Origin of the sequence: Kitasatospora sp. NPDC051164 (assembly GCF_044455625.1) — a bacterium.
Taxonomy (GTDB): Bacteria; Actinomycetota; Actinomycetes; order Streptomycetales; family Streptomycetaceae; genus Kitasatospora.
In genome coordinates this window covers 167,062-223,885 of the sequence record NZ_JBITFB010000009.1, presented here as the reverse complement: position 1 = coordinate 223,885, position 56,824 = coordinate 167,062, and the positions used below count along the sequence as shown (strand labels likewise).

At 72.9% G+C, this 56,824-nt stretch carries 48 protein-coding genes and 2 tRNA genes (1 of these 50 cut by a window edge); 25 read left to right on the top strand and 25 right to left on the bottom strand.

The genetic code is table 11. The features are described 5' to 3' along the window. Positions 1-71 precede the first annotated feature (71 nt). Complete coding sequence (locus tag ACIBEC_RS16120) at positions 72-1,862, top strand: dolichyl-phosphate-mannose--protein mannosyltransferase (protein WP_396287949.1); 1,791 nt, start codon at positions 72-74, stop codon at positions 1,860-1,862. A gap of 242 nt (positions 1,863-2,104) precedes the next feature. Beyond that, the gene (locus ACIBEC_RS16115; protein WP_360494275.1) at positions 2,105-3,868 is read left to right on the top strand and encodes a penicillin-binding transpeptidase domain-containing protein; all 1,764 of its coding nucleotides are present in this window, start codon (positions 2,105-2,107) and stop codon (positions 3,866-3,868) included. 32 nt (positions 3,869-3,900) lie between these two features. Here the strand turns inward: ACIBEC_RS16115 and ACIBEC_RS16110 are convergent, their stop codons facing one another. The 4 genes from ACIBEC_RS16110 to ACIBEC_RS16095 all read right to left on the bottom strand — a co-directional run bounded on the left by ACIBEC_RS16110 (position 3,901) and on the right by ACIBEC_RS16095 (position 10,088). After that, positions 3,901-5,115, bottom strand: a complete 1,215-nt coding sequence (locus tag ACIBEC_RS16110; RefSeq protein WP_360494278.1) for a glycosyltransferase 87 family protein — start codon at positions 5,113-5,115, stop codon at positions 3,901-3,903. A gap of 338 nt (positions 5,116-5,453) precedes the next feature. Beyond that, positions 5,454-7,013 (bottom strand): amino acid permease, encoded by a 1,560-nt coding sequence (locus tag ACIBEC_RS16105; RefSeq protein ID WP_396287948.1) that lies wholly within the window; start codon positions 7,011-7,013, stop codon positions 5,454-5,456. 178 nt (positions 7,014-7,191) lie between these two features. Next, positions 7,192-8,700: a penicillin-binding transpeptidase domain-containing protein gene (locus tag ACIBEC_RS16100; RefSeq protein ID WP_360494284.1), complete on the bottom strand. Its 1,509-nt coding sequence runs from the start codon at positions 8,698-8,700 to the stop codon at positions 7,192-7,194. Next, on the bottom strand, positions 8,700-10,088 hold the full coding sequence (locus ACIBEC_RS16095; protein ID WP_360494287.1) for an FtsW/RodA/SpoVE family cell cycle protein: 1,389 nt from the start codon (positions 10,086-10,088) through the stop codon (positions 8,700-8,702). Before ACIBEC_RS16095 ends, ACIBEC_RS16100 begins: the two co-directional genes overlap by 1 nt. Positions 10,089-10,466: 378 nt before the next feature. Between ACIBEC_RS16095 and ACIBEC_RS16090 the strand changes: the two genes are divergently transcribed. After that, complete coding sequence (locus ACIBEC_RS16090) at positions 10,467-11,798, top strand: VWA domain-containing protein (protein ID WP_396287947.1); 1,332 nt, start codon at positions 10,467-10,469, stop codon at positions 11,796-11,798. 2 nt (positions 11,799-11,800) lie between these two features. Further along, positions 11,801-12,664, top strand: coding sequence for a peptidase (locus ACIBEC_RS16085; RefSeq protein ID WP_360494293.1), 864 nt, complete (start codon positions 11,801-11,803; stop codon positions 12,662-12,664). A gap of 96 nt (positions 12,665-12,760) precedes the next feature. Here ACIBEC_RS16085 and ACIBEC_RS16080 read toward each other — a convergent pair whose 3' ends face one another. From ACIBEC_RS16080 to ACIBEC_RS16035, 10 genes are all read right to left on the bottom strand, one after another. Continuing rightward, positions 12,761-14,380 carry a DUF2079 domain-containing protein gene (locus ACIBEC_RS16080; RefSeq protein ID WP_360494295.1) on the bottom strand — a complete coding sequence of 540 codons (1,620 nt, stop codon included), beginning with the start codon at positions 14,378-14,380 and terminating at the stop codon, positions 12,761-12,763. A 57-nt stretch (positions 14,381-14,437) separates the two neighbouring features. Then, complete coding sequence (locus ACIBEC_RS16075; RefSeq protein WP_360494298.1) at positions 14,438-15,640, bottom strand: glycosyltransferase 87 family protein; 1,203 nt, start codon at positions 15,638-15,640, stop codon at positions 14,438-14,440. Positions 15,641-15,992: 352 nt separating this feature from the next. Then, positions 15,993-16,066, bottom strand: a tRNA-Ala gene (locus ACIBEC_RS16070). 79 nt (positions 16,067-16,145) lie between these two features. Beyond that, positions 16,146-17,150, bottom strand: a complete 1,005-nt coding sequence (locus ACIBEC_RS16065; protein WP_360494301.1) for a hypothetical protein — start codon at positions 17,148-17,150, stop codon at positions 16,146-16,148. Positions 17,151-17,300: 150 nt separating this feature from the next. Further along, positions 17,301-17,927, bottom strand: a complete 627-nt coding sequence (locus ACIBEC_RS16060; RefSeq protein ID WP_360494809.1) for a GNAT family protein — start codon at positions 17,925-17,927, stop codon at positions 17,301-17,303. Then, the gene (locus ACIBEC_RS16055; protein WP_360494304.1) at positions 17,924-18,457 is read right to left on the bottom strand and encodes a MogA/MoaB family molybdenum cofactor biosynthesis protein; all 534 of its coding nucleotides are present in this window, start codon (positions 18,455-18,457) and stop codon (positions 17,924-17,926) included. The genes ACIBEC_RS16060 and ACIBEC_RS16055 overlap by 4 nt, the downstream gene beginning before the upstream one ends. After that, positions 18,454-18,894 (bottom strand): cyclic pyranopterin monophosphate synthase MoaC, encoded by a 441-nt coding sequence (gene moaC / locus ACIBEC_RS16050; protein WP_360494812.1) that lies wholly within the window; start codon positions 18,892-18,894, stop codon positions 18,454-18,456. The genes ACIBEC_RS16055 and moaC overlap by 4 nt, the downstream gene beginning before the upstream one ends. Before the next feature lie 127 nt (positions 18,895-19,021). After that, a complete protein-coding gene (gene glp, locus ACIBEC_RS16045) occupies positions 19,022-20,359 on the bottom strand; it encodes a gephyrin-like molybdotransferase Glp (protein WP_360494307.1) in 1,338 nt (445 codons plus the stop codon). A gap of 22 nt (positions 20,360-20,381) precedes the next feature. Beyond that, positions 20,382-21,302 carry a UTP--glucose-1-phosphate uridylyltransferase GalU gene (galU, locus tag ACIBEC_RS16040; RefSeq protein WP_360494310.1) on the bottom strand — a complete coding sequence of 307 codons (921 nt, stop codon included), beginning with the start codon at positions 21,300-21,302 and terminating at the stop codon, positions 20,382-20,384. A 51-nt stretch (positions 21,303-21,353) separates the two neighbouring features. Then, positions 21,354-22,265 (bottom strand): GGDEF domain-containing protein, encoded by a 912-nt coding sequence (locus ACIBEC_RS16035; protein WP_360494313.1) that lies wholly within the window; start codon positions 22,263-22,265, stop codon positions 21,354-21,356. A gap of 61 nt (positions 22,266-22,326) precedes the next feature. Between ACIBEC_RS16035 and ACIBEC_RS16030 the strand changes: the two genes are divergently transcribed. Beyond that, positions 22,327-22,902, top strand: a complete 576-nt coding sequence (locus ACIBEC_RS16030; RefSeq protein ID WP_360494316.1) for a 5-formyltetrahydrofolate cyclo-ligase — start codon at positions 22,327-22,329, stop codon at positions 22,900-22,902. Between the two features lie 71 nt (positions 22,903-22,973). Here the strand turns inward: ACIBEC_RS16030 and ACIBEC_RS16025 are convergent, their stop codons facing one another. Beyond that, the gene (locus ACIBEC_RS16025) at positions 22,974-25,691 is read right to left on the bottom strand and encodes a penicillin acylase family protein (protein ID WP_360494319.1); all 2,718 of its coding nucleotides are present in this window, start codon (positions 25,689-25,691) and stop codon (positions 22,974-22,976) included. Between the two features lie 242 nt (positions 25,692-25,933). Here ACIBEC_RS16025 and ACIBEC_RS16020 point away from each other — a divergent pair, with 242 nt between their 5' ends. From ACIBEC_RS16020 to mscL, 5 genes are all read left to right on the top strand, one after another. After that, positions 25,934-27,418 (top strand): potassium/proton antiporter, encoded by a 1,485-nt coding sequence (locus ACIBEC_RS16020; protein WP_360494322.1) that lies wholly within the window; start codon positions 25,934-25,936, stop codon positions 27,416-27,418. Between the two features lie 354 nt (positions 27,419-27,772). Then, positions 27,773-29,161, top strand: coding sequence for an MFS transporter (locus ACIBEC_RS16015; protein ID WP_396287946.1), 1,389 nt, complete (start codon positions 27,773-27,775; stop codon positions 29,159-29,161). Positions 29,162-29,288: 127 nt separating this feature from the next. After that, positions 29,289-29,585, top strand: a complete 297-nt coding sequence (locus tag ACIBEC_RS16010; protein ID WP_360494325.1) for an FmdB family zinc ribbon protein — start codon at positions 29,289-29,291, stop codon at positions 29,583-29,585. Between the two features lie 304 nt (positions 29,586-29,889). Continuing rightward, positions 29,890-30,162, top strand: a complete 273-nt coding sequence (locus tag ACIBEC_RS16005; RefSeq protein WP_360494328.1) for a hypothetical protein — start codon at positions 29,890-29,892, stop codon at positions 30,160-30,162. Positions 30,163-30,192: 30 nt separating this feature from the next. Further along, on the top strand, positions 30,193-30,612 hold the full coding sequence (gene mscL, locus ACIBEC_RS16000) for a large conductance mechanosensitive channel protein MscL (protein WP_360494331.1): 420 nt from the start codon (positions 30,193-30,195) through the stop codon (positions 30,610-30,612). A 16-nt stretch (positions 30,613-30,628) separates the two neighbouring features. On the opposite strand, the gene ACIBEC_RS15995 is transcribed toward mscL, so the two are convergent. Together ACIBEC_RS15995 and ACIBEC_RS15990 are read right to left on the bottom strand one after the other, a co-directional pair. After that, positions 30,629-30,928, bottom strand: coding sequence for a hypothetical protein (locus tag ACIBEC_RS15995; protein ID WP_360494334.1), 300 nt, complete (start codon positions 30,926-30,928; stop codon positions 30,629-30,631). Between the two features lie 123 nt (positions 30,929-31,051). Continuing rightward, positions 31,052-32,023 (bottom strand): sigma-70 family RNA polymerase sigma factor, encoded by a 972-nt coding sequence (locus tag ACIBEC_RS15990; RefSeq protein ID WP_360494337.1) that lies wholly within the window; start codon positions 32,021-32,023, stop codon positions 31,052-31,054. 424 nt (positions 32,024-32,447) lie between these two features. Between ACIBEC_RS15990 and ACIBEC_RS15985 the strand changes: the two genes are divergently transcribed. Together ACIBEC_RS15985 and ACIBEC_RS15980 are read left to right on the top strand one after the other, a co-directional pair. After that, positions 32,448-33,383: a phosphatase PAP2 family protein gene (locus ACIBEC_RS15985; RefSeq protein WP_360494340.1), complete on the top strand. Its 936-nt coding sequence runs from the start codon at positions 32,448-32,450 to the stop codon at positions 33,381-33,383. A 42-nt stretch (positions 33,384-33,425) separates the two neighbouring features. Beyond that, on the top strand, positions 33,426-34,307 hold the full coding sequence (locus ACIBEC_RS15980; RefSeq protein WP_360494342.1) for a carbon-nitrogen hydrolase family protein: 882 nt from the start codon (positions 33,426-33,428) through the stop codon (positions 34,305-34,307). A 128-nt stretch (positions 34,308-34,435) separates the two neighbouring features. Here ACIBEC_RS15980 and ACIBEC_RS15975 read toward each other — a convergent pair. Then, a tRNA-Arg gene (locus ACIBEC_RS15975) sits at positions 34,436-34,508 on the bottom strand. Between the two features lie 177 nt (positions 34,509-34,685). Here ACIBEC_RS15975 and ACIBEC_RS15970 point away from each other — a divergent pair. Beyond that, positions 34,686-36,221 carry a glycosyltransferase family 39 protein gene (locus ACIBEC_RS15970; RefSeq protein ID WP_360494345.1) on the top strand — a complete coding sequence of 512 codons (1,536 nt, stop codon included), beginning with the start codon at positions 34,686-34,688 and terminating at the stop codon, positions 36,219-36,221. 141 nt (positions 36,222-36,362) lie between these two features. On the opposite strand, the gene ACIBEC_RS15965 is transcribed toward ACIBEC_RS15970, so the two are convergent. After that, positions 36,363-38,801 (bottom strand): hypothetical protein, encoded by a 2,439-nt coding sequence (locus tag ACIBEC_RS15965; RefSeq protein WP_360494347.1) that lies wholly within the window; start codon positions 38,799-38,801, stop codon positions 36,363-36,365. A 298-nt stretch (positions 38,802-39,099) separates the two neighbouring features. Here ACIBEC_RS15965 and ACIBEC_RS15960 point away from each other — a divergent pair, with 298 nt between their 5' ends. From ACIBEC_RS15960 to ACIBEC_RS15950, 3 genes are all read left to right on the top strand, one after another. Continuing rightward, a complete protein-coding gene (locus ACIBEC_RS15960; RefSeq protein ID WP_360494350.1) occupies positions 39,100-39,864 on the top strand; it encodes a GPP34 family phosphoprotein in 765 nt (254 codons plus the stop codon). Positions 39,865-40,509: 645 nt separating this feature from the next. Next, a complete protein-coding gene (locus ACIBEC_RS15955) occupies positions 40,510-41,373 on the top strand; it encodes a helix-turn-helix transcriptional regulator (RefSeq protein WP_360494353.1) in 864 nt (287 codons plus the stop codon). Next, positions 41,370-41,585, top strand: a complete 216-nt coding sequence (locus tag ACIBEC_RS15950) for a DUF397 domain-containing protein (RefSeq protein WP_360494356.1) — start codon at positions 41,370-41,372, stop codon at positions 41,583-41,585. The genes ACIBEC_RS15955 and ACIBEC_RS15950 overlap by 4 nt, the downstream gene beginning before the upstream one ends. A gap of 121 nt (positions 41,586-41,706) precedes the next feature. Here the strand turns inward: ACIBEC_RS15950 and ACIBEC_RS15945 are convergent, their stop codons facing one another. Beyond that, entirely contained in the window at positions 41,707-42,822 is a 1,116-nt protein-coding gene (locus ACIBEC_RS15945) for an ADP-ribosylglycohydrolase family protein (RefSeq protein WP_360494359.1), read from the bottom strand. A gap of 139 nt (positions 42,823-42,961) precedes the next feature. Beyond that, complete coding sequence (locus tag ACIBEC_RS15940) at positions 42,962-45,568, bottom strand: bifunctional FO biosynthesis protein CofGH (protein ID WP_360494362.1); 2,607 nt, start codon at positions 45,566-45,568, stop codon at positions 42,962-42,964. A gap of 181 nt (positions 45,569-45,749) precedes the next feature. Between ACIBEC_RS15940 and ACIBEC_RS15935 the strand changes: the two genes are divergently transcribed. Genes ACIBEC_RS15935 through ACIBEC_RS15925 form a run of 3 tightly spaced genes read left to right on the top strand, consistent with a single transcriptional unit; the run spans position 45,750 to position 48,972 of the window. Then, on the top strand, positions 45,750-47,003 hold the full coding sequence (locus ACIBEC_RS15935) for a DUF2092 domain-containing protein (RefSeq protein ID WP_360494365.1): 1,254 nt from the start codon (positions 45,750-45,752) through the stop codon (positions 47,001-47,003). 3 nt (positions 47,004-47,006) lie between these two features. Continuing rightward, on the top strand, positions 47,007-48,077 hold the full coding sequence (locus ACIBEC_RS15930) for an ABC transporter ATP-binding protein (protein WP_360494368.1): 1,071 nt from the start codon (positions 47,007-47,009) through the stop codon (positions 48,075-48,077). After that, a complete protein-coding gene (locus ACIBEC_RS15925) occupies positions 48,064-48,972 on the top strand; it encodes an ABC transporter permease (protein WP_360494371.1) in 909 nt (302 codons plus the stop codon). The genes ACIBEC_RS15930 and ACIBEC_RS15925 overlap by 14 nt, the downstream gene beginning before the upstream one ends. A gap of 54 nt (positions 48,973-49,026) precedes the next feature. Here ACIBEC_RS15925 and rarD read toward each other — a convergent pair whose 3' ends face one another. Then, on the bottom strand, positions 49,027-50,004 hold the full coding sequence (gene rarD, locus ACIBEC_RS15920) for an EamA family transporter RarD (RefSeq protein ID WP_360494374.1): 978 nt from the start codon (positions 50,002-50,004) through the stop codon (positions 49,027-49,029). A gap of 138 nt (positions 50,005-50,142) precedes the next feature. Continuing rightward, positions 50,143-50,997 (bottom strand): SDR family oxidoreductase, encoded by an 855-nt coding sequence (locus ACIBEC_RS15915; RefSeq protein ID WP_360494377.1) that lies wholly within the window; start codon positions 50,995-50,997, stop codon positions 50,143-50,145. Between the two features lie 101 nt (positions 50,998-51,098). Between ACIBEC_RS15915 and ACIBEC_RS15910 the strand changes: the two genes are divergently transcribed. Further along, positions 51,099-51,494, top strand: coding sequence for a helix-turn-helix domain-containing protein (locus tag ACIBEC_RS15910; protein ID WP_360494379.1), 396 nt, complete (start codon positions 51,099-51,101; stop codon positions 51,492-51,494). A gap of 43 nt (positions 51,495-51,537) precedes the next feature. On the opposite strand, the gene ACIBEC_RS15905 is transcribed toward ACIBEC_RS15910, so the two are convergent. Then, positions 51,538-52,305 (bottom strand): TetR/AcrR family transcriptional regulator, encoded by a 768-nt coding sequence (locus ACIBEC_RS15905; RefSeq protein WP_360494382.1) that lies wholly within the window; start codon positions 52,303-52,305, stop codon positions 51,538-51,540. A gap of 158 nt (positions 52,306-52,463) precedes the next feature. Between ACIBEC_RS15905 and ACIBEC_RS15900 the strand changes: the two genes are divergently transcribed. Further along, positions 52,464-52,658 carry a DUF6011 domain-containing protein gene (locus ACIBEC_RS15900; protein WP_360494385.1) on the top strand — a complete coding sequence of 65 codons (195 nt, stop codon included), beginning with the start codon at positions 52,464-52,466 and terminating at the stop codon, positions 52,656-52,658. On the opposite strand, the gene ACIBEC_RS15895 is transcribed toward ACIBEC_RS15900, so the two are convergent. Next, a complete protein-coding gene (locus tag ACIBEC_RS15895; protein ID WP_360494388.1) occupies positions 52,655-54,625 on the bottom strand; it encodes a hypothetical protein in 1,971 nt (656 codons plus the stop codon). The two genes, ACIBEC_RS15900 and ACIBEC_RS15895, sit on opposite strands and share 4 nt — an antisense overlap. Here ACIBEC_RS15895 and ACIBEC_RS15890 point away from each other — a divergent pair. The 4 genes from ACIBEC_RS15890 to ACIBEC_RS15875 all read left to right on the top strand — a co-directional run. Next, positions 54,614-54,766: a hypothetical protein gene (locus ACIBEC_RS15890; RefSeq protein WP_360494391.1), complete on the top strand. Its 153-nt coding sequence runs from the start codon at positions 54,614-54,616 to the stop codon at positions 54,764-54,766. The two genes, ACIBEC_RS15895 and ACIBEC_RS15890, sit on opposite strands and share 12 nt — an antisense overlap. Before the next feature lie 116 nt (positions 54,767-54,882). Next, complete coding sequence (locus tag ACIBEC_RS15885) at positions 54,883-55,395, top strand: hypothetical protein (RefSeq protein ID WP_360494394.1); 513 nt, start codon at positions 54,883-54,885, stop codon at positions 55,393-55,395. Between the two features lie 187 nt (positions 55,396-55,582). After that, complete coding sequence (locus tag ACIBEC_RS15880; RefSeq protein WP_360494397.1) at positions 55,583-56,254, top strand: DUF6215 domain-containing protein; 672 nt, start codon at positions 55,583-55,585, stop codon at positions 56,252-56,254. Between the two features lie 125 nt (positions 56,255-56,379). Continuing rightward, on the top strand, positions 56,380-56,824 hold the 5' portion of the coding sequence (locus ACIBEC_RS15875; protein ID WP_360494400.1) for a DsbA family oxidoreductase. It continues 227 nt past the right edge of the window; 445 of the gene's 672 nt are visible here — the first part of the coding sequence; its start codon is at positions 56,380-56,382; its stop codon lies beyond the right edge, outside the window.

Here is a 56,824-nt window from a genome sequence, read left to right as displayed (position 1 = left end):
GCCGGGGGCTTTTGGTGACGATTCGGGCAGCTTCCGAGGGAGCGGACACGCGTACGAAGGGCGCCCCTACGATGTGGCGGATGAACGGCGACACGGCGGCGCAGACGCCCACTGGTACGGACCACTCCGCGCGGGGCGGCGTCGTTCTGCCGTCTCCCCGCTCACCCCGGCCCGCACCCCCGGCCTGGCGCGAGCGCCTGGCCGCGCACGGCTACCGCGCCCGCCCGACCGCGCCGCTGGCCGAGCGCCTGGTGCCGCCGATGCCGGACGGCCCCCGGGTGACCCCGCGCGACGTGCCGCAGTCGCCGCTGCTGCTGCGCCTGGGCGTCTCGCTGCCGCAGGGCCTGTGGTACTTCCTGTGCCGCTGGTCCGGCTGGCTGGGACCGGTCGCGGTCGCGGTGTTCGCCGGGATCCTGCGGTTCACCAACCTCGGCCAGCCGCACGCGATCATCTTCGACGAGACGTACTACGCCAAGGACGCCTACGCGCTCTGGCACGGCGGCTACGAGATCAGCTGGCCGGAGGAGGCCAACGCGACGATCATGACGCCCGGCGCGGCCGTCCCGTACCGGTCGGCCGCCTCGTACGTGGTCCATCCGCCGGTGGGCAAGTGGATCATCGGTGCGGGCGAGCAGCTGTTCGGCATGAACCCCTTCGGCTGGCGCTTCGCGGTGGCCCTGCTCGGCACGCTGTCGGTGCTGATGCTGGCCCGGATCGCCCGCCGGATGTTCCGCTCGACCCTGCTGGGCTGCGTGGCCGGCCTGCTGCTCTCGGTGGACGGCCTGCACCTGGTCCTCAGTCGGGCCGCCCTGCTCGACCTGGTGGTGATGTTCTGGATCGTCGCCGCCTTCGGCTTCCTGTTGCTGGACCGCGACCGCACCCGGGCGCTGCTGGCCGAGAAGCTGGGCGGGGTCGAGAACCCGGAGCTCGCCCAGCGGCTGGGCCTGGGCTGGCGCCCGTACCGGATCGCGGCCGGCGTCTGCATCGGCCTGACCTGCGCCACCAAGTGGAGCGGCCTGTACGTGATGGCGGCGTTCGGCCTGATGACCGCGCTCTGGGACGTCGGCGCCCGCCGCCTGGCCGGCGCCCCGCGCCCGTACCGCGCGGTGCTGGCCCGGGACGTGGCGCCGGCCTTCGTGTCGGTCGTCGTGGTCCCCCTGGCGGTCTACGTCGCGTCCTGGTGGGGCTGGTTCGCCAGCAGCAACGCCCCGGGGAAGGGCGGCTGGGGCCGGGACTGGGCGGTCGGCCGTTCCACCGACTACCCGTGGATACCCGAGGGCCTGCGCGCCCTGTGGCACTACCACTCGACGGTCTACGAGTTCCACACCCACCTGAGCGACCCGCACACCTACCAGTCGAACCCGTGGTCCTGGCTGGTGCTGGGCCGACCGGTCTCCTTCTACTACGAATCCCCCAAGTTCGGACAGGCCGGCTGCACCGCCGCCGACTGCGCCCGCGAGGTGCTGGGCATCGGCACCCCGCTGCTGTGGTGGACGGCCGTGGTGGCCCTGGTCTACTGCCTGTGGCGCTGGGCGTTCCGGCGGGACTGGCGGGCCGGCGCGCTGCTGTGCGGCCTGGCCGCGGGCTACCTGCCGTGGTTCGCCTACCAGCAGCGGACGATCTTCCTCTTCTACGCGGTGGTCTTCGTCCCGTTCCTGGTGCTCGCGGTGACGATGCTGGTCGGCGCCCTGATCGGCCCGCCCGGCGCCTCCCGGGACCGCCGGATCATCGGCTCCGCGGCGGCCGGCCTGCTGGTGCTGCTGATCGTCTGGAACTTCCTGTTCTTCTTCCCGCTCTTCACCGGCCAGACCATCCCGCTGGAGGACTGGCGCCGCCGGATGTGGTTCAACAGCTGGATCTGACGGCGGGGGCCGACAGCGGGGTCCGACAGCCAGGCCCGACGGCCGGTCCACCCGGCCCGCGGTCCGGCACACACCGTGTCCCCCCGAATCATCCGTATGCGGTGCACGACACGTACCAGATCCGTCACAAGTCCCGGGCGTTTCGTCGGCGCACCGATTCCGCCTGCCTAGGGTGGGGGCGTACCGCGTTTCCGGCCCCGGCCGGTTGCGCCCGGCCGCGAGACCCCTGGGGGACCTGCACCATGCGCAGTGGCGCGAAGATCGGCATCATCACCGGCGTGTCCATCGCCGTCCTCGCGGGCGGCGGCTACGGCGCGTACAGCCTGATGGGCTCGGACTCCGACTCCGGGGGCAAGAAGGCCCGTACGGTGGTCGCCGAACCGCCGTCGGCCGACCAGGCGGCGTCGGGCGCGAAGGACTTCCTGGCGGCCTGGGCGGCCGGCGACATCGCCAAGGCGGCCTCGCTGACCGACGACCCGGCCGCGGCCACCACCGCGCTGACCGCCTTCCGGGACCAGGTGAAGCCGAGCGCGCTGACGCTCGCCCCGACCGGTCCGACCACCCAGCAGGTCTTCGCCGCCGCCACCGGCACCCCCGCTCCGGCCAAGCCTTCCGCCGGGGCCTCCGCGACGCCGTCCGCGGCCGGCACCCCGGGCGCCGGCGACTCGCCGTCCGCCTCGGCCACGCCCGGGCCCACCGGCACGCTGATGAGCTTCAAGGCCCGTGCCGAGTTCGAGGGCACCAACCGGGCCTGGGACTACCAGGGCTTCCTGGGCGTCGTGAAGATGAGCGACAACACCCCGGCCGTGCACTGGGCGCCGTCGGTGATCCACCCCCACCTGTCCGGCAACGAGACCATCGCCGTCCAGCAGGTCTTCGCCCCGCCGTCCACCGTGGTGGACCGCAACGGCAAGCCGCTGCAGGGCGCCTCGCTCACCCCGGCGCTGATGAACAGCATCCAGGAGAACGCCCAGAAGCTGCTCCCGCCGGACCCGGCCAAGGACCAGGACTCGGGCAAGGCCGTGGTGATCAGCGACCCGGCCGGCAAGGGCGCCACCGACAAGCTGTTCACCATCGTCGAGCCGAAGCCCGGCAAGCCGTTCAAGGTGACCCTCGACAACACCGTCCAGGCCGCCGCCGAGAAGGCGATGACCGACCTGGGCGGCAAGCCCGGCTCCATCGTGGCGATCGAGCCGAGCACCGGTCAGGTACTGGCCTTCGCCAACTCGCCCGCCAACGGCCAGAACCGGGCCTTCGCCGGGCTGCTCGCGCCGGGCTCGACGATGAAGATCGTCACCTCGGCGGCGTTGCTGGAGGCCGGGGTCAACCCGGACACCGTGGTGCCCTGCCCGGAGAAGAGCAGCAACTCGGTGGCGATCCCGAACGACTTCCCCGGCGCCTTCCCGAACAACACGCTCCAGCAGGACTTCATGGTGTCCTGCAACACGGCCTTCATCAACCAGGGCCTGACCAGCCTCAAGCCGGAGACGCTGTCCTCCACCGCCAAGGACGTGTTCGGCATCGGCCTGGAGTGGAAGACCGGCCTGCCGAACACCGACGGCAAGGTGCCGGCGACGCCGGGCAGCAAGGACGAGCAGGCCATGAACTACATCGGCCAGGGCAAGGTCCAGATGAACCCGCTGGCGATCGCCTCGATCACCGCGACCGTCCAGAGCGGGGCGTTCAAGCAGCCCATCCTGGTCGCCGGCCTGCCGCAGCAGGCGGCGGCCCGCCAGATCTCGCCGGACGTCGCCGCCAAGCTGCGCGCGATGATGAACGCCACCGCCCTCGGCGGCACGGCCAAGGACGTGATGGCCGGGATCACCGACAACGCGGGCGCCAAGACCGGCTCCGCCGAGGTCCAGGGCGCGTCCACCACCAACAGCTGGTTCACCGCCTTCCGCGGCAACATCGCGGTGGCCGCCGAGGTCCAGGGCGGCGGCCACGGCGTCGACGCGGCGGGCCCGGCGGTGGCCTCCCTCCTGAAGGCCGCCGCCGGCCACTGACCCACGGCTGGTCCCCCGTACGGAGCCCGCTCTCAGCCTCGCGGCAGGGCGGGCTCCGGCACGTCCGCCACCCGGCCGGGCGGCGCCGGGCGCCGGCTGCTCCAGCGCCGGGCCGCCAGCCGGGGCCAGATCACCAGCACCACCGGCAGCGCCAGGTACCCGAACCGCCCGGCCGGGGCGAGCATGAAGGCGATCGCGAGCCCGGCGGCCAGCAGGTCGGCGGCGGCGATCGCGGAGACCGGCGGCCGGGCCAGCAGCCAGATCGCCACCGCGATCAGGGCCACGGTCATCAGGGCCAGCGAGATGGCGTGCCCGGTCGGCCCGAAGCCGGCCAGCACCTTGCCGGGCAGCGGGCTGCCCGCCGGGGTGCGGATCGCGGTCATCCCGAGCGGGAAGCGCACCACCTGCTCGCGCAGCGCGTCCGACTGGGTCAGGACGGACGGCAGGATCACGGCCACGCTCACCCCGACCCCGATCAGCGCGGTCCGGGCGGCGGGTCGGCGCCCGTACAGCCGCCAGAGCAGCAGGACGGCGACCGGCAGGGCGGGCCAGGCCGTCCACTTCAGGGTGCAGGCGAGGGCGAGCACCAGTCCGGCGCCGACGGTGCGGTCCCGCTCGGCGAGCGCCATGGCCAGGCAGCAGACGCCGATCAGCGGCAGGTCCACCCCGCCGACCGCCAGGGCGAGCGCTATCAGCGGCGAGGCGGTGAGGACGGCCAGCGGCAGCAGGGGCGCGCGCGGGGCGCCGCCGACGGGGCGGGCGGGCCGCAGCAGCCGCCAGGCGGCCAGCAGGCAGACGAAGAAGGTCAGCGCGAACCAGATCCGGGCGTCCCCGGCGACCTTGGCGAAGGCGGTGGAGTCGCCGAGCAGCTGGCGCGGAAGCCCGAACAGGGCCATCGCCGGCAGGTACGGGTTGTAGTCGGTGACCACCACCGGGTGGGGCAGGTAGGCGTCGCCGGTGGTGAGCAGCAGGTGGGCCGAGCGTTCGACCACCATGACCTCGGACTGGTGGCGGCCGTGCAGGGCGAGCAGTCCGAGCGGCACGACGACGGCGCCGACGAGGGCGACGGCAGCGCCGGCGTGGGCCGCGAAGCGGCGCGGCAGGGTCAGGCAGAGCAGACCGGCCAGGAGGTAGGCGGGGGCCGCGATCAGGCCCCACAGCCGCTGGTTGGCCAGGTCGGAGACGAGCGGGAAGGCTCCGGCCCAGCCGGCCGCGATGAGGCAGCCGAGCAGTTGGACGGTCCGCATCGAGGCGAGCTTGGCGGGATTCAGTCGATCGGGCGTGGGCGGAAAGGTGCTCTCGCCACGCTGTCGGGGGAACGGCCGGACGGAGAAGCCTCTCGGTGGTCGTCCGGGTCTGGACGACGTCTCGGTCGCGATGGACTGGGCCGGCGTTCTGCGGCGGCCGGTGAAGCGGCCGCGCGGGCGGGAGAAGCCGGGCGTGCGGGTGCTCACCATGGTGGAAGGTTATGGGTGCGGGCCCGGCCCTGTCGCCATGGCGTCGGGCACTGGGCGGGTGATGGCACGAAAAGGGCCGCCGGATGTCGTACCGGTCGGCGGCCCTTCACGTCTGGTTGGTCTGCCGGTCAGCCGGCGGTGCGGTCCGCCGGGACGGCCTCCCGCTCGGGCTGCTCCAGCCTCGAGTGCTTGATGCTGTAGCCGAAGTAGACGACCACGGCGACGGCGAGGGCGATCCCCCCGGCCCGGAAGGTGTCGGCGTGCAGGCCGGTGATCAGGTAGACGCAGAAGCCGACGCTGACCAGCGGGACGACCGGGTAGCCGGGCACCTTGAAGCCGCGCGGCAGGTCGGGCTGGGTGCGACGCAGCACGATCACGCCGATCGAGACCACCGAGAAGGCGATGAGCGTCCCGAGGCTGGTGATGTCGGCGAGGACGTTCAGCGGGACGAAGGCGGCCAGCGCGCCCACGCCGAGGCCCACCACGAGGGTGTTCCAGACCGGGGTTCCGGTGCGCGGGGAGAGCTCGGCGAAGCGCTTGGGCAGCATGCCGTCGCGGCCCATCGAGTACAGGATGCGGGTCTGGCCGTAGATCACCACGAGGGTGATGCTGAAGATCGAGAGGATCGCACCGACCGCGAAGACCATCGCGGGCCAGCTCTGGCCGGTGATGTCCTGGAGGATCTGGGCGAGGCCGGCCTCCTGGCCGTCGAACTTCTGCCAGGGCTGGGCGCCGATGCCGGCCAGGGCGACCAGGATGTAGAGCAGGGTCACCACCACCAGCGAGATGATGATCGCCATCGGCAGGGTGCGGCGCGGGTTCTTGACCTCCTCGCCGGCGGTGGACACGGCGTCCAGGCCGATGAAGGAGAAGAAGATGCTGGACGCGGCGACCTGCACGCCGCCGATGCCGAGCGGCATGAACGGGCTCAGGTTGCCGGAGTGGAAGCCGGTGAGCGCGATGCCGATGAACAGCAGCAGGATGAGGATCTTGATCCCGACCATGGCCGCATTGACCTTCACCGACTCGCTGACGCCGCGGATCAGCAGGACGCAGACCATCGCGACCAGCAGCAGCGCGGGCAGGTTGAACCAGTGGGTGCCGTCCGGCGCACCGGACAGCTGCTCCGGGATCTTGAACCCGAAGGCCAGGTCGAGGAACTTGTTCAGGTACTCGGCCCAGCTGACCGCGATCGCGGAGGCCGAGACGCCGTACTCCATCAGCAGGCAGATGCCGACGCCGAAGGCCACGCCCTCGCCGAGGGTGGCGTAGGCGTAGGAGTACGAGGAGCCGGAGACCGGGATCGCGGAGGCCATCTCGGCGTAGCAGAGCGCGGTGAGTCCGGCGGTGACCGCGGCGATCACGAAGGACAGGATGACGGCCGGGCCGGCCGAGGGCACCGCGGTGTTCAGCACGAAGAAGATGCCGGTGCCGATGGTGGCGCCGATGCCGATCGCGGACAGCTGCCAGAGGCCGATCGAGCGGCGCAGGTGGATTCCGGAGCGTCCACCCTCCTCGGGCGCGCCGGCCGGAAGGGCGTCGCGCCCTTCGCTCTCCGCGATCAGTGACGAGACGGGCTTGCGTCGCAGCAGACGCGCACCAATGGTGTTGCTGGCCAAAACCGCGGTCCTTCTGGGCAGGGGAGGGTGTCCTGGCGGCCGGCCATCCGGGACACCCGGGGGTGTCATCAGGGACCAACCGAACAAAGATGGGACAGTACCCGGCGAAAGCACCAGTGTCGCAAACGAACAGTCCGGATCAGCGCATTGTACGAAACGGAGCATATCGCTGTACAAACCGGACACTTCGCAAACGGCGCATCTGCCATCGGGCCGCTAAAGCAGCAGCTCAGCGGCACCGAGGGGGTCAGCCGCCGAGCACCGCCCGCATCACCGAGCGGGCGATCGGGGCGGCCAGGGCGCCACCCGTGACATCCGTGGCGTCACTGTCCGCGACCACCACGGCCACCGCCACCGGCGGCACCGCGTCCGAGCCGGCCGGCTCGGCCCAGGAGATGAACCAGGCGTACGGCGTCTCGCTGTTGTCCACCCCGTGCTGGGCCGTCCCGGTCTTGCCGCCGACCACCGCCCCGCCGATCCGGGCGTTGCCCCCGGTCCCGTTCTCCACCACGTCGGTCATCAGCCTGCGCACCTGCGCGGCCACCGCCGGCGTCATCGCCTGCCGGTACGTCGCGGGCTTCATCAGCTGCACCGCGGTGCCGTCGCTCTTCGTCAGCTTGTCCACAAGCTGTGGACACATGACCGTCCCGTCGTTGGCGGCGGCGGCCGCGACCATCGCCATCACCAGCGGGGTGGCCGCCGTGTCGAACTGGCCGATCGACGAGAGCGCCAGCTGCGACTCGTCCATCCCGGTGTCGACGTTCGACCGGGCCGCGCGCACCGGGATGTCCAGCTTCGCGTCGTTGAAGCCGAAGTTCCCGGCCATCGCCACCATCCGGTCCAGGCCGGTGCGCACCCCGAGGTAGCCGAGCACGCTGTTGCAGCTGGCGGTCATCGCGGCGTCCAGCGACAGTCCGGGCCGGTCGCAGGCCGGGGTGTCGTTGACCAGCGGCGTGGTCGTCCCGGGCAGCACGTACGGGAAGGGCGCCCCGGTCGGCGCGTCGATGTCGGTGACCACGCCGTTCGCGAGCGCGGCCGCGGCGGTGACCACCTTGAAGGTCGAGCCCGGTGGGTAGGTCTGGCGCAGCGCCCGGTTGAGCATCGGCTGGTCGGTGTCGGCCTGCAGCCGGTTCCAGGCCTCCTGGTCGGCGGCGGCGGAGCCGGCGAAGGCGCCGGGGTCGTAGGAGGGCGTGCTGGCGAGCGCCAGGATCCGCCCGGTGGCGGGCTCGATCGCGGCGACCGCGCCCTTCTGCGCGCCGAGCCCGCGCACCGCAGCCTCCTGGGCCGCCCGGTTCAGCGTGGTGTACACGTCCCCGCCGGGGTTCTGCTTGCGGGCGACGGCGTCCCAGATCGCCCAGCCGGCCAGCCGGCCGTCGGTGCCGGTCAGCAGGTCGTCCTCGGTCCCCTCCAGCTGGGTGTTGCCGTACGCCTGCGAGGCGAAGCCGGTGACGGCCGCGTAGGTCGGGCCGTCGGTGTAGCTGCGCTTGTACGCGTACCGGCCGCCGGTGGGCTCGGAGCCGGTCACCCGCTCCGAGCCGACGAGGATGTCGCCGCGCGGCTGGGCGTACCGCTCGACGGTGAGCCGCTGGTTGGCGCTGTTGTGGTCGAGGTCGTCGGCCTGGAACACCTGCACCCGGGTGGCCTGGACGCACAGCGCCGCGGCCAGCAGCAGGCAGAAGGTGCCCGCGCGGCGCCCGGTGACCGAGATGCCGGGCAGTCCCTGCGGTCCGTTGCCCCTCGGCCGTCGGCGCGCCATCAGACCTCCTCATGGGGCGCGGGGCCCTGAGTGGTGTCACTCATGAGGGACCGATGAGCGACATCGCTCATGCGGGACCGCCGAGCGGTGTCACTCATGCGCACCAGCAGCGCGACGATGATCCAGTTGGTGACCACCGAGGAGCCGCCCTGGGCGATGAACGGCATGGTCATCCCGGTCAGCGGGATCAGCGCCAGCACCCCGCCCGCGACCACGAACACCTGCAGCCCGACGATCGAGGCCAGGCCGATCGCCAGCAGCCGCCCGAACGGGTCGCGCAGCGCGATGCCGGTCCGGAAGCCCCGGGAGATCAGCACCGCGTACAGCAGGAACACCGCGATCAACCCGGTCAGGCCGAGTTCCTCGCCGATGGTGGCGAGGATGAAGTCCGACTTGGCGGCGAAGCCGATCAGCACCGAGTGCCCGTTGCCCAGCCCGGTGCCGAGCTCGCCGCCCCAGGCGAAGGCGAACAGCGACTGGGCGATCTGGTTGGCGCCCCGGCCCGCCGCGATCGAGCCCAGGGGGTCCAGCCAGTCCGCGACCCGGCTGTGCACGTGCGGCGAGAGCCGGCCCACCGTCACCGCCCCGACCACGGCCAGGCCGAGCCCGATCGCGATCCAGCCGGTGCGCGCGGTGGCCACGTAGAGCATCACCACGAACAGGCCGAAGAACAGCAGTGAGGTCCCGAGGTCGGTCTCCAGCACCAGCACGCCGACGAAGGCCGCCCAGATCAGCAGGACCGGCCCGATCACCCGCCCGCGCGGCAGCTGTCGGCGCCAGACCCGGCGGCCGGTCAGCGCCAGCGCGTCCCGGTGCACGGCCAGGTAGGCGGCGAAGAAGACCGCCAGCAGGATCTTGGCGAACTCCCCCGGCTGGAAGGAGAGCGGCCCGATCACGATCCAGATCCGGGAGCCGTACACCGGCGGGAAGAAGATCGGCAGCACCAGCAGGACCAGCGCCCCCAGCGCCCCGATGTACGCGTAGCGCTGCAGCCGCCGGTGGTCGCGCACCAGCAGCGCCACCGCGATGAACAGCGCCACCCCCAGGGCGGACCAGAGCAGCTGGGTGGAGGCGGCGGCGCGGCCCGGGGCGGCCCGGTCGAGCCGGTAGATCACCACCAGGCCGATCCCGTTCAGCAGCACCGCGATCGGCAGCAGCAGCAGGTCCGCGTACCGGGCCCGCCACCGGACGACGGCGTGCGCCGCGAGCGCGAGCACGCCGAGCGCGGCGCCGTACTCGGCCACGTCGGCCGGCGCCGTGCCGTCCAGGTTGACGCCGACCTCGACGTAGCCGAACACGGCGGTCAGGACGGCGGCGAGCACCAGGACGAGCTCGGTGGTGCGCCTGGTCGGCACCGGCCGGCTCGGCCGGGCGGCGGATCTCGTCACGGCGGAGGGTGTCGCCACGGACCGTCCTGGGGGTCGCGGGGTGCCCGGTGCCGCCGTCCGGGGGATGCCGATCGGGGCGGCTGTCAGGCGGGGAGGGTCAGCCGGCGGCGGCGTTGCGAGGCGACGGCGCCGGCACCCTGGTCCGTCACCCTAACGAGCACTATCCATGTGGATGGACTGTTAGCTGCGGTGTGTCCGCATTTGCCGGACCCGCCGGGGGGCCCACCCCAGCCGCCGCCCGGCCGCCGCCCGGCCGGTTCCGGGCCGCGTCGGCGTGCGGACTCCTCGTCCGCGCGCCGGAGTTCAGGCCGGATCGGACCGACGTACGGTCCGGACTCGTTTCGCCATGGCGAACTGATGATCCCTAGGATCGGCCGGGTGACTACCGGACGACGACCACAGACCAGGCTCGGCAGCCTGCTGGCCGCCCTGGCGATAACGGGCGCCTCGCTGCTCCTCGGCCTGCCCGCCCACGCCGACGAACCATCAGCCGGCGCCGCTCCCGCACCGAAGGAGGCCCCCCGGGTCGACCTCGTCCTGGACGTCAGCGGCTCCATGACCGCCACCGACATCCAGGGCAAGAGCCGCATCTCGGTGGCCCAGCAGTCGCTGAACGAGGTGATCGACGCGCTGCCCGCGGAGACCGAGTTCGGCATCCGCACGCTGGGCGCCAACTACCCCGGCAACGACAAGAACCTCGGCTGCCAGGACACCAAGCAGCTGTTCCCGGTCGGCAAGACCGACAAGGTCGAGGCCAAGACCGCGGTCGCCACCCTGCGGCCCACCGGTTTCACCCCGATCGGGCTGGCCCTGCGCGGCGCCGCCCAGGACCTCGGCAAGGGCGAGACCACCCGCCGCGTGGTGCTGATCACCGACGGCGAGGACACCTGCACCCCGCCCGACCCCTGCGACGTCGCCCGTGAACTCGCCTCCCAGGGCATCCACCTGGTGGTCGACACCCTCGGCCTGGCCCACGACGACAAGACCCGCCAGCAGCTGCTCTGCATCGCCAACGCGACCGGCGGCTCCTACACCGACGTCCGCACCCCGCAGCAGCTCACCGACAAGGTGAAGCAGCTGGTCGACCGCTCCAACGACACCTACACGGTGGCCCCGGTCAAGACCTCCGGCACCGACAAGTGCGAGAGCGCCCCGGTGCTCGCCCCGGGTGTCTACACCGACCGCGAGAAGTTCTCCGAGCACCGCGTCTACAAGGTCCCGGTCAAGGCCGGCCAGGAGCTGCGCGCCTCGGTCAGCGTCGCACTGGACCGCCCGGTGGCCCGGGACTACGGCGTCCTGCTGCAGGCCACCAGCGCGACCGGCCAGGAACTGGTCCGCGGCACCGACGCCGGCAGCAGCCGCACCGACGTGATCTCCACCGGCCTGCGCTGGTCCACCGACGACTCCAAGGGCTACGTCACCGCGAGCCCGACCTCCTCGTCGAAGGAGTCGAAGGAGAAGCCGGCGACCAGCGTCTGCCTGGTCGTCAGCAACTCGCTGGCCCCGCAGGCCGGCGTGCAGGCCGACCCCGGCCTGCCGCTGGAGCTGACCGTCGACCTGGCCTCCTCCTCGCCCGCCCCCGAGGGCGCCGCGATGGGCCTCGGCCGCGGCTGGATCCTGCTGCTCACCCTCACCCTGGCGGGCCTGGTCTTCGGTCTGCTGTTCGGCTGGATCGCACGGTGGCGGATCGCCGTCTGGCGGGAGAACTGACCATGCGTACGACGACTCGCGGCGCCCTCGCCGCCCTCGCCCTGCTGCCCGCCCTCGCCCTGGGCACGCCGGCCGCCACGGCCGCGCCGTCCCCCTCGGCCAGCGCGAGCGGCACCCCGGCCCCGGCCACCAAGGCCGGCACCTCCTTCCTGACCGCGGTCAACCTCTCCCCCGGCCAGGACGCCAACGTCGCCGCCTCCACCGGCGACTACCTGTACTGGGCGTTCGGCGCCTCCGAGGGCCAGACCCCGACGGTCAAGCTGTCCGTCAATCTGGCCCCCGCGACCGACCGGCACGGCCCGCAGACCTGGTCCGTCGAGGTCTTCGACGGCCTGCGTCGCCGCCAGGCCTGCACCGCGGGCACCCAGAACGCCACCGCCGACCAGGCCGCCACCACGGTGGCCCTCGACTGCGCCCTGCGCGAGGTCCGCACCTGGGCCGAGCCGTGGTCCGGCGACCCGCTGCCCGGCACCTACTACGTGCGGCTGTCGGTCACCGACGTCCCGCAGCCGGACCTCGGCCTGGCCGCCTCCGTCCAGCTGCACGTCGCCGCCAAGGGCGACTCCGACAACGCCCAGCCGGAGGGCGGGGAGCTGAAGGCCCCGCTGGTCCCGCCGGTCGGCGGCGGCGCGAGCACCGCCAGGGCGGCCGCCCCGGTGGCGGAGGAGGAGCACTGGTACACCGGCTGGTTCTCCGGTTGGAACAGCCGCTGGTACTGGACGATCGGCGGCGGCTTCCTGGCCGCGCTGGCGGGCGTCCTCGGCTACAACCTGACCCGGCACCCGCACGGCCGGCGGCCCGGCCGCTACGGCGCCGTCCCGCCCCAGGGCTCGCAGCAGAGCGGTTCCTACGCCGACCGCCCCTGACCCGCGCCCCAGCACGACCCGAGGGCCGGCCGGAGAGTTCTCCGACCGGCCCTCGGCCGTGTCCGGTGTCAGCCCGGAGGCCGGCCCGGGAAGAGGTCAGCCCCGGAAGAGGTCGTGCCCCACGTCGGACGGGACCACGTCCTGGACCGGCTTGCTGCCCGGGCCGGGCACGTGCTCGCCGGGCACGGGCTCGCCGCTCTCCCGGTGCAGCAGCACCACCCCGTCCTCGGCCCAGAGCTGCCGGTACCCGTGCTCCAGCAGCAGCCGGATCCGCTGGGCCTGCTCAGTGTCCGCGGCGAACGGGAAGGAGCGCTTGTTCGACCGGGTGAGCACGTACTCGCGCCCGCGCGGCGTGCCGTCCACCAGCACCACGTCCGTCCGGGCGGTCAGCCGCGGCGCGATCTGGTTGTCCGCCTCCACCGAGGCCCCGTCCGGGATCAGCGCGGCCGCCCGCACCAGCGCCGCCTCGCTCGGCTTGGCCTCCCAGGAGGCCGGTACGGCCAGCTGTAGCAGCCCGATCGGTACGGCGGCCACCAGCGCGATGCCGGTCGTGCCGAGGCCGAGCAGCCGCGCCCGCCGGACGGTCCACGCGGGCTGCTCGGCGCTGCTCAGCCGGCCGAGCACCTCGACGGCGGCGGTGAGCAGGATCGGCCAGAGCAGCGAGTCGTAGTGCCGGGCGATCGACCAGTGGTTGGGGTTGCTGGACAGGATCCGCTCGGCCAGCAGCGGCACCGCGCACAGCACGGTGGCCGAGCGCAGCGGCAACAGGAGCGTCGTCCCGAACAGCCAGAGCAGCAGCAGCGGCTTGAGCGGCTGGTCGAAGGCCGTCTGCACCAGCAGGAACGGGTTGTGCAGCAGGTGGCGCAGCGCGTCCCCGCCGTCCGCGCCGAGCGCCGTGTAGTTCCAGTAGTAGCCGGGCTCCCCGCCCATCGCCGGGATCAGCCACGTGATCGCGACGGCCGAGGCGACCGGCCCGCCCAGCAGCAGCCCGAGGCCGGTGAAGCGGCCCGCCCGGTCCCCGGTACGGCGGGTGCGCAGCAGCAGCACCAGCCCGTACGCGCCGACCATCAGGCCGAGGTCCTCCTTGGTGCAGCACAGCAGTACGGCGGCGAGCACCACCGGGCCGTACCGGCGGGCCAGGCCCCGCTCCAGCATCAGCAGGGTCAGCGGCACGGCGAAGGCGACCTCGTGGAACCCGACCCGGGCGGCGACCAGCAGCGGCCAGCCGAGCGCGTAGGCCAGGCCGGCCAGGTCGGCGGCCCGCCGGGCGGTGCGCGGCTGGGCGGCGGCGAAGGCGTGCGTGGTGATCCGCCGGATCAGCGGCACCCCGGCGGCGAAGAGCAGCGACTGGCCGATGATCAGCGAGCGCGGGTCGTCCCAGATCCAGTAGAGCGGCGCGAGCAGTGCCAGGACCGGCGAGAAGTGGTCGCCCAGCAGCGAGAAGCCGGGCGGGAACTCGTGGTGGTAGCTCTTCAGCGAGGAGACGGGCAGCCCGAAGTGGGCATAGCCGCGCACGCCCTGGTCGAAGATGCCTAGGTCGAAGCCGCCGAGCGACACCGACGTCCAGCCCTGCAGGCCGATGGCGCACATCACCGCGAAGCAGAGCGCGGTGAGCAGCGCGGTGCGCCGGGCCGGGCCGAGCAGGAGGGCCGCGGCCGCGTTCCGGGCGGCCGGCGCGGCGGCGGGCGGCGACGGAGGTGCGGTCTGGGTGGTCACGTCAGGTCTGTCCGTCCGGTGTGGGGTCCGTCGGTCCGGTTCGTCGGGTCCGGTCCGTCAGGTCCGGTTCGTCAGCGCGGGATCGCGGTCCGGCTTGGCGGTCAGGAGCGCCCAGGCCCCGGCGCCGGTCCCGTCCACGGCCTGCCGCCGGGCGCGGTAGACCCGCACGCCCAGGACGACCAGGACGGCGATCCCGATCGGCGGGTAGATCGCGCCGGGCAGCTGCCAGTACCAGTCGACTCCGCGGCCCCACCGGTGCGGCACCGTCCACATGACGTGCGAGAGGAACACCAGCAGGGTCACGCCGAGCAGGACCTGGCGCGCCCTGGTCCGGGCCTCGACCACCAGCAGGGCGATCAGCGGCACGCACCAGACCCAGTGGTGGGTCCAGCTGATCGGCGAGACCAGCAGCGCGGTGAACGCGGCGCAGACCCCGCCCCAGGCGTCGGCCCGGCGCAGCACCCGCGCCGAGCGCCCGGCCAGCACCGCCACCCCGAGCCCGAAGGCGCCGACCAGCGCGGAGGCGGCCAGCCCGACCAGGCCCGGGTCGTTGACGTCGAGCAGCCGGCAGACGGCGCCGCGCAGCGACTGGTTGTCCACCAGGACGGTCACGCCGACCCGGCTCGGGTCCCACAGGTACCTGGTCCAGAACCCGTACGAGGCGTCGGGCAGCAGGGCCCAGCCGATCAGGCCTGCCGCCAGGAACGTGCCGGCCGAGACCAGCGCGGCCCGGACCCGGCCGGTCAGGAACAGGTAGACCGCGAACAGGCCCGGGGTGATCTTGATGGCGGTGGCCAGGCCGATGCCCACGCCCTTGAACCGGTTGCGGTCCGGGCGGGTCAGGTCCCACAGCACCAGGCAGAGGATGCCGAGGTTGACCTGGCCGTACTGGAAGGTGGTGAAGACCGGCTCCAGCCAGATGCCCAGGCCGGTCGCCAGGATCACCACGGCGGGGCGGTGCTGCTTAGGCCACCCGGCCAGCTTGAGCGACAGGTGTACGGCCACGGCGAGCAGCGCGTAGTTGAGGAGCATCACCAGGATGCGCAGGGTGCTCACGTCGAACCAGGTGCTCGGCACGAAGAGCATCGCGGCGAACGGCGGATAGGTGGCCGGCAGGTCCCAGCCGGGCAGCCGCATCGCGTAGAGGTCCTCGCCGCGGACGACGGCCTGGCCCTCGGCCCGGTAGACCAGCATGTCGACCATGGTGGCCGCGTGGGCGTGCCGGAAGAAGGTGAACACCGCCAGTGACACCGCTGCCACGCAGGTCGCCGCGAGGGTCCAGGAATTCGATCTTCCGGTTGCCGGGGTGCCGCCGGATTCGTCCGGGCCGGACCGTCGCACCCACCGTGTCAGACCGAACTCGCGCACCGCGATGGCACCCCGTTGAGATAGACCAGATCGTTCCGTCGTCAGCGTCTGGGCCCACCCACCATAACCGACCCCCCTGAGGCCCAAACCGCGTCAGAAACCGCCCCCGGAGGGCGTTGTGATCCCGACCACGGCGAGTCTCCGGGTCGGCTCGGACTCGGTTCGGCGCCACAAAACACGAAATCCCGCCGGGAGTTGCCTCCCGGCGGGATTTCGGTGGACCGGCCGGAGCCGGTCCGTTGGGTGGAGCTGAGGGGATTCGAACCCCTGACCCCCTCGATGCGAACGAGGTGCGCTACCGGACTGCGCCACAGCCCCAACGAGAAGAAACTCTAGCACCTTTCGGAGGGGGTCCGTGACCACCCCCCGGAGCGGTGCCGGTCGGGGGGCGGACCGGTCATTCGTTGGCCGCGCGGGGGCGGGCCTCGGGGGCCTGCGGCTCGGCGTACTGGTCGAAGAGCGGGGTGGTGCGGGATTCGGCGGGACGGCCCGCGGTCCAGGTGCCGGGCGCCGACAGGTCGAGGCCGCGGGAGACCCGGGGGGCGACCGGCGCGGTGACGTACGTCGGCAGCGGGACGGGCACCGGCTCCCAGGAGTCCGGGCCGGCCGCGCCGCGCTCACGCATGCCGTCGACCCACTCCTCGTGCTCGGTCGCCTCGGCCACCGCCGAAGCGGAGGGCACCACGACGGTGGCCTCCTCCGGGTCGGCGGCCAGCCGCAGGTGCGGGCGGCCGGCGGTCCGCGCCCGGGCGCGCGCGGGCGGAGCCGGCTCCGCCTCGGCGGGCGCCTCGGCCGGGGCCGCGTCGGCCGCCTCGGCCGAGGCGCGCTGCTGCTCGCGCTTGCGCAGCCGCTCGGCCGCCTGGGCGGCCCGGACGCGGTCGAGCTTCACCTCGTAGCGCTGGCGCTCCAGCTTGCGCAGGTGGCCGATGTACAGGGTGAGGAGGGCCGCCGGGACGGCCGGGACCCAGAGGAAGGCCAGTCCGGCCACCGCCGCGACCACCGCGCCGAGCGCGAAGGAGAGGAAGAGGGCGGTGACCATCCGGCGCCGGCGGGCCAGCAGCCGCGCCCGGCCTTCGACCCCGACCTGCGGCGCCGGGGCGGGCCGTTCGGCCGGGCGCTGCGCCGGGGGTTCGGGCTCCTGCGCCGCGGGGTCGCCGGAGGCGGCCTCGTCCCGTTCGGGAGGGCCGTCGTTGCTGTGCTCGTCGTCACGCGGTTCGTCACCCAGGGCCCGGGCTGCCCGCCGTTCCAGCGCCGAACGCCCGGCCAGCAGGCGGATGGCGGTGCTGAAGCGTTCCGTCGGGCGCGCCTCGTTGAGTTCGTCCTGCCTGCGGAGCCACATCGGCACCAGATAGGCGGCCCAGGCCCCTACGATGACGGCGTAGATAAGGCCGCTACTGCTCACGATTCACACCGTACGGGCGCCGGGGAAGGCCTGGCAGCAATTTGACGCGGCGTGTCGTGTGATCAAGCTGATTCTCCGACTATTTTGCCGGTATTTGTGACGGTCCGCCACCGGGTCGATGCCATATCGATATTTCTTTCGAACATATATTCAATTACTCGGTTCTCGCCCGGAACTGAGCGCCCGCCAGCGTTCGAGCATCCCCTCCGGGACCTCCTCGTCGGTCAGCGCGTAGACGAGGTGGTCGCGCCAATCACCGTCGATGTGGAGATAGCGCGGGCGGATTCCCTCCGAGCGGAAGCCGAGCTTTTCCACCACGCGCCGGCTCGGGACGTTCTCCGGGCGGATGCAGACCTCGATCCGGTGCAGTCCGAGCGTGCGGAAGCAGTAGTTCACCGAAAGCGCCACGGCGGTCGGGATGATGCCCCGGCCGGCCACCGCCTCGTCGACCCAGTACCCGATGTTCGCCGAGCACATCGAGCCCCAGGTGATCCCGCCGACCGTCAACTGGCCCACCAGCTGGCCCTTGTAGAGCACGACGAAGGGCAGCATCCGGCCGGCCGAGGCCTCGCCGCGCAGGAAGCGGACCATCTGCCGGTACGTCGGACGGGGCCCGGCGGCCTGGCCGGGCGGACCGGGCGGCACGGTGGCCTCCCACCGGCGCAGCCAGTCCCGGTTGCGGCGGCTCACTTCCTGCCAGTCGCGCTGGTCGCGGGCCCGGATCGGGCGCAGCGAGACCTCCCCCTCGTGGAGTTCTACCGGCCAGCCGGCGTTCAGTGCCCTCTCCTGGATGCTGGAGCCCCGGGTGCCGGAGCGTCGGGCCGGGGGTGGTCCCCGCCGCCGAGCTGGTCGACGGCGTGGGCGAGCAGCGGCCCCAGGACGGCGAGACCGTCCTTGACGCCGCCGGTCGAGCCCGGCAGGTTGACGATCAGGGTACGTCCGGCGAGGCCGGCGAGCCCGCGGGAGAGCGCCGAGGTGGGCACCTTCTCCCGGCCGTACGCGCGGATGGCCTCGGCGATGCCGGGGACCTGCCGGTCGATCACCCGGGCGGTCATCTCGGGGGTGAGGTCCATCGGGGAGATGCCGGTGCCGCCGGTGGTCAGCACGACGTCGTAGCCGGCCGCGACGGCCTCGCGCAGCACGGCCTCCACCGGCTCGCCGTCCGGGACGACCCGGGGGCCGTCGGCGGTGAAGCCCATCGCGGTCAGGCCGGCCACCAGCAGCGGGCCGCCCTTGTCCTCGTAGACCCCGGCCGAGGCCCGGTTGGACACCGTGACGGCCAGCGCCTTCCCGGCGTGCGCCGTCACGCGTCCACCTCCGGGGCGAACCAGTCGCCGCTCTTGCCGCCGGTCTTGCTGAGCACCCGGACCGACTCGATGGCGGCGCCCTTGTCCACGGCCTTGACCATGTCGATCACGGTCAGCCCGGCCACCGCGACGGCGGTCAGCGCCTCCATCTCGACGCCGGTGCGGTCGGCGGTCCTCACGGTGGCGGTGATCTCCACCGCGTCGTCCGCGACGGCGAGGTCGACCTTGACGCCGGAGACGGCGATCGGGTGGCAGAGCGGGACCAGGTCCGGGGTCTTCTTGGCGCCCATGATCCCGGCGATCCGGGCCACCGCGAGGGCGTCGCCCTTGGGCACGCCCTCGCCGCGCAGCAGCTCGACCACCTTCGCGGAGACCCTCACCCGCCCGGCGGCGACGGCGGTGCGCGCGGTGGTGGCCTTCTCGGAGACGTCGACCATCCGGGCCGCGCCCTGGTCGTCGACGTGGGTGAGGCGGTCGCCGGGGGGAGGTGTCGTCACGGGTAACTCCAGGGGCGCGCAGGTCGAAGTACCGCGCTACCGTACAACTCCGCGGCCCCCCGGGCGTTCAGGAGTCCAGCAACACCACGTCCACCTCGCTGCCGGCGGGCAGTTCGGTGACGTCCTCGGGGACGGTGATCAGGCAGTCGGCCCGGGCCAGCGCGCCGACCAGGTGGGACTCGGCGCCACCGACCGGCTCGACCGTGCCGTCGGCCGCCGAGTAGCGGCCGCGCAGGAACTGCCGGCGGCCGACCGGGGAGCGCAGCGCCGCCGGGCAGAGCGCGCGGACCACCGGGCGGTGCACGTCGGGGGCGCCGAGCATGGTGCGGATGACCGGGCGGACGAAGAGCTCGAAGGAGATGTAGGCGCTCACCGGGTTGCCGGGCAGGGCGAGCAGCGGCACTCCGGCCGCGCCGCCGATCCGGCCGAAACCCTGCGGCTTGCCGGGCTGCATCCGCAGCTTGCGGAAGTCGACGCCCCCGTAGGACTCGAAGACCTCCTTGACCACGTCGTACGCGCCGACGCTGACGCCGCCGCTGGTGACGATCAGGTCGGCGCGGCCGAGCTGGTCCTCCAGAACGGCGCGCAGCCGGTCGGCGTCGTCCGGGACGGCGCCGACCCGGTAGGCGATGGCGCCGGCCTCCTGGGCGGCGGCGGTGAGGGTGAAGCTGTTGGAGTCGGAGATCTGGCCGGGCCCGACGGGCTCGCCGGGCTGGACCAGCTCGCTGCCGGTGGAGAGCACCACGACCCGGGGGCGCGGGCGGACCGTGACGGTGGCCCGGCCGATCGCGGCGAGCAGGCCGAGCTGGGTGGGTCCGAGCCGGGTGCCGGCCTCCAGGACCGTGGAGCCGGCCGCGACGTCGCTGCCGCGGCGGCGGATGTGCGCGCCCTCGGCGACCGGGCGCAGGACGCGGACCTCCTCGTCCGGGACCGGCGCGGTCATCGCGGCGGCGGCCACTCCGGTGCCGGTGCCGCCGTCGGTCCACTCGACCGGGGCGACGGCCCGGGCGCCGGGCGGGAGGGGGGCGCCGGTCATGATCCGGGCGGCCTGGCCGGGGCCGACCTTGGGCAGCTCGCCCGCGCCGGCGGCGATGTCGCCGACCACCGAGAGCACCGACGGATAGGCGTCGGTGGCGCCCTCGGTGTCGGCGGTGCGGACCGCGTAGCCGTCCATCGAGCTGTTGTCGAAGGGCGGCAGGTCGCCGTCGGAGGTCACGTCCTCGTCGAGCCGGCAGCCCTGGGCGTCGAGCAGTTGGAGCTCGATCGCGGGCAGCGGGCCGACGGCGGACAGCACGTCGGCGAGGTGCTCGTCCACCGTCCAGAGGCGGGGGGCCGCCGGTGCCGGGTCCGATCCGGCGTCGCAGCAGGCTGCGGGCGTGGTGCTGTGCTCGGTGGACCCGGTCATCGGCGGCTCGCTCTCTGTCGTGTCAGTCCTGCATCTCGGAGCCGACGAACTCCCGCAGCCAGGAGCGGAACTCCGGGCCCAGGTCATCGCGCTCGGCGGCCAGACGGACGATAGCGCGCAGGTAGTCGGCGCGGTCGCCGGTGTCGTAGCGGCGGCCCTTGAAGAGCACGCCGTGCACCTGGCCGCCGGTCTCCGGCTCGCGGGTGGTCAGCTCGCGCAGGGCGTCGGTGAGCTGGATCTCGCCGCCGCGGCCGGGCGGGGTCTCGCGCAGGACGTCGAAGACCAGCGGGTCGAGGACGTAGCGGCCGATGACGGCGTAGTTCGAGGGGGCCTCGCCGGGCTCGGGCTTCTCGACCAGGTCGGTGACCTGGAAGACGTCCTCGCCGAAGCCGTTGGCCTTGACGGCGGCGCAGCCGTAGAGGTGGATCTGGGAGGGGTCGACCTCCATGAGGGCGACGACCGAGCCGCCGAGCTCCTGCTGCACCTCGATCATGCGGGAGAGCAGCGGGTCGCGGGGGTCGATCAGGTCGTCGCCGAGCAGGACGGCGAAGGGCTGGCCGGCGACGTGCTGCTCGGCGACCGAGACGGCGTGGCCGAGGCCCTTGGGGTCGCCCTGGCGGACGTAGTGCATGTTCGCCAGCTCGACGGACTCGCGGACGCGGGCCAGGCGCTGCTTGTCGCCCTTGCGCGCGAGGAGCTCCTCCAGCTCGTAGGCGCGGTCGAAGTGGTCCTCCAGGGCGCGCTTGTTACGGCCCGTGACCATCAGTATGTCGGACAGGCCCGCGGCGGAGGCCTCCTCGACGACGTACTGGATGGCCGGCTTGTCGACGACCGGAAGCATCTCCTTCGGGGTGGCCTTGGTCGCCGGGAGGAAGCGGGTGCCCAGTCCGGCCGCGGGTACTACGGCCTTGGTTACCGGAACTCGGGAGTTGGTCGTCGTCATGCGTTTACCTTACTCAGGCACGTTTTCGCCCGGCCGAGCGCGCTCGGACGGCTAGGACAGCACGTCTCGGGGCACGGCCACAGCGGCAGGCGTATGGGAAGGGACCGGCTGGGCGAGGGGGTCCCCTCCGGCACAGGGCGACAGACTACCCGGCTTTTCCGAACGGTCACGTTCGGCAGTCGGACCGTACTGCGCACCGGAAGTGACCGGTTCGCGAAGCCCGGTGGCGGGCCGGTCGCGGTGGCGCGGCGAGATCCGCCAGCAGTCGCCGCCGGCCGCCCTCGCCTCGGCGAGCGCCGTGTCGGCGGCGCGCAGCAGGACGGCGGCGTGGGTGCCGTCCTCGGGCAGGACGGCGACGCCGGCGGCGGCGGTGAGGCCGTTGCCGTGCGCCGGGCGGGCTTCGCGCGTCCCGGAGGACCAGTCGAGCAGCAGGTGGCGGCGGACCGACCAGACCAGCCGCTCGGCGACCTGCGCGGCGCCCTCGGCGCCGGTGTCGGGCAGCACCACCAGGAACTCCTCGCCGCTGTAGCGGCCGAGGGTGTCGGCCCGGCGGATCTCCATCGCGAGGCGCTGGGCGAGGTCGCGCAGTATCGCGTTGGCCCGGCCGCGGCCGTGCTCGGCGATGACCGCGTCGAAGCCGGTGATCGCCAGCATCAGCACGGCGAGCGGGCGGGGGCGGTCGGCCTGGTCGGCGTGCTCGGCGCGGCGGGTCCGTTCGATCTCCCGGTCCAGGGTGAGCTGCAGGTGGCGGTAGTTCCACACGCCGGTGAGCGGGTCGCAGGAGGCGGTGCGCTCCAGCTCGGCGCAGCGGTCCTCCAGTTCGGCGATCCGCGCCCGCAGCCGCTCCGCCCGGGCGGCGGCCCCGGCCCGGTCCCGTCGTACCCGCAGTCCGAGGACGGTGGCGCCGGCCAGCGCGGGCGCGCTCAGCAAGGCCAGGGCCTGGACCAGGAGCGGGGTGGACATCGGGGCGCCCTTTCGCGTGGCAGGCTCTGCGCGTCGACGGTCTGGAGACGTGGAGGATCCGGTGCACAACGAGAAGAGCGATCTGAGGACACGGCTGTTGACGCGGCGGCGCGCGCTCTCGGCCGAGGAGCGCGCGGCGGCGGCGCTCGCGCTGGCCGGGCACGCCGGGGAGCTGGCCGGGCCGGGCGCCACGGTGGCCGCGTACGTCTCGGTGGGCGCCGAGCCCGGGACCAGGCCGCTGCTGGACGCGCTGCGGGCGCGCGGGGTGCGGGTGCTGCTGCCGGTGCTGCTGGCGGACAACGACCTGGACTGGGCCGCGTACGCGGGGGCCGGGGAGCTGGCCCCGGCCGGGCGCGGGCTGCTGGAGCCGGTCGGTCCGCGGCTCGGGCCGGAGGCGGTGACGGAGGCCTCGGTGGTGCTGCTGCCGGGTCTGGCGGTGGACCGCGGCGGGCTGCGGCTGGGCCGGGGCGGCGGCAGCTACGACCGGGTGCTGGCCCGGCTGGGGCGGGCGGGCGTACGGCCGGTGCTGGCGGTGCTGCTGTACGAGCACGAGCTGCTGGAGCGGGTGCCCGCCGAGCCGCACGACCGGCCGGTGGACCTGGCGGTCACGCCGTCGGGGGTGCGGCGGCTGGGGTGACCCGGGTGGACGACCGCGGCCCCGCTCCCTTCGGGCGAAGGGGGCGGGGCCGCGGGGTGTCCGTACGGACGTCAGCCGGTGGTGAGCACCAGCTTGTGCTTGGTGGCCTTCTCGACCGCGTCCGGGGTGTAGGCCCAGGTGAGCTGCTTGCCCTTGAGCCAGAGGTCGGTCTGGTCGTTGTAGTTGTCGTTGAAGGCGTGGCCGGAGGCGCCGCCGACGTTGATCCAGCGCGAGGAGTCGAGGTCGTTCAGGTCGACCACCATCCGCATCGACGGGATCCAGTCCACCTGGTAGCCGGCCGCCGCGTTCCAGCCGGCCGCGTCGACCGCCGCCGAGCCGCCGGAGAGCCGGTACGGGCCGCGGTTGAGCAGCTTGTGGAGCACGCCGGAGGCGATCGAGGAGTCGTCGGTGCCGAGGGTCTGCTCCTTCAGCTCCAGCTTGTGCAGACGGCCCCAGCTCCAGGTGGAGATGTCCTTGCTGAGCAGCGAGGTCAGCTCCTGGCGGGCGTTCTTCATCGCTTCCTTGAGAAGGTTGTCCAGGCCCTTCTGGACGGTGTGCTGGGAGTCGATGTAGGTCCACCACGAGCTGTCGGGCTTCTCCAGCTGCTGGCGCACGACCTCGGTCCAGCGGTCGCCGCCGTCCGGCTGGGCCTTGCCCGGGTCGCGGGTGCCGCACTCGGTGACGATCTTGGTGGTGCTGTCGGGCTTGGTCGGGTCGTCCTGCTGGCGGACCAGCAGGCAGTTGTCCTTGGCCCGGAGGTCGGCCGGGAACTTCTGGCCGAAGGCGAGGGTGAGCAGCTGGCGCCAGACGCCGTTGTAGTAGGCGGCGGCCGCCGAGTCGGCGTCCTGGTGGTAGTTCCAGTCCTTCAGCAGGTCCTGGGCCTCGCGCACGTAGGGGTCGTCGATCTGCTGCTTGAGCAGCAGCGGGACCAGCGTCTTGGCCATCACGTTGGTGTTGTCCAGCTGCAGGGTCTGCATGTCGTCCGGCGAGATCTTGCCGTTGTTCTTGAGCAGGCCCTCGATCTGGTCGGTGATCTCCTTGGCGCGGGTGCCGTACTCCCAGTCCTTGGTCAGGCTGTACTTGTAGCTCGGGTCCACCACGGCCTGGTTGGCGGTGACGATGTAGCCGGCGGACGGGTCCAGGCTCCACGGCAGCGCGTTGAAGGGGATCGGGTCCTTCCACTGGTAGGCAGGGTCCCAGCCCGGCGCGGGGTAGGTGCCGTCGCCCTTGCCGCGGACCGGGACGGTGCCCGGGGCCTGGTAGCCGATGTGCTTGGCGTCGGCGTAGATCAGGTTCTGCGCGGGGACGGAGAAGTCCTTGGCGGCGGTGCGGAATTCGTCCCAGTTCTTCGCCTTGTCCAGCCCGAAGACGGCGTCCATGGTCTTACCGGGGCTGAGCGCCGTCCACTGCAGGGCGACACCGTAGCCGCTGGTGCCGCGGTCGGGGGCGGAGGTGCCGTTGGGGGCGTACTTGCCGACCTTCTGCTGCTCGTCGCGCTGGTCGGAGATGAGCGGGGCGCCGGTCTGGGTGGTGCGGACGGTGATGGTGCGGTCCTCCCCGCCGGCGACCTTGATGGTCTCCTTGCGGAGGTCGAACTTCACGTCCTTGCCGTCGACCTGGTAGGTGTCCGGGCCGGTGACCTTCTCCAGGAAGAGGTCGGTCACGTCGGCGCCGAGGTTGGTGAAGCCCCAGGCGATGTCCTTGTTGTGGCCGATCACCGCGCCGGGCATGCCCGCGAAGGTGAAGCCGGAGACGTCGAACTGGCAGGCCGGGGAGGCGGTCCGGCAGTGCAGGCCCATCTGGTACCAGACCGAGGGCAGGCCGGGGCCGAGATGCGGGTCGTTGGCCAGCAGCGGCTTGCCGGTGGTGGTGTGCGAGCCGGCGACCGCCCAGGAGTTGGAACCGATGCCCTGGCCGGGGCGGCCGAGCAGCTGCGGCATCCCGTCGATCCGGTCGGTGAGGCCCTGCAGCAGCGCCTTGGTGGTGGCCGCGCCCTGGGTGGTGGCGGTGCCGTTGCCGGTGCCCGGCTGCGGGGAGCCGTCGGCGGGGCGGTAGTTGTCGCCGCTCACGGTGCCGGTCTTCACGATGGTGCCGTTGCGGGCGTACGGGTAGTCCGGGTACAGCTCGGCGATCTTGTCCGGGCTGAAGTCCTGGGCCAGCAGCGAGCGGTCGACCTCCTCCTGGAGGTTCCCGGAGAGGTTCCAGGCCATCGCCTTGAGCCAGGCCACCGAGTCCACCGGGCTCCACTGCTCGGGCGTGTAGCCGCTGTTGACGGCGCCGAGCAGGGCGTACTCCAGCGAGGCCTTCTCACCGCCGGGGTGCTCGGAGAGCCAGGCGTTCACGCCGTCCGAGTAGGCCTGCAGGTACTTCTTGGTCTCCGGCGCCAGCTTGGTGTCGAACTCCTTCTGCGCCACCTGCCGCCAGCCCATGGTGCGGATGAAGGTGTCGGTGTCGACCTGGCCGTCGCCGAACATCTCGGAGAGCCGGCCGGCGGTGATGTGCCGTCGGACGTCCATCTCCCAGAAACGGTCCTGGGCCTGGACGTAGCCCTGGGCGCGGAACAGGTCCTCGGAGGTGTCGGCGTACAGCTGCGGGATGCCGCTGGCGTCCCGCTTCACGTCGACCGGCGCGGCCAGGCCCGCCACCTTGACGCTGCCGTCCACCTCCGGGAAGGACGCGCGGACCGCGGAGACCCCGCGGTAGCCGCCGTAGCCGACGCCGGCCACCAGCAGCACGACCAGCACGATCACGATCAGACGGGCGCGCCGGAACTTCTTCGAGCGGGGCATCTGGGTCCTTGCGGTCCTGACTTCGGGGCGGGCGGGCGTGTCCAGGGCCTGCGGCCGTGACAGGGAACCACATTAGGCCGAGTCGGCCGGGCACCGTGAACGGGGGACCAAGCTAAAGATATGGCAAAATGTTAGACTGAGTAACGATCCGCAAGAGGAGCATTGACGCCCCCTTAACGCGGGTCGCCCTCACAGCAACACCAGACACCCCGTCCGCCCCTGCCTGCCCGAGGTGCCCCTGCGTGAACGTCTCCCACCTGAACCAGCTCCTCCTCGAAGCCTCCGTGATCCTGCTCTTCGCGGTGGTCGCCGTCCGGATCTCCACCCGGTCAGGGCTGCCCAGCCTGCTGATCTATCTCGGGATCGGCGTGGCGCTGGGCCAGAACGGGATCGGCGTCACCTTCAACAACGCCGCGATGACCCAGGTGATCGGCTACGCGGCGCTCGTGGTGATCCTGGCCGAGGGCGGCCTCAAGACCAGCTGGCGGGAGATCAAGCCCGTGATGCCGGCGGCCACCGTGCTCGCCACCGCCGGCGTCGCGGTCAGCGTGTTCGCCACCGCGGCCGGCGCGCACTGGCTGGTCGGCCTGGACTGGCGGACCTCCCTGCTGCTCGGCGCCATCGTCTCCTCGACCGACGCGGCCGCCGTCTTCTCGGTGCTGCGGATGGTCCCGCTGCCGCACCGGCTCACCGGCCTGCTGGAGGCCGAGTCCGGCTTCAACGACGCGCCCGTGGTCATCCTGGTCGTCGCCTTCGCCACCACCGGGGAGCTGGACTCCTGGTACGTCCTGGTCGGCACGATCCTCGCCGAGCTGGCGATCGGCGCGGTGGTCGGCTTCGCCGTCGGCAAGCTCGGCGCCTACGGGATCAAGCACGTCGCGCTGCCCTCCTCGGGCCTCTACCCGATCGCCGTGATGGCGCTCACCGTGCTCGCCTACGCGGGCGGCGCACTGCTGCACGGCTCCGGCTTCCTCGCCGTCTACATCAGTGCGGTGATCCTCGGGAACTCCAAGCTGCCGCACGGACCGGCCGTCCGCGGCTTCGCCGACGGGCTGGCCTGGATCGGGCAGATCGGCATGTTCGTCCTGCTCGGCCTGCTCTGCACGCCCGCGACCATGGGCTCCTCCGTGGTGCCCGCGCTCGTCGTAGGCGCCGTGCTGGTCTTCCTGGCCCGGCCCCTGTCGGTGGTGGTCTCACTGACCCCGTTCAAGGTGCCGGCCCGCGAACAGGCGCTGCTGAGCTGGGCCGGGCTGCGCGGAGCGGTGCCCATCGTGCTGGCCACCATCCCGGTCGTGTCGGGCGCGCACAAGGCCGCGGACGTGTTCAACATCGTCTTCATCCTGGTCGTCGTCTTCACCCTGCTCCAGGGGCCGACCCTGCCGTGGGTGGCCAAGCGGCTGCGGATCGGCGAGGGCGCGATGGGCCAGGACCTCGGCATCGAGTCAGCCCCGCTGGAGAAGCTGCACGGGCACCTGCTGTCGGTCGCGCTCTCCCCCACCTCCCGGATGTCCGGCGTGGAGATCGGCGAGCTGCGGCTGCCCAAGGGCGCGGCGGTCACCCTCGTCGTGCGCGAGGGCAACTCCTTCGTGCCGGACAAGGCGACGGTACTGCGCGGCGGGGACGAGCTGTTGGTGGTCACCACGGACGAGGTCGGCGAGGCGGCGGAGCGACGGCTGCGGGCCGTGGACAGGGGCGGCAAGCTCGCGGGGTGGCTCAACGGGCGGTGAGCCCGGGGCCTCCGGGGCGCTGGGGGGGCTCTGGGGGTACTCGGGGCGCTCGGGGCGGGTGGGGTATTCGGGGTGCCCGGGGCGTTCCGGGGTCGCCGGGAAAGGGGTGGACTGGCGGGATCTACGCGCGTAACTGTATGCTGGTTCGACCACGCCGTATAACCACCGCTCAGAACACCCCAGCATCTGCCTGACGCAGAGTTGGCGCGACCGCTCGGCGGCCGCGGTCCACCCCCGGCAACCACACCGGGCCGACCCGGTATCACCCCGGTCGACGCGCGAGAGGACGACTCTCGGCGCCGTCGGGGCCACCCCATGCCCTGCCGCGCTACCAGGCAGCAGGAAGGACCGACCGTGACGGCCCGCCGAACGGTCGACCGCGCCGCGGACACCACCGCGGACACCACCGCAGCCCGGACCCCCACCCGAGTCGGGTACGGCGAGCTGCTGCGCACCCCCGGGGCCTGGACTTTCCTGGCCCCGGCCCTCGTCGCGCGACTGCCCTACGCGATGCTCAGCATGGGCATCCTGCTGCTCGTCACCCAGACCCACGGCTCGTACGGCACCGCCGGAACCGTCACCGCCGTCGCCGCCGTCGCCCAGGCCCTGATCGGACCGCAGACCGGGCGGCTGGCCGACCGGTACGGGCAGTCCGCGGTGCTGGTCCCGACCGTCCTCGTGCACGGGGCCTCGGTCGGCGCCCTGATCGCGCTGGCACTGGGGCACGCCCCGGCCTGGAGCCTGTTCCTGGCCGCCGTGCCGGCCGGTGCGAGCGTGCCGCAGATCGGCGCGATGGTCCGGGCCCGCTGGATCGCCCGGTTCACCGCCGACGGCCCCTCCGACGCCTCGGCGGCCCGGGTGAGCACCGCGTTCGCCTTCGAGTCCGTGACCGACGAGTTCACCTTCGTGATCGGCCCGATCCTGGCCTCCGGCATCGCCGCCCTCGCCAACCCGGCGGCCGCCCTGGTCGCCGAGGCCGCGCTGACCGTCGCCGGCGGCCTGGCCTTCGCCGCCCAGCGGCGCACCGCCCCCGCCCGGATCGTGCAGCAGCCCGGCACCAAGCGCACCTCGGCACTCGCCTCCCCCGGCGTCCGGCTGCTCGCCGGGACCTTCCTCGGGGTCGGCGCGGTGTTCGGCGGCATGCAGGTCTCGGTCAACGCCTTCGCCGACTCCGTCGGACAGCACGCCGCGGGCGGCACCGTCTACGGGATCTTCGCGGGCGGCTCCATGCTGGCCGGCGTGCTGTACGGCGTGATCGCCTGGCGCCGGCCCGTCCAGCAGCGGATGCTGATCAGCTACGCGCTGCTGGTGCTGGGCTGCTCCACGCTGTGGGCGATGCCCAACCTGGTCGCGCTGACCGTCGCCGGGCTGGTCTGCGGTCTGGCCATCGCGCCGACGCTGATCAGCGGCTACACCCTGGTCGAGACGCTGGTCGCGGACGGCGCCAAGACGGAGGCCTTCACCTGGCTGACCGGTGCCATCGGGCTGGGCCTCGCGGTCGGCTCGATGGCGGCCGGGAAGCTGATCGACGGGCACGGGCCGTCCACCGGCTTCCTGGTGCCGTTGATCGGCGCCGGACTGGGGCTGGTCACGCTGTTCTCGCTGCGACACCTGCTGGTGGCGCCGAGCGCGGGGCGCGGCCGGATCGTCGCGACCTCCGGAGCGGCCTCCGCGTCGGCTTCCGGAGCGGCCTCCGGGGAGCGCGGAGATGCTGCGCAGCTGGTGGGCGCGGCCAAGGGATGAGCGAGCGGTGGTCCGGCAGCCGAGGCCGGTCGCATCTCACACCGGAGTCGCTGGACTGATCCAGCGGAATGCCGCATCATTGACCATCGTTAGCACTCATAAGGCGAGAGTGCCAGGAGGAAGACAAGTGCCCACGTACCAGTACCAGTGCACCGAGTGCGGCAACGGCCTGGAGGCGGTGCAGAAGTTCACCGACGAGGCGCTGACCACGTGCCCCGACTGCCAGGGACGGCTTCGCAAGGTCTTCTCGGCGGTGGGTGTCGTGTTCAAGGGGTCCGGCTTCTACCGGACCGACAGTCGCTCCTCCTCCAGCAGCTCGGTCGGCTCCGGGTCTTCGTCGACCTCGTCGACGTCGTCCACCCCGGCGCCCGCTTCGAGCACGGGCTCCTCGGCGCCGTCCAGCCCGGCTCCGGCCGCGAGCTGATCCCCGGCCCCGGGACGGAACGACCCGGGCGCCCAGCAGTCCTCGGAAAGGCCCGTCGGCCCCGCATTCCTGCGGGGGCGGCGGGCCTTTTCGCGCCCTTCCCCGTCTCTCCGCGTCTTTTCACACCGCTTTTGTCACCGCGGAAGAGTCGGATCCACTCGCGCGAGTGTACGAACTTGTCCACAGGGGCCGGTTTGTCCACAGCCTGAGGGAAACCGCTTTCCGAGTCCGCCCCGACGGCGCATCGTGTGGGTCGTCAGCCGGTCCACCGGGGTCGGCTGCCGGACCTTTCGGAGGTGCGTCGATGACGACCGTGAGCTTCTCCGTCCCGCTGCCCGCGCCCGCCGTGCCGCCCCGGCAGGAGGTGCCGAGCTTTCCGCCGATCCGGCGCGGGTGCGGCGGGTGGCACCGCTGGCGCAGCGCGGTGCGGCGGCGGGCCGGGGTGCCCGCGCTGGTGCTGCTCGCGGTGGCGGCCGCGCTCGCGCTCGGGCCCGCGCGGGCCGGTCTGCCGCCGCTCGGCGGGGGCGCGCCGGGCCGGACGGGTTGTCAATCCGGAGCTTCGGAAGATCACCCGTAACCCGGAAACGACTTCGTCGTTCGAGGCGGCATGAAGGGCTTCAAGGAATTCCTGCTGCGTGGAAATGTCGTCGAACTCGCCGTCGCCGTGGTCATCGGTGCGGCTTTCACCAATATCATCAACGCCTTCGTCAAAGGCGTGATCAATCCGATTGTCGGTGTGTTCGGAACGAAGGACCTGGGTTCCTACAGTTCCTGCCTCAAGGGGCCCTGCGAGGTGAGCGCGACCGGTGAGGTCACGTCCGGAATCCTCATCCTGTGGGGATCGGTGCTCAGCGCCGTCCTGCAGTTCCTGATCACCGCGGCCGTCGTCTACTTCGTTCTGATCGTGCCCATGAACAGGATGGCGGCCCGCCGCAAGTCCTTCGCCGAGGCGGCGGCGGAGGCAGAGGCCAAGGAGGTCCAGCTGCTGACCGAGATCCGCGACGCGCTGGTCACGCCGCTGCGCTGACCGCGCTCGCCCGTCCTCAGTCCCCGTGGTGCGGCGGGCGCTGGCTCAGGTACCAGTCCAGCCCCCGCCCACCGCTCTCCCCCGCCCCGGAGCGCCCGCCCCAGCCGGCGTCGGTGTCGTCCCGGGACTGCTGGTCCAACGGGTCCCGGAAGACCAGCCGGGCCTTGGCCGCGGGCTTTTTCTGCGACTCCCCGTCCCGATCCCGGCCCTGGTGGTCCTGCTCCTGGCGGTCCTGAGCCTGGGCCTGGTCGTCCTGGGCCTGGGCCTGGCGGTCCTGAACCTGGTCCGTGGGCCGTTCCTGTTCCTGCTCGCTCACCCTGTCCACTCCGTTGCTCGCCTCGTCCTGCCCCTCCAGCCTAAGAGCCCCGTGGCACGCCTCGGGTCCTGGTGCGGAGCGCTCCGCACCAGGACCCGGTCGGGGGCTCGACAGGCCTTCCGGTCAGGCGGCTTCGAAGCCCGCGTGGTCGGCGATCTTCTTCAGCTCGGCCAGCGCGTGCTTCTCGATCTGGCGGATCCGCTCGCGGGTGAGGCCGTGCTGCTTGCCCACCTCGGTGAGGGTGCGCTCGCGGCCGTCCTCCATCCCGTAGCGGGACCGGATGATCGAGGCCGTGCGGTCGTCCAACCGCCCGATCAGATCGTCCAGTTCCTCACGGCGGAGCATGACCATCACGGCGTCCTCCGGGGACGTCGCCCCGGTGTCCTCGACCAGGTCGCCGAACTGGGTCTCGCCCTCGTCGTCGACCGACATGTTGAGGCTGACCGGGTCACGCGCCCAGTCCAGGACGTCCTTGATCCGGGCCTCGGTGGTGTCCAACTCGGCCGCGATCTCGGCCGGCTCGGGCTCCCGCCCCAGTTCCTTGGACTTCTCTCGCTGCACCCGCCGGATCCGCCCCAGCTCCTCCACCAGGTGCACGGGCAGCCGGATGGTGCGGGACTGGTCGGCGATGGACCGGGTGATCGCCTGCCGGATCCACCACGTCGCGTACGTGGAGAACTTGAAGCCCTTGGCGTAGTCGAACTTCTCGACGGCGCGCACCAGGCCCGCGTTGCCCTCCTGGATGAGGTCCAGCAGCGGGAGGCCGCTGCGCGGGTACCGGCGGGCGACCGCGACCACGAGCCGGAGGTTGGAGCGGATGAAGACGTCCTTGGCGCGCTCGGCGTCGGCGGCTATCGTCTCCAGCTCCTCGCGCGTGACGCCGTCGGGGAGTCCCTCCTCGTCCAGCAGGTGCTGGGCGTACACCCCGGCCTCGATCCGCAGCGAGAGCTCGACCTCCTCGGCGGCATCGAGCAGGGGCGTCCTGGCGATCTCGTCGAGGTACATGCCGACCAGGTCACGGTCGGCCTCAAGGTTGGTCGGGCGGGCCGCGCGAGTCCGGTCGGCCCTGTCGCGAACGACGGCACGGGTGGCCATGCTTGCTCCCTTTGCTGGTGTTGCCGAGGTCTGCCTGCCTGCCCCGAGGGCAAGAAGTGCGGGCCCCGCCCGGGGCTCACACGTAACGATCCAACGAACAGATTCCGGACAACATTCCCAAGTCACTCAGATTCTTCCCCGTGATGCAGTATCCTGCCGGTTTTCACCCCGACTTTGGACGCTCGGTGACCACCCGGATACATCCCGTGCCCTCGGGCGACCGTTCCGGGAGTGATTTCTTCACTCGACCCTCACGCGCCGGCCGCCTACCCGTTGAACAGGCGAATGGCCGCGCGCGTTCCCGCACACTCCCGGTTTCCGCCCGCGCCCACGCCCCGGCGCACGCAGGACCTCCTCACAAACGATGCCAAATCGCTATCGCTCCAGCTCCTGATCGGCGCAGGACACTGGGAAGGTGTCAGCCATGCACCTGACCAACAGCACGACCACCGCCACTGCGCGTAACCGCAGTCTCCTTCGGGACGCCGCGGTCGTGTTGGTTTGTGCCGCGCTCTTCGGCCTCCTGGCGGCTCTGGTGACGGGCCACTGGCGCCCGCTGATCCGCTTCGACCAGGAGTGGATCGGCGAACTGCACACCTACGCCCGGGAGCACCGGATCTGGACCGCCGCGGTGCAGACGCTCTCGGACATCGGCGGCACCGTCACCATGCGTACACTCCTCGGAATCGCCGCCGTCTGGCTCTGGTTGATCGGTGCGCGGGTCCTGGCCGGCTGGGTGGCCGCCCAGACCCTGGTCGGCTGGGGCGCCCAATGGGCACTGAAGCTGGCCTTCGACCGCAGGCGGCCCGGTTTCTCCGACCCGGTCTCGCACGCCGGCGGACCGGCCTTCCCCTCCGGGCACGCCATGGCCTCGGCGATCACCTGCGCCGTCCTGGTCGGCCTGGTCTGGTACCGGGTCCGCCGCCGGGGCCGGACCGCGGCCTGCGCGGTGGCAGCGGCGACGGTGCTGACCATCGGCTGGACCCGGGTCGCGCTCGGCGTGCACTGGCCCAGCGACGTACTGGGCGGCTGGCTGGCCGCCGGGATCGTGCTGGGCGCCGTGACCACCGTGATCGAGCTCTGGCGCCCCGGCGCGCTGGCCCGCGATGTACGGCGGGTCAACTGGCGTACCAGGCCCAGGGTTCAGCGGGTCATCGTGCCTTCCATCCGGTCGCCCCACCCCACCGACCCGCTGGACGACGGCGCACCGGGCGACGGCGTGCCACTGGACGACGACGTACCGCTGGACGGCGGCGTTCCGGACCACGGTGTCCCGGACCACGCCGTCCCGGACCACCGCGTTCGGGACGACGGCACCCTGAGCAACGCTGCCGACCGGCCGCACAAGAGAGCGAGCTGAGACCACGTCACCGGTCCGAGGCCGTCCGCTAGCGTGACCGCCGTGACCACCGCCCCTGCCCCCGCCCCCGCCGTCCCCACCGTCACCGCCGGATACCCCGAGCGGCCGCTGCGGATCGCCACCGTCCAGACCCAGGCCGTGGCCGGCGACATATCCGCCAACGCCGCCCAGGCCGCCGAGCTGATCCGCGAGGCCGCCGGCGCCGGTGCCCGCCTGGTGCTGTTCACCGAGAAGTTCCTCTCCGGGTACGAGCCCGAGCTGATCCGCGCCGACCCGCTCAAGTACACCGTCCAGCCCGGCGATCCGCGCCTCGCTCCGATCGCCGAAGCGTGCCGCGAGACGGGGGCCGTCGCCGTCGTAGGTGCCGCCGTGCAGGACGGTGCCGACCTGCGGATCTCCGCCCTCGTCATCGGCGCCGACGGCGGCTTCGTCACCCGTTACGACAAGCAGTACCTGTTCAAGGCCGAACGCGACCTCTACCGCCCCGGGACGGCCGGCTGCACGCTGGAGCTGGACGGCTGGCGGCTCGGCCTCGGCATCTGCTACGACTCCGGCTTCCCCGAGCACGCCCGCGCCGCCGCCCTCGACGGCTGCCACGCCTACCTGGTCGGCGCGCTGTTCAGCAGGGGCCACGGCTACCACGAGTCCCGCACCTGGTTCCCCGCCCGCGCGCTCGACAACACCCTCTACACGGTGCTCGCCAACCACATCGGCCACACCGGCCCCTGGCACACCTGCGGCGGCAGCGCGGTCTGGGGCCCGGACGGCCGCCTGATCGCCGAGGCGAGCGAGGACCGGCGCGAGGTCGTCGTCGTCGACCTCGACCCCACGGTCCTGCGCACCGCCCGAGAGACCGAGACCCTGCTCGCCGACCTCGCCCTCGCCGCCGAAGCCGGGGAACGCGCCCACGTGAAGCTCGCCTGAGACCTGCTGCCGGCCCGGCCGACCCGGCGGGCGGGGAGGACGGCGGCGGGGGGGCCGGTCAGGGCCCGGGGAACGGGACAGGCCCCCGACCCGGAGTGGGCGGGGGCCTGTGACCCGTGTGCTCGTTGTGCCCCAGGCAGGATTCGAACCTGCGACACCGGCTTTAGGAGAGCCGTGCTCTATCCCCTGAGCTACTGAGGCGTGGCCCGGCTGTGGCGAGGCCGGTCACAGCGTACCGGATCGGGGGTGGGGAGGGGGGTGGTGGACGGGGTGCGGACGGGGGTGCGGGTGCCGACGGGGTGTCAGGACGGGTCAAGTAGCCTGCCAAGAAGTGCCTGATCCGCCCCGGCACACCGCGCGAAGGAGACGAAAGACCCGATGAGACCTGCGGTGCGCCCGGTCGTCCGACTGCTGGGGCAGGTGTGGCTGTGGCCCGCGGTGGTGATGCTGGCGGTGGGCGGGTACCGGCTGGGGACGCCGGACCTGTGGCGGGACGAGATCGCGACCTCGACGGTGGCCACCCGCTCACTGGGCGATCTGCTGCGACTGCTCCAGCACATAGACGCCAGCAACGGCGCGTACTACCTGCTGATGCACGGCTGGACCGCGGTCTTCGGCGACTCGACGGTGGCGCTGCGCATACCGTCCGTGCTCGCGATGGCGGGGGCCGCCGCGTTCGTGGCGCTCACCGCCCGGCGGCTGTTCGGCGGCCGGGTCGCGGCGATCGGCGCGGGCCTGCTGTTCACGGTGCCGCCGCTGGTCTCCCGGTACGCGCAGGAGGCTCGCTCGTACGCGCTGGTGACCTGCGCGATCGCCGCCGCCACCTACTTCCTGCTCCGGGCGCTGGAGCGGCCGACCTGGCGGCGCTGGGCGCCGTACTGCGCGGCCATGGCGCTGGCGGGCGCGGGGCACCTGATCTCGTTCAGCACGGTGGCCGGGCAGGTCGCCCTGGTCGCGCTGCACCTGTGGCGCACCCGGGAGGCCGCGGACCGACGGCTGCTGTGGCGGTACCCGCTGGCGGTCGCGGTGGCCGCGGTTCCGATACTGCCGGTGGTGCTGCTGGGCAGCCGCCAGTCGGACCGGCAGCTGGGCTGGATACTGACCCCCTCCCTCCGTCGGCTGGCCACCTTCGGCGAGTACCTGTTCGGCTCGAACATCGTTTTCTACGCCTTCGTGCTGCTGGCGATCCCGGCGCTGGCCCTGCCCGGCCGACGACTGCAGGCCTGGCAGGTGCTGCTGCTCGCCGAGCTGCCGGTGGTGAGCGTCTGGCTGGTGTCGCGCCTGGGCGACACCTCGTACTTCATCGACCGGTACCTGCTGTTCACGGTGCCCGCCTGGGCGGTGCTGGCCGGGGGCGGGGTCGGGGCGGTGTACGGCGCGGTGGCGGTCCTCGCACGGCGCGGCCCGGCACCCCGCAGGGCCGCCGCGGCGGCCGGGCTGCTGGCGGTGGGGCTGCTCGCCGTACCGGCCGTGGCGGCGCTGCCCAAGCAGCCCGCCGTGCGGTACGCGGACTCGCACAACCACTCGGAGGAGCCGTTCAGGGCGGCCGCCCGGACGATCGCCGCCGGCTACCACTCCGGGGACGGGCTGGCGGCCCCGTTGGGCGACCAGTCCTGGGCGATGGTCTGGCCGGGCGTCAGCTACTACCTGCCGTCGGACGTCCACCCGTACCCGGTGTTCGTCGCGCGCAGCGCCGACGACGCGGAGGACCTGTCACCGACGCCCTGCCCGAAGCCGGAGGCCTGCCTGGGCCCGGTGTCCCGGATCTGGCTGCTGGTCCTCGGCGACACCGCGGACCCGCTGGGCGCCATGCCGACCGACCAGGCGCAGGTGCTCCGCACGCAGTACGGCGACCCGGACCAGGTGACGCCGCTCGGCGGGTTCACGCTCGCGCTGCTCGACCGCGACACGTAACCGGGGCTGCGGCCCTAGCCCCGGGGCTGCGGGAACAGGGGAACGAACGCCGAAGGGGAGCCGGTACGGACCGGCTCCCCTTCGGCGTTCGCTTCAGCGACTCAGCGGCTCAGCGGCTCAGTGCCTCGGCGCCTCGGCGGCTCACAGCGTGCGCAGCAGGCGGGACTGGATGGACGCCGGGTTGAGGTCCGACTGGAGGGCCACCGGGACCTCCACCTTGTTCTCGCCCGTGCCCACCCGCAGCACGCCGACCTCCTTGCCGGCCTTCTCGGTGTGCCCGACCTTCGCCGCGTCCAGGGTGACCGTGCCGGAGATGCCCGGGAAGCCCGCCACCACCAGGTCCTTGGTCGCGACGATCTGGACCTTGCCGCCGAGCCCGTCGTCCACCGAGCCGACGACGTCGCCCTGCTTCACCACCGTCTGGCCGGTCACGCCGTTCTGCGCGGCCTGAATCTGCTTGCCGCTGACCTTCAGCACGGTCGGCAGGATGCCGTCGCCGGTCGCGGGCGAGGTGGCCTGCTGGCCCAGGGTGACGCCGAGGATCAGCCGCTTCACGCCGCCGATCTCCTTGTACGCGGCCCACATCAGGCAGCCGCCGGCCGGGGTGCTGGAGCCGGTCTTGACGCCGATGACGCCGGTCTTCGGGTTGATCAGGTTGTTGGTGTTGGGGATCTTCACGTTGTTGAAGTTGGTCTCCGGGGTGGAGACGATCTGCCGGAAGACCTCGTCCTGCATGACCTGCTCGGCCAGCTTCAGCTGGTCCTTGGCGGTGGACTTGGTGTCCGCGTTGTAGCCCGCCGGGTCCGCGTAGATGGTGTTGGTCATGCCGAACTTGGCCGCGGTGTCGTTCATCAGCTTGACGAACTCCGCCTCGGAGCCGGAGTGGTAGCGGGCGAGCAGCCGGGCCACGTTGTTGGCCGACGGCAGCATCAGCAGTTCCAGCGCCTGGTACTCGGTGAGCACCTGGTTCTCGGTGAGCGTCACCTTGGACTCGTCGACGTTGCCGGACTCCTGCGCGGCCGGCTTGTCGACGGCGATCTTCGGGCCGCTCTCCCCCTTCTTCAGCGGGAACTTCTGCAGGATCAGGTAGGCGTTCATCACCTTGGTGACGCTGGCGATCGAGGCCGGCGTCTCCGGGCCCGAGCTGCCGAGGCTGCCGACGCCGACCACCTCGGCGGCGGACTGGCCCTTGGCCGGCCAGGCGAGGTCCAGCTGGTCGCCGGAGAAGCCGTAGCTGCCCGCGGCGGTCATCTTCACCGTGGCGTCCGGCAGCGGGCGCAGCAACTGGGCCACCACGAGCACGCCGAGCACCACGGCGAGGAAGGCGGTCCAGATGGTCACCCGCTTGAGGGCGCGGCGCAGCGGCGAGACCGGGCGGGAGTTGAGGGAGGCCAGGACCTCCATCGCCTCCGCGGTGTTCTCGGGCGAGGGCAGCGGCTCCGGCGAAGGCAGCGGCTCGGGCCGGGGCAGCGGCGGGACCGGCGGCACCGGCCGCGGGTCGGGCTCGGGCAGCGGCTTCGGGGCCGGCCCGGGGCCGGGCGCGGGCTTGGGGGCCGGCTTCGGCAGCGGCTCCGGGCCGGGGGTCGGCTCGGGTTCGGGCTCCGGCTCCGGCAGCGGGCGCGGCGCCGGCGGCTCGGGCACGGTGCCGGCCGAGGCGGCCGCGGGGGCGCGCGGCGGCTTGGGCTTCTCCGGCTTCTCGGCCTGCCCCGACTTCTGACCGGGCTGCCCGGTCTCGGTCAGCGTGACGGGGTCGGCATCGGCGTCGGCGTCGGGAGAGTCCTCGGCGGAGGCGTCCTCGGTGCCCTCGGCGCTTTTGGTGGCTCCGGTGCTTTCGGCCTTCGCAGCCTTCTCAGGCTTGTCAGTCTTTTCGGGCCTGTCAGTCTTGTCTGTCTTGTCGGCCTTGTCGGCCTTCCCGGCCTTCTCGGTCGGCGCGGCCTCGGACACGACGGCCTCGGGCTCGGCGGCGGCTTCGGCGGGCTCGACCGCCTCGTCCTTCGCCTTCTCCTCCGCCTTGCCGGCCGACTTCTCCGCCACCGCCGCGCCCGTCCGCATGACGAGACGCGGGTCGGAGCCGGACGGGCGCTCGGCGGGCTCCTTCTCCCCGGCGGGTGCCGAAGGGGTCTCCTTCTTCTCCCCCTCACCACCGGAACTCCCGTTACCGGCGGCCTTCACCAGCTCCTCGGGGAGCCGCAGCGCGGTGGTCCTGTTGTCCACCGGCAGTCGCAGCATCGTCGTCTTGCTGTCCACATCCCGGACGCGGAGCTGTACGGTCGAGCCGCCCTTGGCCCCCGCCGCCGGAGCGTCGTCGGACGCCTTCGCGGACGCCTTCGGAGACGGCTTCGGAGACGCCTTCGCGGGCGCATCGCCGGAGGTCTCCGCAGAGCTGTCCGAGGAATCGTCCGATGAGGCCTCGGCTGACGCCCCGGCAGCAGCCGGGCCGGAACCGCCCTCTGCGGACTCGGCCGTCGCGGCGGCGTCGGCGGCATCGGCCGCCGCACTGGCCGTCGCGGCGGTCCGTTCGCGTTCCCGGCCCCCCTCCCGCTCGTCGTCCCTCAGCACCCTGTCGGGGGACTCGCCCACGTATCCCAGCCTCCTCAACGCCCGGCGGGGCACCTGCGAACCCGATTTCGGGAAGCCGACGCCCCGCCCCGTGTACCTGTACAGTCTCCGCCACCGACGGCCGTTCCCACCGCGCACACCCCGCCCGACCGGCGCTTATTGCCGGCGCTCGGGCGCACCACGGTCTGTTCACAGATCAGACGCCGGGCCTGCGACCGCCGGTTCCGCGCCTTCACCGCAAGGTCACGATTCGGAGGCGTACTCGACAAGCCCGTGTGAGAGGCGTCACCCTGTCTCTCATCCACGCGGGGAGGCTTGGATGGGCAAGAGCCGCAGAACTGTTCCCGAGGAACTCTTGCTGCTCGCTTTGGACCCGACCACGGGTACCACGGCGCAGCCGCAGACCCTCGACCTCGGACTCGCCGGGGCGCAGCTCGTCGAGCTGTCCCTGGCCGGACGGATCGTACCGGAGGGAGACCGGATCGCTGTCGTGCTCGCACGGCCGACCGGCGACCCGACCCTTGACCACGCACTGGAACTGTTGCGCCGTCGCGGCAGTCCGGTCCGCGCGGCGCACTGGATCGGCGGGCCCCGGTTGGGGTTGCGGCAGACCTATCTGGCGCACCTGGAGCGCTGCGGCATGGTGACGGCCGTGCCGGGCCAGGTGTGCGGGGTGCTGCCGACGATCCGGTACCAGGCGTCCGACGACTGCACCAATGCCGCGATCAAGCAGCGGCTGGACACCGCGATCCGCACCGGCGTGCCGCCGGACCCGCGGACCGCCGCGCTCGCGGCGCTCGCCCACTCCGTGGGTCTGGGCAAGCACCTGTACCCGGGCAACGAGGGCCGGTCCTCGCGGTCGCGGCTGCGGGACCTGATCCGGTACGACCCGCTCGGCGGGATGGTCGCGCACGCCGTGATGGACGTGCAGAACGGCCTGCCGACGCAGCAGAACCGTTCTTCCCAGGGCGCTGGGTCGGGCTCCGGGTCCGGGGCCGCTCCGGCCACCGGCCGCTCCGGTTCCCGTACGGCGGGCCGGGGTTCGGGCGGGCGGGTTCCCGCCTCCCGGGTCGGCGTCCGCTGACCGGGGACGCACCGGTCGCCAACGGCACCGCCAACGGCACCGTCAGCGACACCGCCGAGGGCATGCCCGACAGCGTGCGCCGCGTCGCCCACGCCTCCCGGAGGCGCTGAGCGACCCGACGCACGACCGGCACCACCCGCACCTTGAGCACCACCCGCACCACCCGCACCACCCGCACCACCCGCACCACCCGCACCACCCGCACCACCCGCACCACCCGCACCACCCGCACCACAAGTGTCACAAGCACCACGAGAAGCACCACCAGAAGCACCGAGGGGCGGTCGCCCCGCGACGCAAGTCGCCCGGCGACCGCCCCTCTTGCCGTCCCCGGAAGCCCGCAGAAGCCCGCAGAAGCCCGCGGCGGCCTGCTCTCGCCCATGCCAGGGGCACGTGCGAGAGCGGTTCGGGGACATCTGTCGCACGATCTGTCCGAGTCGCCGAGCCGCATTACCACCTGGGGGCTTTCGCTGTCTCACAGAAGCGCTTTTCCGATGATCTGTTCTACCGCGCTGCTGTGATTCCCCGGCGCCGACCTGGCCCAAGGTGACATGCTGCTCCAAGTCAGGGGGGTTGGTCCCAATGTCCGAAGTGTTCCGAGGACTGCCGTTCCAACGATCACCAGAGGTTCGGCCGGAGGTCGAAGTGTCTGCCAACGTCAATCCCACCGTCCGCCGTCGACGCCTCGGCTCGGAGCTGCGCAAGCTCCGGGAAGGCCTCGGCATGACGGCGGAAGAGGTCGCCGGCCGGCTGATGGTCTCCCAGTCCAAGATCAGTCGGCTGGAGAACGGTCGCCGCAGCATCAGCCAGCGGGACGTGCGCGACCTCTGTGACGTGTACAAGGTGGCCGACGAGCAGATGCGCTCCAGCCTCATGGAGATGGCCAAGGAGTCGCGTCAGCGCGGCTGGTGGCACGACTTCAACGACATGCCGACCCCGTACAGCGTCTACATCGGGCTGGAGGCCGAGGCCTCCTCGATCCGCGCGTACGAGTCCTCCTTCGTCCCGGGCCTGTTGCAGACCGAGCAGTACGCCCAGGCCGTGGTCGAGGGCACCCAGCCGGACACCGAGGCGACCGCCGTGCAGCGCCGGGTGCAGGTCCGGATGAAGCGCCAGGAGCGCGTCCACGGCGAGGACCAGCTGGGCAGCCTGTGGACCGTCATAGACGAGGCGGTGCTGCGCCGCGAGGTCGGCAGCAAGGAGGTGATGGCCCGGCAGCTGCAGCAGATGCTGGAGCTCAGCCTGCGCCCGAACATCACCATCCAGGTGATCCCGTTCTCGCACGGCGCGCATCCCGGCATGACCGGGACATTCTCCCTGCTGGAGTTCCCTGAGTCAGCCGATTCCACGGTTGTCTACTTCGAAGGTGTGACGAGCGATCTCTACCTGGAGAAGGAGGCTGATGTGCGCCGCTATACCGGTCTCTACGACTACCTGAGGGCGGCCGCACTCGGTGTCGCGGAGAGCCGGTCGCTGATAGCCGACATCGAAAAGGAATTCCACGAATGATCACCCCGTCCGAGCACGGAACCCGATGGCGCAAGAGCAGTCACAGCGGCGGCCAAGGCGCCTGCGTGGAGATCGCCGTCCCCGGCGCGGGGGAGGTGGCCGTCCGGGACTCGAAGGATCCCCGGGGCCCGCACCTGCGTTTCTCGGCCGAGGCCTGGAACGCCTTCGCCGCGGCGACGGCGGCCGGCGTCTTCGGCGAGCTCCCGGGCTGACCCGCCCGCGCGGTTCCGTACCGGACGAGTTGCCCCCGCCCGGCGAGTTGCCCGTAGCGGTGTCCGTCGCCCCGTGGCGGCGGTCGACGCCACGGGCAACTGTCGTGTCGGGGGCGGCGCTTCAGCCCGTCACCGGGTAGCGGGCGGCCCAGGCGGCGCCCTCCGCCGTCCGCCGGTCGTGCAGTTCGGGGCCGTGCATCAGCTCCAGCACGAAGTCGTCGGCGAGTTCGAGGATCGCGGCGCGCCCCTCGACGGCCGCCACCAGGCCCGGCGGCAGCGCGGTGTCCCCGTGCAGTGCCCCGAGCAGGTTGCCGCAGATCGCGCCGGTGGAGCCGCTGTCCCCGGAGTGGTTGACGGCCAGCAGCAGGCCCGAGCGGACGTCGTGGGCGACCAGCGCGCAGTAGACCGCGATCGCCAGCGCCTCCTCGGCGACCCAGCCCTCCCCCAGCGCCTCGACCCGGTCGGCGGAGGGCTCGCCGGCCCGGACGGCGTCCAGCGCCGCCCGCAGCGCGGTGGTGGTCTCCTCGTGCGCCTGCCGCTCGGAGAGCAGGGCGAGCGCGAGGTGGACGCCCTCCTCCAGGGTGCCGCCGCGGGCCACCGACTGGATGATCACCGCGAACGCGCCCGCCGCGAGGTAGCCGGTGGGGTGGCCGTGGGTGAGCACCGAGCACTCCACCGCGAGCTGGAACACCAGGCTCGGCTCCCAGGTGGTGAGCAGCCCGAACGGCGCCGCCCGCACCACCGTGCCGCAGGCCTTGGAGTGCGGGTTCTTGGGCTGCTCCAGGGTGCCGAGCCGCTCGGCGTCGGCCCCGGTGAGGCCGGACAGGCAACCCTGGCCGGGGGCGCGCTGGGCGTACAGCCACTCCTCGCGGCCCAGCCAGCCCAGGTCGGGGCGGCGCTCGTCCGGGCCCCAGTCGCGCTGGGTGGCGACCCAGCGCAGGTAGGCCAGGTGCAGGTCGGTGGGCGGGTGCCAGCTGCCGGTGTCGCGCCGGATGTGGGCACGGATGAGCCCGTCGACGGTGAACAGGCTGAGCTGGGTGTCGTCGGTGACGGCGCCGGTGCGCCCGTAGGCGGGGACGTAGCCGGTGACGCCCTGCGGGCCGTGCTGGGCCCGGATCTTCTCCAGCGCCTCGAACTCGACGCCGGCGCCGAGCGCGTCGCCGATGGCCCCGCCGAGCAGGCAGCCCCGCACCCGGCTGCGGTAGTCCTGCTGCTGGGCGCGTGACCACAGTGGCATCACGACGGGGCGCCTTTCGTCGGGGCGGGGGGATGCGCGACGCACGGCCGGTCGCGCGCCCTCGCACTGTATTCGAAGGCCCGAGCGGATCAGCGGCTTCCCTCGAACTTCAGTGCCCCCGCCCCGGGGGTCCCGTCGTTCAGTCCAGCACCGGCAGCAGCTCCGGCAGGTGCCCGTCCGAGGCCAGTGCCGCGGCCTGCCGCTCGGCCGGCACCTCGCCGTAGGTGGTGGTGCGCTGGCGGTGCGGACGGCCGGCCGCCTCGGCGATCGCCTGGAGGTCGCGCACGGACTTGTAGCTCCCGTACGCCGAGCCGGCCATCCGCGAGATGGTCTCCTCCATCAGCGTGCCGCCCAGGTCGTTGGCGCCGGAGCGGAGCATCTCGGCCGCGCCCTCGGCGCCCAGCTTGACCCAGCTGGTCTGGATGTTGGGGATGTGCGGGTGCAGCAGCAGCCGGGCCATCGCGACCACCGCGCGGTTGTCCCGGGCGGTCGGGCCGGGCCGGGCGATGCCGGCCAGGTAGACCGGGGCGTTGGTGTGGATGAACGGCAGGGTCACGAACTCGGTGAAGCCGCCGGTGCCGTCGGACGCGAGCGAGCGCTGCTGGATGTCGGCGAGCAGCCGCAGGTGGCCGAGCCAGTGCTTCGGGGTGTCCACGTGCCCGTACATCATCGTGGACGAGGAGCGGATGCCCAGCTCGTGCGCGGTGGTGACCACCTCGACCCAGGTCGCGGCCGGCAGCTTGCCCTTGGTGAGCACCCAGCGGACCTCGTCGTCCAGGATCTCGGCGGCCGTGCCCGGGATGGTGTCCAGGCCGGACTCCTTGGCCCGCTGCAGCCAGTCCCGGATCGACAGGCCGGTGCGGGTCGCGCCGTTGACCACCTCCATCGGCGAGAAGGCGTGCACGTGGATGCCGGGCACCCGCTCCTTCACCGCGCGGGCGATGTCGAAGTAGGCGGTGCCGGGCAGGTCCGGGTGGATGCCGCCCTGCATGCAGACCTCGGTGGCGCCCACCTCCCAGGCCTGCGCGGCCCGGTCGGCGACCTGCTCCAGCGAGAGGGTGTAGGCGTCGGCGTCGGTGCGGCGCTGGGCGAAGGCGCAGAAGCGGCAACCGGTGTAGCAGACGTTGGTGAAGTTGATGTTCCGGGTGACGCAGTAGGTGACGTCGTCCCCGACGGCGTCGCGGCGCACGTCGTCGGCGATCCGGCAGAGCGCGTCCAGGGCCGGGCCGTCCGCGTGGAAGAGGGCCAGCGCCTGGTCGTCGGTCAGCTTCACCGGGTCGTCGGCCGCCACCGCCAGGGCCTCCCGCAGGTCCCCCGCGAGGCGCTCGGGCGCGCCCTTCGCGAGCACCTGCTCGCGCAGCACCTCCCAGTCGCCGTACACGTCCTCGAAGTCGGCCCGGCGGTCGCCGGTGCGGCCCTCGGTGTCGATGGTGGCGTGCAGGTCGGTCCGCCCGTAGGACTCCGGTAGGTCCTCGGGCTCCTGCCAGGGCAGGCCGCGGACCACCGCGTCCGGGTTCGCCAGGCCGGTCCGCGGGTCGGCCAGGGCGCGGACGTGCGGCAGCACCCGCGGGTCCAGCCAGGGCTCGCCGCCGCGCACGTAGTCGGGGTAGACGGCGAGGCGCTCGCGCAGTTCGAAGCCGGCCGCCGCCGAGCGCTCGGCCAGGCGATCGATCTGCGGCCAGGGGCGCTCGGGGTTCACGTGGTCCGGGGTGAGCGGGGAGACCCCGCCCCAGTCGTCGATGCCGGCCTCGATCAGACGCTCGTACTCGCCGTCGACCAGGTTCGGCGGGGCCTGGAGGCAGGCGGCCGGGCCCAGCAGGTGCCGGGCCACCGCCACGGTGGCGACCAGCTCGTCCAGTTCGGCGTCCGGCATGCCGCGCATCGCCGTGTCCGGCTTGGCGCGGAAGTTCTGCAGGATCAGCTCCTGGATGCCGTGGTAGGCGCGGGAGACCTTGCGCAGCGCGAACAGCGACTCGGCGCGCTCCTCGTACGTCTCGCCGATGCCGATCAGCAGGCCGCTGGTGAACGGGACGGAGCTGCGCCCGGCGTCCTCCAGCACCCGCAGGCGCACGGCGGGCTCCTTGTCCGGGGAGCCGAAGTGCGGGCCGCCGGGCTCGCTCCACAGCCGGGTGGCGGTGGTCTCCAGCATCATGCCCATCGAGGCGGAGACCGGCTTGAGCCGCTGGAAGTCCGTCCAGCTCAGCACCCCGGGGTTGAGGTGCGGCAGCAGGCCGGTCTCCTCCAGGATGCGGATCGACATCGCCCGCACGTACGCGATGGTGTCGTCGTAGCCGTGCGCGTCCAGCCACTCGCGGGCCTCGGGCCAGCGGTCCTCGGGCTTGTCGCCGAGCGTGATCAGGGCTTCCTTGCAGCCGAGTTCGGCCCCGCGCCGGGCCACGTCCAGCACCTCGTCGGGGGACATGAACATCCCGTGACCGGCCCGGCGCAGCTTGCCGGGGACGGTGACGAAGGTGCAGTAGTGGCACTTGTCGCGGCACAGCCGGGTGAGCGGGATGAAGACGCTCTTGGAGTAGGTGATGACGCCGGGTCGGCCGGCCGCTTCGAGGCCCGCGTCGCGTACCCGGGCGGCGCTCGCGCAGAGGTCGCGCAGGTCCTCGCCTCTGGCCTGGAGCAGCACGGCGGCCTCGGTCACGTCGAGGGCGACGCCGTCCCGGGCGCGGCGCAGGGCGCGGCGCATCGCGTTCGCGGTCGGCGGGGTGCTTGCGTCCGTGGCGGTTCCGTCCATGTCGCGACCCTACGCCAGGGGTGGTACCCCGGGATGAGTAACCCTGAGGCCGTCTCAGGGTCGGCATACCCATGAAGGCCAACCCGATCTGGCCCTGCAGGGCGATGCCAGCGGCGGCGTGGCGGCCTCTAATGGAGGGGCAAGGTCAATCGAACGTGTTCGCAGAGGAGTTGAGTACGCCATGACCAATGAGACGGCGGCGGGGGACGAGCTGGACGGCGGCGTGCCGTACCGCTCGCGGCGGCGCGTGCTGGTGCGTGCCGGGGTGCCGGTGGCGGTGGCCGCGGTGATCGCCGCGGGGGTCGGGCTGGTGCCCGCGCTGGCCGCCGACTCCCCACCCGACCTGCCGACGCTGACGGCGGAGCAGGTGGTCGCCAAGGCGCTCGGTTCCGAGACGCAGTCCCTGTCCGGGACGGTCTCGGTCACCACCGACCTCGGCCTGCCCAGCCAGCTGCTGGGCGCGGCCGGCGGCCTCGGCGCGGCGGCGTCCGGGCACGGCGGGGACGGGGCGGGCGCGTCGGCCGACCCGCAGGCCAAGCTGCTCGGCCTGCTCGGCGGCGACCGGACGCTGCGGGTCGCGGTGGACGGCCCGACCCACCAGCGGGTGGACATGATGGAGAACATGGCCGGCTACACCGTGGTCCGTAACGGCGACCAGTCCTGGGCCTGGGACAGCTCGACCAACAGCGCGGTGCACCTGACCGGCCGGGCCGGCGACAGGCACCCCGAGGCCCCGCTGTCCCAGCTGCCGGCCACCCCGCAGGACGCCGCCCGGCAGTTCCTGACCGCGAGCGCCGGCACCACCTCGGTCACCGTCGCCGGGACGGCCAACGTGGCCGGGCAGAAGGCCTACCAGCTGAGCGTGAAGCCGACCCAGAGCGGCTCGACCGTCGCCGAGGTCCGGATCGCGGTGGCCGCCGACAACGGCGTGCCGCTCGCGGTGGCGGTGAAGTCCACCGACGCCACCACCGTCCTGGACGTCCACTTCACCGACGTCTCCTTCGCCAAGCCGGCCGCCAAGACCTTCGACTTCACCGTGCCCAAGGGCGCCAAGGTGACGGAGAAGAAGGCGGACGAGGCGGCGGCCGAGGGCAAGGCCGCGGCGGGCTCCGACGCCAAGGCGCACGAGGGCGTGAACGTGATCGGCGAGGGCTGGACGGCCGTGCTCACCGGGCAGCTGCCCAGCGGGCCGGGCGCGACGCCGAAGGGTGACGGGCAGGTCGTCGGAAAGGGCGCCGCAAAGGGCGACGGCAAGCACGGCGGCGGGCGCGGTTCGGTGAACCCGCAGGGGCTGATGAAGTCGCTCGGCAAGCAGGTCGACGGCGGCACTCTGATCAGCACCAAGGTGGTCAACGTCCTGCTCACCGACGACGGCCGGGTCTTCGCCGGCGCGGTGACCCTGCCGGTCCTGCAGCACGCCGCCGGGGTGAACTGACGGATGACCAAGACTCCCGTAACGGGGGACGTTACGGAGTCGGCCGGGGGTCCGGGCGCCGAGTCGCGCCCGGCCCCCGATCCCGTTCCGCCCGCCTCCGCGTCCGCTTCCGCATCCCCCGCTGTTTCCGCCACCGACGATGTCATCAGAACCCGCGGCCTGACCAAGCGCTTCCGGGGCGGCCAGCTCGCCGTGGACGGCCTGGACCTGGCCGTGCCGCGCGGCTCCGTCTTCGGCTTCCTGGGCCCCAACGGCTCCGGCAAGACCACCACCATCCGGATGCTGATGGGCCTGATCGCCCCCACCTCGGGGGTGGCCAGCGTCCTCGGCGAGTCGATGCCGCAGTCCGTCGCCTCCGTGCTGCCCCGGGTGGGCGCGCTGATCGAGGGCCCCGCGCTGTACGGCTTCCTCTCCGGGCGGGACAACCTGATCCGGTTCGACGCCGCCGACCCGACCGCCGACCCCCGCACCCGGCCGCAGCGGGTCGACGCGGCGCTGGAGCGGGTCGGCCTGAGCGCGGCGGCGGGCAAGAAGGCCCGCGCGTACTCGCTCGGCATGAAGCAGCGCCTCGGCCTGGCCTCCGCGCTGCTGCAGCCGCGCGAGCTGCTGGTGCTGGACGAGCCGACCAACGGGCTGGACCCGCAGGGCATGCGGGAGATCCGGGCGCTGGTCCGGGAGGTCGCGGCGGAGGGCACCACGGTGTTCCTCTCCTCGCACCTGTTGGACGAGATCGAGCAGGTCTGCACGCACGCGGCGGTGATGTCCCGGGGCCGGCTGGTGGTGCAGGGCACCGTCGCCGAACTGGCCGCCCGGGCGCAGGGCCGGCTGGTGGTCCGCACGCCGGACGTGGCGCAGGCCGCCGAGGTGCTGGCCGCCCGCCAGGTCACCGGCCTGGTGCCCGGCGAGGGCCGGGTGGACGGCGAGTTGGGCGAGCGGGACGACGCGGCGCTGCCCAAGCTGTGCGCGGCGCTGGTCGAGGCCGGGGTGCGGGTGCACGGCTTCGGGCTGGAGCGGGGCACGTTGGAGGACGCCTTCGTGGCGCTGACCGGGGAGGGCTTCGATGTCGCGGGCTGATTCGACGGCGCGGGCTGATTCGACGGTGCGGGCCGAGGCAGCGGTGGTCACCGGCCGGCGGCCGCAGACGGCGGGCGGGTTCCTGGCGCTGTTCCGCAACGAGCTGCACCTGACCTTCCGCCGGCTGCGGACCAAGGTGCTGCTGGCGATCCTGGCGGTGCTGCCGGTCCTGATCGGGGTGGTCGTCAAGCTCAACACGGACAGCCCGCACGAGGGCGGCGGCGGTCCGAACTTCATCGCGCAGACCACCCAGAACGGGCTGTTCCTGGTCTTCACCGCGCTCGCGGTCGCGCTGCCGGTCTTCCTACCGATGACGGTCGGGGTGGTCGCCGGGGACTCGGTGGCGGGCGAGGCGGCCACCGGGACGCTGCGCTACCTGCTGGTCGCCCCGGCCGGGCGGACCAGGCTGCTGGCCGCCAAGTTCACCGCCGCGCTGGTGTTCTGCCTGGCCGCGACGGCGGCGGTCGCGGCGGCGGCCCTGGCCACCGGCGCCGCGCTCTTCCCGCTCGGCGAGGTCACGCTGATCTCCGGGGACACCATCGGCTTCGCCGACGCGCTGCTGCGCGCGGTGCTGGTGGCCGGCGTGGTCGCCGCCTCGCTGGCCGGGCTGGTGGCGATCGGGCTGTTCGTCTCCACGCTCACCGGCAGCGGCATCGCGGCGATGGCCGCCACCGTCGGACTGGTGATCACCGTCCAGATCCTGGATGCCTTCCCGCAGCTGGACGCGATCCGGCCGTTCCTGTTCACCCACTACTGGCTGAACTTCGCGGACCTGCTGCGGGCGCCGATGTACTGGGACGGCGTGCTGAAGGACCTCGGGCTGCAGGCCGCCTACGTCGCCGTGTTCGGCGCGGCGGCCTGGTCGCGCTTCAGCAGCCGGGACATCAGCGCCTGACGGCTCACCGCGGGTGAGGCTTGCGGCGGGTGAGGCTGCGGCGGGTGAGGGCGTTCAGGGCGTGACGGTCGCCTTGGCCATCTCCGCCGGTGCGGGCCGCAGGACCGCCGCGGCCCGCGCCGCGCGGTCGGCCCGCACCTGGCGCAGCGCGTCCCAGGTGAGCAGCGCGAGCGCGGCCCAGACCAGGGCGAAGCCGGCCCAGCGGGCGGGCGGCATCGACTCGTGGAAGACGGCGACGCCGATCAGGAACTGGAACACCGGCGCCAGGTACTGGAGCAGCCCGAGCACGGTCAGCGGCACCCTTACGGCGGCCGCGCCGAAGAACAGCAGCGGGATGGCGGTGATCACACCGCTGAGCATCAGCAGCCCGGAGTGCCCCCAGCCGTACGAGCCGGCCACCGTGTGTCCGAAGGTGCCGCGCCCGCTGATCTGCAGGTAGATCAGGTAGCCCAGGGCGAACGGGAACATGAAGGCGCTCTCCGCCGCGAGGCTCTCCAGCCCGCTCAGCCCGACCTTCTTCTTCAGCAGGCCGTAGGTGGCGAAGGAGAACGCGAGGGTCAGCGCGATCCACGGCAGCCGCCCGTACGCGACGCTCAGCACCGCGACGGCGAGCGCGCCGACGCCCACCGCCGTCCACTGCGCGACGCGCAGCCGCTCCTTGAGCACCAGGACGCCGAAGGCGATGGTGACCAGGGGGTTGATGAAGTAGCCGAGGCTGGTCTCGACGACGTGTCCGGCGTTGACGCCCCAGATGTAGACGCCCCAGTTGATCGAGATCACGGTGGCCGCGCCGGCCAGCATGGCGACCCGGCGGGGCTGGCGCAGCAGCGGGCGTATCCAGCTCCAGTGCCGCTGGACGACCAGCAGCAGGACCACCGCGACCAGGGACCAGACCATCCGGTTGGCCAGGATGTCGTCGGCGGCGCCCGGCTCCAGCAGCGGCCAGAACAGTGGGAAGAGCCCCCAGATGCCGTAGGCCGCGAAGCCGTACCAGAGGCCTCGGCCGTTGTCCTGCTGGTCTGTCTGTGGCATGGCCGAGTGCCCTCCCGCGCGCGTGTGGTCCTGGTGACGGTAGCGGGCGGAAGGGCAGAATGTCATCTCCGTTTCCGGATTTTGGTCATGACATTGTTTGCATGCTGGACGATTTCGGCGTTTCGGGTGGTCAGCCCGTCAGGCGCCGAGCGCCGCACGGACGGAATCGGCCATCGGGACGGTCGGGCGGCCTATCAGGCGGGCCAGGTCGCCCGGGGTGCCGGCCAGCTCGCCCCGGGCGATGCCGGCGTCCACGTCGACCAGGACCTCGGCGAAGCCCTCCGGCAGGCCCGCGCCGACCAGGGCCGCCAGGTGCTCGGCCGGGGCGACGTCCCGGTGCCCGACCGGCTTGCCGGAGGCCTTCGCCAGCTCGGCGGCCAGCTCGGGCAGGCTCCAGGCGGCGTCGCCGCTCAGCTCGTACACCGCGTTCTCGTGGCCGTCGCCTTCGCCGGTCAGGACGGCGACCGCCGCGTCGGCGTAGTCCCGGCGCGGGGCGGTGGCGATCCGGCCCTCGCCGGCGCTGCCGAGCACCATGCCCCGGGCCACCGTGCCGGCCGCGTCGCCCAGGTAGTTCTCGGTGTACCAGCCGTTGCGCAGGAGCGCGTACGGCAGGCCGGAGGCGAGGATCAGCTCCTCCGTCGCCCTGTGCTCGTCGGCCAGCCGGAAGGTGGCCACGCCCGGCGCGCTGGTGTAGGCGAGCAGCGCGACCCCGGCGGCCTTGGCGGCCTCCACGACGGCCCGGTGCTGCGGGATCCGGCGGCCGACCTCACTGCCCGAGATCAGCAGCACCCGGTCACCGGCGGCGAAGGCGCCGGCCAGGGTCTCCGGCTTGTCGTAGTCGACCACGCGGACGGCCACACCGCGCGCGGCCAGGTCGGCGGCCTTCTCGGCGGAGCGAACGGCGACCGCCACCTCGCTCGCGGGGACCGCAGCCAGCAGGCCCTCGACGACGAGACGGCCGAGCTGGCCGGTGGCACCGGTGACGACGTACATGGTGGCTCCTCAGGGGGTGCTGGTGGGGTTCTGGCCTCGGAACTCACCTTAGGGACAGCACTAACCTTTCGAAAGTACGCACTTCAAAGTAGGGTACTGACATGAAGGTAAGCGAGCAGTTGAGGGAGCTCCCCCCGCCCGACGTGTTCGACCGGATGTGCCCGTCCCGGGGCGTGCTGGAGCACGTCACCACCCGCTGGGGCGTCCTCGTCCTCGGCGCGCTGCACCAGCGCGGCTACCGGTTCAGCGAGCTGCGCCGTCAGGTCTCGGGAGTCAGCGAGAAGATGCTCGCCCAGACCCTGCAGACGTTGGAGCGGGACGGCTTCGTCCTGCGCGAGGCACACCCGGTGATCCCGCCGCGCGTCGACTACAGCCTCACCCCGCTCGGGCGGGAGGCGGCGGAGCTGGTCGCGGCGCTGGCCCACTGGTCGGAGCGGCGGGTGCCGGCCGTGGTCACGGCCCGCGAGGAGTACGACGCGCGGACCACCGCCGGGTGAGCGCGTGACGGGGCCTACCGCTGGGTGAACGTGGGACGGGGGCCTACCGCTGGGTGACGAGGACCGCCAAACCGTCCAGGACGCGGGCCAGGCCGAAGGCGTAGGCGTGGTCCGGGCTGTACGCGCCGCCGTGCGCCTCGCCGGCGGCGGCGCCGACCCGGGCCGCCACCGGGTAGCGCTCGGGGTCGAAGACCCTCGCGAGCAGCTCGGCGTTGGCGGCCCACCACTGCTCGTCGGTCATCGCACTGTCCTGCCGGGCGGCGCGCTCGTCGGCGGCCATCCGGGCACAGGTCTGGACGAAGCCGAGCAGGTGGGTCAGCGCGGCGTCCAGCTCGACGTCGGGCAGGCCGGTGCCCTCGAAGGCCCGCAGCTCGTACTCGTACTTGGCCATCAGGCCGGGCCCGAGCGGCGGACGGCTGGTGGAGACGGCGGCGACCCAGGGGTGGGCGCGGTGCAGCGCGCGGTTGTCGTCCGCGACGGCGGTGACCCGGGCGCGCCAGCCGTCGTCGGCGGGGGTGCTGCGGGGCATCGTCGCGTAGACGGTGTCCAGCATCAGGTCGAGCAGCTCGGCCTTGCCGGGCACGTAGGTGTAGAGCGCCATCGGGGAGAGCCCGAGCTCCTGGGCGATCCGTCGCATGGTGACGGCGTCCACGCCCTCGGCGTCGGCCAGGGCGATCGCGGCGGCGGCGATCTCACCGGTCGAGCGCGCCTGCCGGGGCCCGCGCCGACCGGGCTTCTCCTCGGCGGTGAGCCCCCAGAGCAGGGCGAGGGTGCGCGCCGGGTCTCCTGCGCTGCTGCGGTCGGTGGCCATGAGGGCCATCGTTTCACGCATCGCTCCACGCATTGCTTCACGCATGGCTCCATACATGGCTCCACGCATCGCTCAACGCATTGCTGCACGCATCGCTCCGTGCATCGCTTCGTGCATCGCCGGGCGTCCTTCGCGGTGCGGGCCGTTACCGTCTCCCCATGACCAGCCCTGAGCCGCTCCCCGGTACGGACACCGCCCAGACCCTTCGCACCCGGGTGACCTGCCGCCGCTGCCACCGGCCGCTGCACGACCCGGAGTCGCGGATGCTGCGGCTGGGGCCGGAGTGCCGCGACCCGGCGGAGCGGGTCGCGCGGTTCGACGTCGACCAGGACCCGCTGCCCGGGGTGGGTTAGCCCCGGCCGAAGAGGCGGCGCAGGCGGCCGGGGTTGGGCGCGTGTTCGGGTTCGGGCTCGGGTCGGGCCACGGGGGTGGGCTCGGGCTTCGGCTCGGGCTGGGGCGCCGACTCGAGGTCCGGCGCGGGGTTCGGCACGGGGTCCGGGGCGTCGGCGGCGTCCTCGGCACGGATGGCCGCCCGCGCGAGGTCGCGGTCGGCGGGCGACACCCAGGGGGCGGCGAGCACCAGGCGGCACACCGAGCGCAGGATCGTCACCACGCGCACCCGCCGGGCGTCGACGCAGTAGTGCAGCCGCCGTCGAAGTTGCGCGGCGATGTCGGCGCGGGCCTCCGGGTGCGTCCAGCCGATCGCGACCAGCGCGAAGCCGGCCGCCTCGGCGACCCAGTCCTCCGGCCCGAGCAGCAGGTCGAGCAGCACCCGGCGGCGGTCCGACTCCGGCCACGGCTGGTCGGTGCGGTGGTGGGCGATGCCGAGGCAGGCGAAGGCCTGGACGGCGCGCACCCACAGCTCGGGCTGGTGGGCGAGCAGGGCCCGGCCGAGTTCGTCCTCGCGCGGCAGCGGCGGGTGGGCGAGGACGCCGAGCAGGTCGTCGAGTGACAGCCCGGCGAGGCGGACGGCCTCGTCGTAGGCGGCGGGAACGCTCGGCCAGACGATCCCGACGATGGTCCGGACGAGTTCGGCGCTCTCCGGCGCGGGCGGGTCGACGGCGGGCCGGGGGTCGGTGCCCTCCCAGGCCCAGATCCGGGTGGTGGTGGCGGTCGCGGTCAGCGGCCGCCGGAGGTCGGGCTCGTCGACGGACTGGTAGACGACGGTGCAGTGCGGCAGCGCGAGGTGGAGGGCCAGCTGCGAGCTGGGCGGTTCGAGGGTGGAGACCTCGCAGTCGATCGCGGTGTCGCGGTCGGTGTCGCGCGCCGCGAGGACCTGGTGCAGCAGGTTGATGGTGGCTTCGGACGTGCCGGGGACCATGCCGAGCCAGGGCTCCCGGTGGCTCAGCCGGGCCAGGAGGTCCTGGGCGTACTCGTGGTCGGGGTGGGCGCGGTGGTGGTCGGCCAGGCCGAGCAGGTGCACCGGGTCGCCGTCCAGGGCGTGGCGCAGCCCGTACCGGGCCGGGGCCGCCTTGGGGTGGTCGGGCTCGGTGGCGAGCACCCGGTCCAGCCAGGGCAGGCCCTCGGCGGGGCGGCCGAGGGTGCCGTACAACTCGGCGACGTCGACGGCGAGGTAGCTGCTGGAGTTGTCCCGGTCCGGTGCGACCCGCTCCAGCTCGGCCTCCCAGACGGCGAGCGCCCGCTCCGGGCGGCCGTCGGCGCGCAGGGCGTTGCCGAGCATCACGGCGGGCAGGTAGCCGGGGGCCGCGCGGTGGGCCCGCGCGGCGAGGTCGACGGCGTGGGCGGTGGCGCCGAGGCGGCGGGTCAGGCCGGAGGTCATCGCCAGCAGCAGCGCGTGGTCGTCGTGGCGGGCCAGCACGGCCTGTACGAAGGCGTCGAAGGGCCGGACGGCTTCGGCCAGTTCGGTGGGGAGCGGGTCGGGCAGCGCGCCGGCCGCGCGGGCCACCGCCTGGGCGACGGTGTCCGGGTCGACCAGGCCGGGCAGGTCCTCGCGGGCCAGCCAGGCGGTGTGCGCCCAGGGGCGGGCCGGCTCGTACTGGATGGCGGAGGCGAGCAGGCCGACGGCGGTGTCCCAGTCCCCGGCGGCGGCCTCCACGTGGGCCCGGCAGGCGACCGTGCCGAGGTACACCTCGCCGTCCAGCGGGAACAGCTCGCGCGCGGCCGCCGGGCCGCCGGCTGCGGCGCACAACTCGGCCAGCGCCTCGTGCAGTTCGGGCAGCTGCGGGTCGGCGAGGATGGCATCGGAGAGGTGGTCGGCGGCGTGCGTGAGGTCGCCGGAGTCGATCGCCAGCCGGGCGACCGCGACCTCCCCCTCGGCTGCCAGTCGCTCGTCACCCTCGTCCTCGGTGTGACCGCCCATGCCCTGCCCCCCGGTTGCCTCGTCGCGCTCCGGACGAGGCTATCCGGTGCCCCGGGCCGGCGGGTCGATCGCATCAACCTCGAGAAGAAGTTCGTCGGCGTCCTGAAGACCGACGCCGGCAGCGTCAACATCTCCTGCTGACCTGCCACTTGGCGACCGCCCTGCAGGCAGCGGGCCCCGAACAGTGGCTCCTGTCTCGATGTCAGTGGCGTCTGCTTCAGTAGCGACAGGAGTATGACGACGAGAGGACGGCTGCGATGGGCGTGCTGACCGACTACTTCCGGGCCCCCGACGCGGCGACGGTCGTACGGGCACTGGAGCGCGCGGGCGGCGGGCGGCCCGACTTCGACGACGGGTCCGGTGCCGGGTTCGGTGCCGGATTCGACGGGGTCGAGGCGAAGCGGATCGACCCGGATGTCGTGCTCGGCCAACTCGTCGCTGCCATCCGGCGGGAGCAGTGGCATCCCGACGCGGTGCCGGAGACGCCGGTCTGGCCGACCACGCCGCCGCCCGGCCCGAGCGGGCCCGACGGCGAGGACGACCCGTGGGCGAGCGGCCCGTGGGTGACCGAGCTGGGCGACGCCGCCCGGGACACGCTCGCCGGGGTGCCCGACGAGCGGGTACCGAAGGTCGTCGCGCAGTGGGCGCTGGCGGAGGAGTGGGACGGCGCCGATCCGTCCGATCTCCAGCCCCTGGCCGAGGAGTTGATAGGCCTCGCCCGCCGGGCGCGCGCGGCGGGCGAGCAGCTGTACTGCTGGATCTGCCTGTAGCGGCCGCCTACCGTTCGCCGCAGGCGTGCCTGCCTGGCCCCCTCCGAGCCCCGACGCGGAACGGCGCGTCTTCGCAGGTCACAGAGCTGACCGCCGGCATCGCCCCAGTCGGGCCGGCGCTACGATCACCCCGGCTCATGGGGTCCTCGGGTGGTCGGGGGCGAGCTTCTCGAACGGGGGTCCAGGGATGGAATCCGACACGCCAGGCATCGTCGATGAGGCCGGCAACGCGGACAACGCCGAGAAGGGCAACGACCGGACCGGCCTCAAGCTGGCGGGCGTGGTCGTGCTGGTCGCCGGTGTCATGGCCGGCCTGTGGGGGCTGGGGTTCCTCGACACCCCGCCGAAGCCGGAGGACAAGCCCGTCGAGTGCGTCGCCCCCAGGCCCACGGATCCGCCGGGGTACCCGGCGCTGTGCGCCGCGATCAACCGCCGCGACCTCCCGGCCCTGCTGGGCACGCCCGAGGACCGCATCACCACCGCGCACCCGGCGCCCCTCGCCCTCGGGAAGGACCCCATGGTGGAGGTGCGTCTCCTGCACACCGCCCTGGCCATCACGGACAGCTCGACGACGGTCGAGGACATGATCGGCATGCCGCAGTTCCTCGCCAAGCCGGCCACCGTGCTCGGCCACCCCGCCGTGACCTACTCGTCCAACGCGCTGGTCCTCGTGCCCGGCGGGAAGACCGGCCCTGTCACGCGGAGCCTCGTCGTCGCGCAGGACCCCAAGGCCCCCGGCGGCCGCGCCTTCGAGCTCAGCATCTTCCGCGAGGACGGCCAGGCCCCCGACGACGCGACCCTCAACCGGCTCGCCGAAACGGTGATGCCCACCCTCCCGGGCTGGGTCGCTGCCCCGTAGTCCTGCGGCACAGGTCCGAGCCTGAATATTTCAGCACGAGAAATATTCAGGCTTGGGAGTTGCGTTCCCCCTGGTAGTCGCTGCAGCCCTGCGCGACGGGACCTCTGTGGAAGGAGAGCAGCGCCGTGCGCGTCGAGATCTGGAGTGACATCAACTGCCCGTGGTGCTACATCGGCAAGGCGCGGTTCGAGCAGGCGCTGGAGCGGTTCGAGCACCGCGAGGAGATCGAGGTCGTCCACCGCTCCTTCGAACTGGACCCGCGCGCGCCGCACGAGGCCCGTCCGGTCGTGCCGCTGCTCGCCGCCAAGTACGGGATGAGCCTGGAACAGGCCGAGGCGGCCGAGGCCCGGATCGCCGAGAACGCGCGCGCCGAGGGGCTGCCGTACCTGAGCGAGGGGCGCGACGCGGCGAACTCCTTCGACATGCACCGCCTGCTGCACTTCGCCAAGGAGCACGGCCAACAGGCTCAGCTGCTGGACGCCCTCTACCGGGCGAACTTCGCCGAGGAGCGCTCGGCGTTCGAGGAGGAGCGGCTGGTCGAGCTGGCCGTCGAGGCGGGGCTGGACGGTG

Bases quoted from the DNA above. Each gene is read 5' to 3' on its own strand.
- ACIBEC_RS16120 (WP_396287949.1), top strand. From the start codon at position 72: ATGTGGCGGATGAACGGCGACACGGCGGCGCAGACGCCCACTGGTACG.
- ACIBEC_RS16115 (WP_360494275.1), top strand. From the start codon at position 2,105: ATGCGCAGTGGCGCGAAGATCGGCATCATCACCGGCGTGTCCATCGCC.
- ACIBEC_RS16110 (WP_360494278.1), bottom strand. From the start codon at position 5,115: ATGCGGACCGTCCAACTGCTCGGCTGCCTCATCGCGGCCGGCTGGGCC.
- ACIBEC_RS16105 (WP_396287948.1), bottom strand. From the start codon at position 7,013: ATGACACCCCCGGGTGTCCCGGATGGCCGGCCGCCAGGACACCCTCCC.
- ACIBEC_RS16100 (WP_360494284.1), bottom strand. From the start codon at position 8,700: ATGGCGCGCCGACGGCCGAGGGGCAACGGACCGCAGGGACTGCCCGGC.
- ACIBEC_RS16085 (WP_360494293.1), top strand. From the start codon at position 11,801: ATGCGTACGACGACTCGCGGCGCCCTCGCCGCCCTCGCCCTGCTGCCC.
- moaC (WP_360494812.1), bottom strand. From the start codon at position 18,894: ATGGTCGACGTCTCCGAGAAGGCCACCACCGCGCGCACCGCCGTCGCC.
- glp (WP_360494307.1), bottom strand. From the start codon at position 20,359: ATGACCGGGTCCACCGAGCACAGCACCACGCCCGCAGCCTGCTGCGAC.
- galU (WP_360494310.1), bottom strand. From the start codon at position 21,302: ATGACGACGACCAACTCCCGAGTTCCGGTAACCAAGGCCGTAGTACCC.
- ACIBEC_RS16035 (WP_360494313.1), bottom strand. From the start codon at position 22,265: ATGTCCACCCCGCTCCTGGTCCAGGCCCTGGCCTTGCTGAGCGCGCCC.
- ACIBEC_RS16025 (WP_360494319.1), bottom strand. From the start codon at position 25,691: ATGCCCCGCTCGAAGAAGTTCCGGCGCGCCCGTCTGATCGTGATCGTG.
- ACIBEC_RS16005 (WP_360494328.1), top strand. From the start codon at position 29,890: ATGACGACCGTGAGCTTCTCCGTCCCGCTGCCCGCGCCCGCCGTGCCG.
- mscL (WP_360494331.1), top strand. From the start codon at position 30,193: ATGAAGGGCTTCAAGGAATTCCTGCTGCGTGGAAATGTCGTCGAACTC.
- ACIBEC_RS15990 (WP_360494337.1), bottom strand. From the start codon at position 32,023: ATGGCCACCCGTGCCGTCGTTCGCGACAGGGCCGACCGGACTCGCGCG.
- ACIBEC_RS15985 (WP_360494340.1), top strand. From the start codon at position 32,448: ATGCACCTGACCAACAGCACGACCACCGCCACTGCGCGTAACCGCAGT.
- ACIBEC_RS15970 (WP_360494345.1), top strand. From the start codon at position 34,686: ATGAGACCTGCGGTGCGCCCGGTCGTCCGACTGCTGGGGCAGGTGTGG.
- ACIBEC_RS15960 (WP_360494350.1), top strand. From the start codon at position 39,100: ATGGGCAAGAGCCGCAGAACTGTTCCCGAGGAACTCTTGCTGCTCGCT.
- ACIBEC_RS15950 (WP_360494356.1), top strand. From the start codon at position 41,370: ATGATCACCCCGTCCGAGCACGGAACCCGATGGCGCAAGAGCAGTCAC.
- ACIBEC_RS15945 (WP_360494359.1), bottom strand. From the start codon at position 42,822: ATGCCACTGTGGTCACGCGCCCAGCAGCAGGACTACCGCAGCCGGGTG.
- ACIBEC_RS15940 (WP_360494362.1), bottom strand. From the start codon at position 45,568: ATGGACGGAACCGCCACGGACGCAAGCACCCCGCCGACCGCGAACGCG.
- ACIBEC_RS15935 (WP_360494365.1), top strand. From the start codon at position 45,750: ATGACCAATGAGACGGCGGCGGGGGACGAGCTGGACGGCGGCGTGCCG.
- ACIBEC_RS15930 (WP_360494368.1), top strand. From the start codon at position 47,007: ATGACCAAGACTCCCGTAACGGGGGACGTTACGGAGTCGGCCGGGGGT.
- ACIBEC_RS15925 (WP_360494371.1), top strand. From the start codon at position 48,064: ATGTCGCGGGCTGATTCGACGGCGCGGGCTGATTCGACGGTGCGGGCC.
- rarD (WP_360494374.1), bottom strand. From the start codon at position 50,004: ATGCCACAGACAGACCAGCAGGACAACGGCCGAGGCCTCTGGTACGGC.
- ACIBEC_RS15915 (WP_360494377.1), bottom strand. From the start codon at position 50,997: ATGTACGTCGTCACCGGTGCCACCGGCCAGCTCGGCCGTCTCGTCGTC.
- ACIBEC_RS15910 (WP_360494379.1), top strand. From the start codon at position 51,099: ATGAAGGTAAGCGAGCAGTTGAGGGAGCTCCCCCCGCCCGACGTGTTC.
- ACIBEC_RS15905 (WP_360494382.1), bottom strand. From the start codon at position 52,305: ATGGCCACCGACCGCAGCAGCGCAGGAGACCCGGCGCGCACCCTCGCC.
- ACIBEC_RS15900 (WP_360494385.1), top strand. From the start codon at position 52,464: ATGACCAGCCCTGAGCCGCTCCCCGGTACGGACACCGCCCAGACCCTT.
- ACIBEC_RS15895 (WP_360494388.1), bottom strand. From the start codon at position 54,625: ATGGGCGGTCACACCGAGGACGAGGGTGACGAGCGACTGGCAGCCGAG.
- ACIBEC_RS15885 (WP_360494394.1), top strand. From the start codon at position 54,883: ATGGGCGTGCTGACCGACTACTTCCGGGCCCCCGACGCGGCGACGGTC.
- ACIBEC_RS15880 (WP_360494397.1), top strand. From the start codon at position 55,583: ATGGAATCCGACACGCCAGGCATCGTCGATGAGGCCGGCAACGCGGAC.